General features: G+C 70.0%; 53 protein-coding genes (2 of these 53 running past the window's edge). 48 read left to right on the top strand and 5 right to left on the bottom strand.

Features of this window, described 5'->3' with window-relative positions:
* Positions 1 to 2173, bottom strand: partial view of an elongation factor G-like protein EF-G2 gene (locus tag ACFPQ9_RS37145; protein ID WP_380863282.1) — the 5' portion only. The gene continues 23 nt to the left of window position 1, outside the view; 2173 of the gene's 2196 nt are visible here — the first part of the coding sequence; it begins with the start codon at positions 2171 to 2173; the stop codon falls past the left edge of the window.
* Between the two features lie 278 nt (positions 2174 to 2451).
* Here ACFPQ9_RS37145 and pgsA point away from each other — a divergent pair, with 278 nt between their 5' ends.
* The 15 genes from pgsA to relA all read left to right on the top strand — a co-directional run bounded on the left by pgsA (position 2452) and on the right by relA (position 18124).
* Positions 2452 to 3141 carry a phosphatidylinositol phosphate synthase gene (pgsA, locus tag ACFPQ9_RS37140; protein ID WP_380863280.1) on the top strand — a complete coding sequence of 230 codons (690 nt, stop codon included), beginning with the start codon at positions 2452 to 2454 and terminating at the stop codon, positions 3139 to 3141.
* Positions 3138 to 4046 (top strand): phosphatidylinositol mannoside acyltransferase, encoded by a 909-nt coding sequence (locus ACFPQ9_RS37135; RefSeq protein WP_380863278.1) that lies wholly within the window; start codon positions 3138 to 3140, stop codon positions 4044 to 4046. Before pgsA ends, ACFPQ9_RS37135 begins: the two co-directional genes overlap by 4 nt.
* Positions 4043 to 5218, top strand: coding sequence for a glycosyltransferase family 4 protein (locus tag ACFPQ9_RS37130; protein ID WP_380863276.1), 1176 nt, complete (start codon positions 4043 to 4045; stop codon positions 5216 to 5218). The genes ACFPQ9_RS37135 and ACFPQ9_RS37130 overlap by 4 nt, the downstream gene beginning before the upstream one ends.
* A gap of 221 nt (positions 5219 to 5439) precedes the next feature.
* Positions 5440 to 5982: a LemA family protein gene (locus ACFPQ9_RS37125; protein ID WP_380863274.1), complete on the top strand. Its 543-nt coding sequence runs from the start codon at positions 5440 to 5442 to the stop codon at positions 5980 to 5982.
* 126 nt (positions 5983 to 6108) lie between these two features.
* The gene (gene pdxS, locus ACFPQ9_RS37120) at positions 6109 to 7014 is read left to right on the top strand and encodes a pyridoxal 5'-phosphate synthase lyase subunit PdxS (RefSeq protein ID WP_380863272.1); all 906 of its coding nucleotides are present in this window, start codon (positions 6109 to 6111) and stop codon (positions 7012 to 7014) included.
* A gap of 13 nt (positions 7015 to 7027) precedes the next feature.
* Positions 7028 to 7636: a pyridoxal 5'-phosphate synthase glutaminase subunit PdxT gene (gene pdxT, locus ACFPQ9_RS37115; RefSeq protein ID WP_380863270.1), complete on the top strand. Its 609-nt coding sequence runs from the start codon at positions 7028 to 7030 to the stop codon at positions 7634 to 7636.
* A gap of 48 nt (positions 7637 to 7684) precedes the next feature.
* Entirely contained in the window at positions 7685 to 8437 is a 753-nt protein-coding gene (locus ACFPQ9_RS37110) for a YebC/PmpR family DNA-binding transcriptional regulator (RefSeq protein ID WP_380863268.1), read from the top strand.
* A gap of 137 nt (positions 8438 to 8574) precedes the next feature.
* Positions 8575 to 9117, top strand: coding sequence for a crossover junction endodeoxyribonuclease RuvC (gene ruvC / locus ACFPQ9_RS37105; protein WP_380863266.1), 543 nt, complete (start codon positions 8575 to 8577; stop codon positions 9115 to 9117).
* The gene (ruvA, locus tag ACFPQ9_RS37100) at positions 9114 to 9719 is read left to right on the top strand and encodes a Holliday junction branch migration protein RuvA (RefSeq protein WP_380863264.1); all 606 of its coding nucleotides are present in this window, start codon (positions 9114 to 9116) and stop codon (positions 9717 to 9719) included. Before ruvC ends, ruvA begins: the two co-directional genes overlap by 4 nt.
* A gap of 172 nt (positions 9720 to 9891) precedes the next feature.
* Positions 9892 to 10962 (top strand): Holliday junction branch migration DNA helicase RuvB, encoded by a 1071-nt coding sequence (gene ruvB / locus ACFPQ9_RS37095; RefSeq protein WP_380863262.1) that lies wholly within the window; start codon positions 9892 to 9894, stop codon positions 10960 to 10962.
* A gap of 175 nt (positions 10963 to 11137) precedes the next feature.
* Positions 11138 to 11638, top strand: a complete 501-nt coding sequence (yajC, locus tag ACFPQ9_RS37090) for a preprotein translocase subunit YajC (RefSeq protein WP_380863260.1) — start codon at positions 11138 to 11140, stop codon at positions 11636 to 11638.
* 132 nt (positions 11639 to 11770) lie between these two features.
* Positions 11771 to 13528, top strand: coding sequence for a protein translocase subunit SecD (gene secD, locus ACFPQ9_RS37085; RefSeq protein ID WP_380863258.1), 1758 nt, complete (start codon positions 11771 to 11773; stop codon positions 13526 to 13528).
* A gap of 1 nt (position 13529) precedes the next feature.
* Positions 13530 to 14654 (top strand): protein translocase subunit SecF, encoded by a 1125-nt coding sequence (gene secF / locus ACFPQ9_RS37080; RefSeq protein WP_380863256.1) that lies wholly within the window; start codon positions 13530 to 13532, stop codon positions 14652 to 14654.
* Positions 14651 to 15199: an adenine phosphoribosyltransferase gene (locus ACFPQ9_RS37075; RefSeq protein ID WP_380863254.1), complete on the top strand. Its 549-nt coding sequence runs from the start codon at positions 14651 to 14653 to the stop codon at positions 15197 to 15199. Before secF ends, ACFPQ9_RS37075 begins: the two co-directional genes overlap by 4 nt.
* A 399-nt stretch (positions 15200 to 15598) precedes the next feature.
* Positions 15599 to 18124, top strand: coding sequence for a GTP pyrophosphokinase (gene relA, locus ACFPQ9_RS37070; RefSeq protein WP_380863252.1), 2526 nt, complete (start codon positions 15599 to 15601; stop codon positions 18122 to 18124).
* Positions 18125 to 18193: 69 nt separating this feature from the next.
* Here relA and ACFPQ9_RS37065 read toward each other — a convergent pair whose 3' ends face one another.
* Together ACFPQ9_RS37065 and ACFPQ9_RS37060 are read right to left on the bottom strand one after the other, a co-directional pair.
* A complete protein-coding gene (locus ACFPQ9_RS37065) occupies positions 18194 to 19423 on the bottom strand; it encodes a DUF349 domain-containing protein (protein ID WP_380863250.1) in 1230 nt (409 codons plus the stop codon).
* Positions 19424 to 19559: 136 nt separating this feature from the next.
* A complete protein-coding gene (locus tag ACFPQ9_RS37060; protein WP_380863248.1) occupies positions 19560 to 20381 on the bottom strand; it encodes a peptidylprolyl isomerase in 822 nt (273 codons plus the stop codon).
* 180 nt (positions 20382 to 20561) lie between these two features.
* Between ACFPQ9_RS37060 and ACFPQ9_RS37055 the strand changes: the two genes are divergently transcribed.
* The 5 genes from ACFPQ9_RS37055 (at position 20562) to rpsD (ending at position 25696) form a co-directional block, all read left to right on the top strand.
* Positions 20562 to 21269 (top strand): MBL fold metallo-hydrolase, encoded by a 708-nt coding sequence (locus ACFPQ9_RS37055; protein ID WP_380863246.1) that lies wholly within the window; start codon positions 20562 to 20564, stop codon positions 21267 to 21269.
* An 11-nt stretch (positions 21270 to 21280) separates the two neighbouring features.
* Complete coding sequence (gene hisS / locus ACFPQ9_RS37050) at positions 21281 to 22543, top strand: histidine--tRNA ligase (RefSeq protein WP_380863244.1); 1263 nt, start codon at positions 21281 to 21283, stop codon at positions 22541 to 22543.
* 186 nt (positions 22544 to 22729) lie between these two features.
* Positions 22730 to 23386 carry a vitamin K epoxide reductase family protein gene (locus tag ACFPQ9_RS37045; RefSeq protein ID WP_380863242.1) on the top strand — a complete coding sequence of 219 codons (657 nt, stop codon included), beginning with the start codon at positions 22730 to 22732 and terminating at the stop codon, positions 23384 to 23386.
* Positions 23387 to 23430: 44 nt separating this feature from the next.
* Positions 23431 to 24786 (top strand): replication-associated recombination protein A, encoded by a 1356-nt coding sequence (locus ACFPQ9_RS37040; RefSeq protein ID WP_380863240.1) that lies wholly within the window; start codon positions 23431 to 23433, stop codon positions 24784 to 24786.
* Between the two features lie 295 nt (positions 24787 to 25081).
* Entirely contained in the window at positions 25082 to 25696 is a 615-nt protein-coding gene (rpsD, locus tag ACFPQ9_RS37035) for a 30S ribosomal protein S4 (RefSeq protein ID WP_015661793.1), read from the top strand.
* Positions 25697 to 25725: 29 nt separating this feature from the next.
* Here the strand turns inward: rpsD and ACFPQ9_RS37030 are convergent, their stop codons facing one another.
* Positions 25726 to 27882: an ATP-binding protein gene (locus tag ACFPQ9_RS37030; RefSeq protein ID WP_380863238.1), complete on the bottom strand. Its 2157-nt coding sequence runs from the start codon at positions 27880 to 27882 to the stop codon at positions 25726 to 25728.
* A 163-nt stretch (positions 27883 to 28045) separates the two neighbouring features.
* Between ACFPQ9_RS37030 and ACFPQ9_RS37025 the strand changes: the two genes are divergently transcribed.
* The 14 genes from ACFPQ9_RS37025 (at position 28046) to nusB (ending at position 41482) form a co-directional block, all read left to right on the top strand.
* Complete coding sequence (locus ACFPQ9_RS37025; protein WP_380863236.1) at positions 28046 to 28483, top strand: DUF948 domain-containing protein; 438 nt, start codon at positions 28046 to 28048, stop codon at positions 28481 to 28483.
* Positions 28484 to 28499: 16 nt separating this feature from the next.
* Positions 28500 to 28847: a hypothetical protein gene (locus ACFPQ9_RS37020; protein ID WP_380863234.1), complete on the top strand. Its 348-nt coding sequence runs from the start codon at positions 28500 to 28502 to the stop codon at positions 28845 to 28847.
* On the top strand, positions 28847 to 31519 hold the full coding sequence (gene alaS, locus ACFPQ9_RS37015) for an alanine--tRNA ligase (RefSeq protein ID WP_380863232.1): 2673 nt from the start codon (positions 28847 to 28849) through the stop codon (positions 31517 to 31519). Before ACFPQ9_RS37020 ends, alaS begins: the two co-directional genes overlap by 1 nt.
* A gap of 35 nt (positions 31520 to 31554) precedes the next feature.
* A complete protein-coding gene (gene ruvX, locus ACFPQ9_RS37010) occupies positions 31555 to 32019 on the top strand; it encodes a Holliday junction resolvase RuvX (RefSeq protein ID WP_380863376.1) in 465 nt (154 codons plus the stop codon).
* Positions 32020 to 32143: 124 nt separating this feature from the next.
* Positions 32144 to 33820, top strand: coding sequence for an endolytic transglycosylase MltG (gene mltG, locus ACFPQ9_RS37005; protein WP_380863230.1), 1677 nt, complete (start codon positions 32144 to 32146; stop codon positions 33818 to 33820).
* Positions 33801 to 34640 (top strand): shikimate dehydrogenase, encoded by an 840-nt coding sequence (locus tag ACFPQ9_RS37000; protein ID WP_380863228.1) that lies wholly within the window; start codon positions 33801 to 33803, stop codon positions 34638 to 34640. The genes mltG and ACFPQ9_RS37000 overlap by 20 nt, the downstream gene beginning before the upstream one ends.
* A gap of 51 nt (positions 34641 to 34691) precedes the next feature.
* A complete protein-coding gene (locus tag ACFPQ9_RS36995; protein WP_380863226.1) occupies positions 34692 to 35042 on the top strand; it encodes a hypothetical protein in 351 nt (116 codons plus the stop codon).
* Between the two features lie 184 nt (positions 35043 to 35226).
* Positions 35227 to 36411: a chorismate synthase gene (gene aroC / locus ACFPQ9_RS36990; protein WP_380863224.1), complete on the top strand. Its 1185-nt coding sequence runs from the start codon at positions 35227 to 35229 to the stop codon at positions 36409 to 36411.
* Entirely contained in the window at positions 36408 to 36926 is a 519-nt protein-coding gene (locus ACFPQ9_RS36985; protein ID WP_380863222.1) for a shikimate kinase, read from the top strand. The genes aroC and ACFPQ9_RS36985 overlap by 4 nt, the downstream gene beginning before the upstream one ends.
* A complete protein-coding gene (gene aroB, locus ACFPQ9_RS36980; RefSeq protein WP_380863219.1) occupies positions 36923 to 38014 on the top strand; it encodes a 3-dehydroquinate synthase in 1092 nt (363 codons plus the stop codon). The genes ACFPQ9_RS36985 and aroB overlap by 4 nt, the downstream gene beginning before the upstream one ends.
* A gap of 168 nt (positions 38015 to 38182) precedes the next feature.
* Positions 38183 to 39130 (top strand): Pro-rich N-terminal domain-containing protein, encoded by a 948-nt coding sequence (locus ACFPQ9_RS36975; RefSeq protein WP_380863217.1) that lies wholly within the window; start codon positions 38183 to 38185, stop codon positions 39128 to 39130.
* Positions 39131 to 39322: 192 nt separating this feature from the next.
* The gene (locus tag ACFPQ9_RS36970) at positions 39323 to 40429 is read left to right on the top strand and encodes an aminopeptidase P family protein (protein ID WP_380863215.1); all 1107 of its coding nucleotides are present in this window, start codon (positions 39323 to 39325) and stop codon (positions 40427 to 40429) included.
* A gap of 50 nt (positions 40430 to 40479) precedes the next feature.
* The gene (gene efp, locus ACFPQ9_RS36965) at positions 40480 to 41046 is read left to right on the top strand and encodes an elongation factor P (RefSeq protein ID WP_380863213.1); all 567 of its coding nucleotides are present in this window, start codon (positions 40480 to 40482) and stop codon (positions 41044 to 41046) included.
* Position 41047: 1 nt separating this feature from the next.
* Entirely contained in the window at positions 41048 to 41482 is a 435-nt protein-coding gene (gene nusB, locus ACFPQ9_RS36960) for a transcription antitermination factor NusB (RefSeq protein ID WP_380863211.1), read from the top strand.
* Between the two features lie 165 nt (positions 41483 to 41647).
* Here nusB and bldD read toward each other — a convergent pair whose 3' ends face one another.
* The gene (gene bldD / locus ACFPQ9_RS36955; RefSeq protein WP_007491469.1) at positions 41648 to 42151 is read right to left on the bottom strand and encodes a transcriptional regulator BldD; all 504 of its coding nucleotides are present in this window, start codon (positions 42149 to 42151) and stop codon (positions 41648 to 41650) included.
* 256 nt (positions 42152 to 42407) lie between these two features.
* On the opposite strand from bldD, the gene pyrR reads away from it, so the two are divergent.
* From pyrR to ACFPQ9_RS36885, 14 genes are all read left to right on the top strand, one after another.
* The gene (pyrR, locus tag ACFPQ9_RS36950; RefSeq protein WP_380863208.1) at positions 42408 to 42980 is read left to right on the top strand and encodes a bifunctional pyr operon transcriptional regulator/uracil phosphoribosyltransferase PyrR; all 573 of its coding nucleotides are present in this window, start codon (positions 42408 to 42410) and stop codon (positions 42978 to 42980) included.
* Positions 42981 to 43093: 113 nt separating this feature from the next.
* Entirely contained in the window at positions 43094 to 44071 is a 978-nt protein-coding gene (locus tag ACFPQ9_RS36945) for an aspartate carbamoyltransferase catalytic subunit (protein WP_380863206.1), read from the top strand.
* A gap of 5 nt (positions 44072 to 44076) precedes the next feature.
* Entirely contained in the window at positions 44077 to 45363 is a 1287-nt protein-coding gene (locus ACFPQ9_RS36940) for a dihydroorotase (protein WP_380863204.1), read from the top strand.
* On the top strand, positions 45360 to 45956 hold the full coding sequence (locus tag ACFPQ9_RS36935) for a PH-like domain-containing protein (protein WP_380863202.1): 597 nt from the start codon (positions 45360 to 45362) through the stop codon (positions 45954 to 45956). The genes ACFPQ9_RS36940 and ACFPQ9_RS36935 overlap by 4 nt, the downstream gene beginning before the upstream one ends.
* A complete protein-coding gene (carA, locus tag ACFPQ9_RS36930; RefSeq protein WP_380863200.1) occupies positions 45953 to 47095 on the top strand; it encodes a glutamine-hydrolyzing carbamoyl-phosphate synthase small subunit in 1143 nt (380 codons plus the stop codon). Before ACFPQ9_RS36935 ends, carA begins: the two co-directional genes overlap by 4 nt.
* The gene (carB, locus tag ACFPQ9_RS36925; protein ID WP_380863198.1) at positions 47088 to 50396 is read left to right on the top strand and encodes a carbamoyl-phosphate synthase large subunit; all 3309 of its coding nucleotides are present in this window, start codon (positions 47088 to 47090) and stop codon (positions 50394 to 50396) included. The genes carA and carB overlap by 8 nt, the downstream gene beginning before the upstream one ends.
* A gap of 56 nt (positions 50397 to 50452) precedes the next feature.
* On the top strand, positions 50453 to 51559 hold the full coding sequence (locus ACFPQ9_RS36920; protein WP_380863196.1) for a quinone-dependent dihydroorotate dehydrogenase: 1107 nt from the start codon (positions 50453 to 50455) through the stop codon (positions 51557 to 51559).
* On the top strand, positions 51556 to 52401 hold the full coding sequence (gene pyrF, locus ACFPQ9_RS36915; RefSeq protein ID WP_380863194.1) for an orotidine-5'-phosphate decarboxylase: 846 nt from the start codon (positions 51556 to 51558) through the stop codon (positions 52399 to 52401). The genes ACFPQ9_RS36920 and pyrF overlap by 4 nt, the downstream gene beginning before the upstream one ends.
* A gap of 320 nt (positions 52402 to 52721) precedes the next feature.
* Positions 52722 to 53045: an integration host factor gene (locus ACFPQ9_RS36910; RefSeq protein WP_003977346.1), complete on the top strand. Its 324-nt coding sequence runs from the start codon at positions 52722 to 52724 to the stop codon at positions 53043 to 53045.
* A 59-nt stretch (positions 53046 to 53104) separates the two neighbouring features.
* Positions 53105 to 53698, top strand: a complete 594-nt coding sequence (gene gmk / locus ACFPQ9_RS36905; RefSeq protein WP_380863191.1) for a guanylate kinase — start codon at positions 53105 to 53107, stop codon at positions 53696 to 53698.
* A gap of 66 nt (positions 53699 to 53764) precedes the next feature.
* Positions 53765 to 54037: a DNA-directed RNA polymerase subunit omega gene (gene rpoZ, locus ACFPQ9_RS36900; protein ID WP_003988945.1), complete on the top strand. Its 273-nt coding sequence runs from the start codon at positions 53765 to 53767 to the stop codon at positions 54035 to 54037.
* Between the two features lie 104 nt (positions 54038 to 54141).
* Positions 54142 to 55344 (top strand): bifunctional phosphopantothenoylcysteine decarboxylase/phosphopantothenate--cysteine ligase CoaBC, encoded by a 1203-nt coding sequence (coaBC, locus tag ACFPQ9_RS36895; protein WP_380863188.1) that lies wholly within the window; start codon positions 54142 to 54144, stop codon positions 55342 to 55344.
* 238 nt (positions 55345 to 55582) lie between these two features.
* Positions 55583 to 56791, top strand: coding sequence for a methionine adenosyltransferase (gene metK, locus ACFPQ9_RS36890; RefSeq protein ID WP_380863186.1), 1209 nt, complete (start codon positions 55583 to 55585; stop codon positions 56789 to 56791).
* A gap of 158 nt (positions 56792 to 56949) precedes the next feature.
* Positions 56950 to 57671 carry the 5' portion of a primosomal protein N' gene (locus ACFPQ9_RS36885; protein ID WP_380863184.1) on the top strand. Its footprint extends 1432 nt past the window's final position, so only the first 722 of its 2154 coding nucleotides appear in the window; its start codon is at positions 56950 to 56952; its stop codon lies beyond the right edge, outside the window.

Raw genomic sequence — 57671 nt, 5'->3', positions numbered from 1 at the left:
GGATCCTTTCGGCGATCTGCTGCGGCATCGGTTCGTGCCGTGCGTAAGAACGGCTGAAGCGCGCGGTGCCGTGCGACAGCGACCGCAGGTCGACGGAGTACCGGCCGATCTCGATCTCGGGCACCTCGGCCTTGATGAGCGTGCGGTTGCCGCTGGTCTGCTCGGTGCCGAGGACACGGCCGCGGCGCCCGGACAGGTCGCTCATCACCGCGCCGACGTAGTCGTCCCCGACCAGCACGGACACCTCGGCCACCGGCTCCAGCAGATGGATCTTCGCGTCCCCCGCCGCCTCCCGCAGCGCCAGCGCGCCCGCCGTCTGGAACGCGGCGTCGGAGGAGTCCACCGAGTGCGCCTTGCCGTCCAGCAGCGTGACCCGGATGTCGACGAGCGGATGGCCCGCCGCGACGCCCCTGGCCGCCTGGGCCCGGATGCCCTTCTCCACCGACGGGATGAACTGCCGGGGCACCGCGCCGCCGACCACCTTGTCCACGAACTCGATGCCCGAGCCGCCCGGCAGCGGCTCCACCTCGATCTCGCAGATGGCGTACTGCCCGTGGCCGCCGGACTGCTTCACATGCCGGCCGCGGCCCGCCGACCGGTCGGCGAACGTCTCGCGCAGGGAGACCTTGTGCGGTACGAGGTCGACCTGCACGCCGTAGCGGCTGCGCAGCCGTTCCAGGGCGACGTCCGCGTGCGCCTCGCCCAGGCACCACAGCACCACCTGGTGGGTGGACTGGTTCTGCTCGAGGCGCATGGTCGGGTCCTCGGCGACCAGCCGCGACAGGCCCTGCGACAGCTTGTCCTCGTCGGCCTTGCTGTGCGCCTGGATGGCCAGCGGCAGCAGCGGATCCGGCATCTGCCAGGCCTCCATCAGCAGCGGGTCGTCCTTGGCCGACAGGGTGTCGCCGGTCTCCGCGCGGCTCAGCTTCGCCACACACGCCAGGTCCCCGGCGATGCAGTGGCTGAGCTGGCGCTGCTGCTTGCCGAACGGGGCGGACAGGGCGCCGATCCGCTCGTCGACGTCGTGGTCCTCGTGCCCGCGGTCCTCCAGGCCGTGCCCGGAGACGTGCACCGTCTCGTCGGGGCGCAGCGTGCCGGAGAAGACGCGGACCAGCGAGACCCGGCCGACGTACGGGTCGGACGCGGTCTTCACGACCTCCGCGACCAGCGGGCCGTCCGGATCGCAGAGCTTCAGCTCGCGCGGCTTGCCGTCCACCGTGGTCACCCGGGGCGCCTCGCGCTCCAGCGGCGTCGGGAAGCCCCGTGTGAGCAGCTCCAGCACCTCGACCGTGCCGAGGCCCTGGCGGGCGCCGTCGGCGGCGGGCGCGGCGGCCAGGACGGGGAAGAACGTGCCGCGCGCGACGGCCCGCTCCAGGTCCTCGATGAGCGTCTTGACGTCGACCTGCTCGCCGCCGAGATAGCGGTCCATGAGGGTCTCGTCCTCGCTCTCGGCGATGATCCCCTCGATCAGCCGGTTGCGGGCCTCGTCGATCTCCGGAAGCTGGTCCTCGCCCGGCTCGGACTCCTTGCGCTCCCCGGTGGAGTACTCGAACAGCTTCTGCGACAGCAGCCCGATCAGACCGGTCACGGGCGCGTGCCCGTCGGGACCCTGCGGGCCGTGCAGCGGCAGATACAGCGGGAGCACCGCGTCGGGGTCGTCGCCGCCGAAGGCCTCCGCGCAGATCCGCGTCATTTCCTCGTAGTCGGCCCGCGCGGCCTCCAGATGCGTGACGACGATCGCGCGCGGCATGCCGACGGCCGCGCACTCCTCCCACACCATGCGGGTCGAGCCGTCCACGCCGTCCGAGGCGGAGACGACGAAAAGGGCCGCGTCCGCGGCTCGCAGACCGGCCCTGAGCTCCCCGACGAAATCGGCGTATCCGGGGGTGTCCAGAAGGTTGACCTTGATGCCGTCCCATTCGACCGGCACCAGGGAGAGCTGTACCGAGCGTTGCTGCCGGTGCTCGATCTCGTCGTAGTCCGAGACCGTGCCGCCGTCCTCCACGCGGCCCGCCCGGTTCACCGCCCCCGCCGTCAGCGCGAGGGCTTCCACCAATGTGGTCTTGCCCGATCCGGAGTGGCCGACCAGCACCACATTCCGTACGGACGCGGGTTGGTCGGCCGCTGTAGCCCTGCCGGCGGCCCCAGGGTGTGCGTTCGCCTTGTCGCCCATGATCCTGCCTCCCGTGCACGGTGAGGTCACTGTGGGCGCGGACATCAGCATCCGCGTGCGGTGGCGGCTTCGATGACGCCCGCGGTCCTTCGAGCTTTCCACTCCCGTCACGGTGCGTCCATACGGCGGACGGGATCCTGCCATCCGGGACCGGTGGACCGGTGCCGCTCGCGGCCGGTACGAGTGCCCGGCGCTCGCACGCACGCACGCGTGGCTACGATGGGCCAGCCGGTGGCCAGCAGGGGCCGTCCGGCGTCACACCGACCCTCGGGAAGGCCATGCTGAACAAGTACGCGCGTGCTTTCTTCACGCGTGTTCTCACGCCGTTCGCCTCGTTTCTGATCAGAAGGGGCGTCAGCCCCGACACCGTCACTCTGCTCGGAACCGCCGGTGTCGTCGTGGGCGCGCTGGTCTTCTACCCCATGGGCGAGTTCTTCTGGGGCACGGTCGTGATCACGCTGTTCGTGTTCTCGGACCTCGTCGACGGCAACATGGCCCGCCAGCTCGGCCGCTCCAGCCGCTGGGGCGCCTTCCTGGACTCCACCCTCGACCGCGTCGCCGACGGCGCGATCTTCGGCGGCTTCGCCCTCTGGTACGCCGGTGGCGGCGACGACCTCGTGCTGTGCGCCGTCTCGATCTTCTGTCTGGCCAGCGGTCAGGTGGTGTCGTACACCAAGGCGCGCGGCGAGTCGATCGGGCTGCCGGTCGCGGTCAACGGCCTGGTCGAGCGCGCCGAGCGGCTGGTGATCTCGCTGGTCGCGGCCGGTTTCGCGGGCCTGCACAAGTTCGGCGTGCCCGGCATCCAGTACCTGCTGCCCGTCGCCCTGTGGATCGTCGCGGTCGGTAGCCTGGTGACGCTGATCCAGCGCGTCGTCACGGTCCGCCGCGAGTCCGCCGAGGCGGAGTCCGCCGAGGCCGCGCCGGAGAAGCCGCAGAACGCCTCTCACGGGAGCGAGGCCGCCAAGTGAGTGCCCAGGAGCGGCTCACCGACGCGCTGTACGGACTGGGCTGGGGCACCGTCAAGAAGCTCCCCGAGCCGGTCGCCGTACGGCTCGGCCGCGCCATCGCCGACCTCGCCTGGAAGCAGCGCGGCAAGGGCGTCCAGCGCCTGGAGAGCAACTACGCGCGCGTGGTGCCCGACGCGAGCCCGCAGCGGCTGGCGGAGCTGTCGCGCGCGGGCATGCGCTCGTACCTGCGCTACTGGATGGAGTCCTTCCGGCTGCCCGCCTGGAGCCCGGAGCGCATAAAGAACGGCTTCGACCCCAAGGACGTCCACTACCTGACCGACGGCCTGGCCTCCGACCAGGGCGTCATCCTCGCCCTGCCGCACCTGGGCAACTGGGATCTCGCGGGCGCCTGGGTCACCACCAAGCTTCAGACTCCGTTCACGACGGTCGCCGAGCGCCTCAAGCCGGAGACCCTCTACGACCGCTTCGTCGCCTACCGCGAGGGCCTCGGCATGGAGGTCCTGCCGCACAGCGGCGGCACCGCCTTCGGCACGCTGGCCCGCAGGCTGCGCGATGGCGGCCTGGTCTGCCTGGTCTCCGATCGCGACCTGTCCGCCTCCGGCGTCGAGGTGGACTTCTTCGGCGCCACGGCCCGTATGCCCGCGGGTCCCGCACTGCTCGCCCAGCAGACGGGAGCCCTGCTGCTCCCGGTGACGCTCTGGTACGACGAATCGCCCGTCATGCAGGGCCGGGTGCATCCCCCGATCGAGGTACCCGAGTCAGGTACCCGGGCCGAGAAGACGTCTGTCATGACACAGGCGCTGGCCGATGCCTTCGCCTCGGGGATCGCGGAACATCCGGAGGACTGGCACATGCTCCAGCGCTTGTGGCTCGCTGATCTGGACCCCTCGAAGGGACCCTCGTGAGGATCGGCATCGTCTGCCCCTACTCCTGGGACGTCCCCGGTGGCGTCCAGTTCCACATCCGCGACCTCGCCGAGTACTTCATCCGGCTCGGCCACGAGGTCTCCGTGCTGGCCCCCGCCGACGACGACACCCCGCTGCCGCCCTACGTCGTCTCCGCGGGCCGCGCCGTCCCGGTGCCGTACAACGGCTCGGTCGCGCGCCTGAACTTCGGGTTCCTCTCGGCGGCCCGGGTGCGCCGCTGGCTGCACGACGGCCGGTTCGACGTCATCCACATCCACGAGCCGACGTCACCGTCGCTGGGCCTGCTGACCTGCTGGGCGGCGCAGGGCCCGATCGTGGCGACCTTCCACACCTCCAACCCGCGCTCCCGGGCCATGATCGCCGCGTACGCCATCCTCCAGGCTGCCCTGGAGAAGATCAGCGCCCGGATCGCGGTGAGCGAGTACGCCCGCCGCACCCTGGTGGAACACCTCGGCGGCGACGCGGTCGTCATCCCCAACGGCGTCGACGTCGACTTCTTCGCCAAGGCCGAGCCCAACCCCGAGTGGCAGGGCGACACGATCGGCTTCATCGGCCGTATCGACGAGCCGCGCAAGGGCCTGCCGGTCCTGATGCGGGCGCTGCCGAAGATCCTCGCCGCCCGCCCGCAGACCCGGCTCCTCGTGGCCGGCCGGGGCGACGAGAAGGAGGCGGTGGAGTCCCTGCCCGCCGAGCTGCGCTCCCGCGTCGAGTTCCTCGGCATGGTCAGCGACGAGGACAAGGCCCGCTTCCTGCGCAGCGTCGACCTGTACGTCGCTCCCAACACCGGCGGCGAGAGCTTCGGGATCATCCTGGTCGAGGCGTTGTCGGCGGGCGCCCCGGTCCTCGCCTCCGACCTCGACGCCTTCGCCCAGGTCCTCGACCAGGGCGCGGCCGGCGAACTCTTCGCCAACGAGGACGCGGACGCCCTCGCCGAGGCCGCCGTACGCCTCCTCGAGGACCCGGCCCGCCGGGCCGAGCTCCAGGAGCGGGGCAGCGCACACGTCCGCCGCTTCGACTGGTCGACCGTCGGCGCGGACATCCTGTCCGTGTACGAGACGGTGACCGCGGGCGCGGCGGCGGTGGCGGCGGACGACCGGCCCTCAGGCGGCGGAAGCGGTCTGCGGGCCCGGCTGGGACTGGCGCGGGACTGACCGCGCCCGCACCGGGTGAACCGGCGGTCCGGGGCGCGGGCGGGCCGGGTGGCCTGGTGGTCCGGCGCGGGAGCGGGCCGGGTGGCCATGGTGTGCCGGTGCACAGGCGGGCTGGGTGACGCGGCGGTCCGGCGGGCAGCCGGCCTGGGTGACCCGGCGGTCCGGGGCACGGGCGGGCCGAGCGGTTCACCCGGCGGGGCACCCCCGTAGGCTTTCCGCCCGTGACCGCAACTCTCATCTGGATCCTCGTCGCCCTCGTGGCGATCGGCCTCTACCTGAGCTGGACCGCGGGGCGCCTCGACCGGCTGCACGCCAGGATCGACGCGGCGCGTGCCGCGCTCGACGCGCAGTTGCTGCGCCGCGCCTCCGTGGCCCAGGAACTGGCCACCTCCGGCGTCCTCGACCCGGCCGCGTCGATCGTCCTCTACGAGGCCGCGCACGCCGCCCGGCAGGCCGAGGAGGAACAGCGGGAGGTCGCCGAGAGCGAGCTCAGCCAGGCGCTGCGGGCGGTGTTCGCCGAACCCCAGCAGGTGGAGGCCGTACGGGAGGCGCCCGGCGGCGAGGAAGCGGCCCGTGAGCTCACCGAGGCGGTACGCCGGGTGCCGATGGCCCGGCGGTTCCACAACGACGCCGTACGGGCGGCCAGGGCGTTGCGCCGGCACCGCAAGGTCCGCTGGTTCCGGCTGGCCGGACACGCACCCTTCCCGATGGCGTTCGAGATGGACGACGAGCCGCCCACGGCGCTCGTCGAGCGGGCCGCCTGACCGGCGCCGATCCGCCTCGGGCCGGGAAAACGATCCACCGGCTTGTCATTGGCCCTTGCTGTGGCCTGGTCGGGTCCCGTTTCCTCAGTGCTTGCAGTAACCCTCTTTCACCGTGTGAGGTCACCCGTGTCCAACTCCGAAAACCAGACCCCCGAGATCGGCACCGCCCGTGTGAAGCGCGGCATGGCCGAGCAGCTCAAGGGTGGCGTGATCATGGACGTCGTCACGCCGGAGCAGGCGAAGATCGCCGAGGACGCGGGCGCCGTCGCCGTCATGGCCCTGGAGCGGGTCCCCGCCGACATCCGCAAGGACGGCGGCGTGGCCCGGATGTCCGACCCCGACATGATCGAGGGCATCATCGACGCCGTCTCGATCCCGGTCATGGCCAAGTCGCGCATCGGCCACTTCGTCGAGGCCCAGGTCCTGCAGTCCCTCGGCGTCGACTACATCGACGAGTCCGAGGTCCTCACCCCGGCTGACGAGGTCAACCACTCCGACAAGTGGTCCTTCACCACACCGTTCGTCTGTGGCGCCACCAACCTGGGCGAGGCCCTGCGCCGGATCGCCGAGGGCGCGGCCATGATCCGCTCCAAGGGCGAGGCCGGCACCGGCAACGTCGTCGAGGCCGTCCGCCACCTGCGCCAGATCAAGAACGAGATCGCCAAGCTGCGCGGCTTCGACAACCACGAGCTGTACGCCGCCGCCAAGGAGCTGCGCGCCCCGTACGTGCTCGTCAAGGAGGTCGCCGAGCTCGGCAAGCTCCCGGTCGTGCTGTTCTCCGCCGGCGGTGTGGCCACCCCGGCCGACGCCGCGCTGATGCGCCAGCTCGGCGCCGAGGGCGTCTTCGTCGGCTCCGGCATCTTCAAGTCCGGCGACCCGGCCAAGCGCGCCGCCGCCATCGTGAAGGCGACGACCTTCTACGACGACCCGAAGATCATCGCGGACGCGTCCCGCAACCTCGGCGAGGCCATGGTCGGCATCAACTGCGACACCCTCCCCGAGACCGAGCGCTACGCCAACCGCGGCTGGTAAGGCACTGCCTCCCATGAGCAACACCCCCGTCATAGGCGTCCTGGCCCTCCAGGGCGACGTACGGGAGCACCTCATCGCCCTGGCCGCGGTCGACGCCGTGGCCAGGCCGGTGCGGCGCCCCGAGGAGCTCGCCGAGATCGACGGACTCGTCATCCCCGGCGGCGAGTCCACCACCATCTCCAAGCTGGCCGTCCTGTTCGGCGTGATGGAACCGCTGCGCGCACGCGTGCGTGACGGCCTCCCCGTCTACGGCACCTGCGCCGGCATGATCATGCTCGCCGACAAGATCCTCGACCCGCGCTCGGGTCAGGAGACGATCGGCGGCATCGACATGATCGTGCGCCGCAACGCCTTCGGCCGCCAGAACGAGTCCTTCGAGGCCGCACTCGACGTGAAGGGCATCCCGGGCGATCCTGTGGAGGGCGTCTTCATCCGCGCCCCCTGGGTCGAGTCCGTCGGCGCCGAGGCCGAGGTCCTCGCCGAGCACGACGGCCACATCGTCGCGGTCCGCCAGGGCAATGTGCTGGCCACGTCGTTCCACCCGGAACTGACCGGCGACCACCGTGTCCACGGCCTGTTCGCCGACATGGTGCGCGCGAACCGGACAGCGGAGTCCTTGTAGGATCTCTGGCGTTCGTTCATAGATGGGTTACGCGAAGGAGACAGGCAGATGTCCGGCCACTCTAAATGGGCCACGACGAAGCACAAGAAGGCCGTGATCGACGCCAAGCGCGGCAAGCTCTTCGCGAAGCTGATCAAGAACATCGAGGTCGCGGCGCGTATGGGCGGCGTCGACCTCGAAGGAAACCCGACGCTCTACGACGCCGTCCAGAAGGCGAAGAAGCAGTCGGTTCCGAACAAGAACATCGACTCCGCGATCAAGCGCGGCGGCGGTCTCGAAGCCGGTGGCGCCGACTACGAGACGATCATGTACGAGGGCTACGGCCCGAACGGCGTCGCGGTGCTCATCGAGTGCCTCACCGACAACCGCAACCGCGCCGCCTCCGACGTCCGTGTCGCCATGACCCGCAACGGCGGCAACATGGCCGACCCGGGCTCGGTGTCGTACCTGTTCAACCGCAAGGGCGTCATCATCGTCCCCAAGGGCGAGCTGACCGAGGACGACGTCCTCACCGCCGTCCTGGACGCGGGCGCCGAGGAGGTCAACGACCTCGGCGAGTCCTTCGAGGTGCTCAGCGAGGCCACCGACTTGGTCGCGGTCCGCACCGCTCTGCAGGAGGCCGGAATCGACTACGACTCCGCCGACTCCAGCTTCGTCCCGACCATGCAGGTCGAGCTGGACGAAGAGGGCGCCAAGAAGATCTTCAAGCTGATCGACGCGCTGGAGGACAGCGACGACGTGCAGAACGTCTTCGCCAACTTCGACGTCAGCGACGACATCATGGAGAAGGTGGACGCGTAGCGCCGCCGAGAGCTGCATGGGCTCAACGGGCCGACGGGGCATCCCCGTCGGCCCGTCGCTTTGCCGGGAGTTGCTGACCGGCGTTGTCAGTGGCACCGGATAGCCTGCACAAACAGGCGAGCGAAGGAGGGGGCGCGGTGCGCGTACTTGGGGTGGACCCGGGGCTGACGCGATGCGGTGTCGGCGTGGTCGAAGGCGTCGCCGGACGCCCGCTCACCATGCTCGGCGTCGGTGTCGTAAGGACCCCCGCGGACGCCGAGTTGGGCCACCGCCTCGTCGCCGTCGAGCAGGGCATCGAGAGGTGGCTGGACGAGCACGAACCCGAATTCGTCGCCGTGGAGCGGGTGTTCAGCCAGCACAACGTCCGTACGGTGATGGGTACGGCCCAGGCCAGCGCCGTCGCCATGCTCTGCGCCGCCCGCCGCGGCATCCCCGTCGCCCTGCACACCCCCAGCGAGGTCAAGGCCGCCGTCACCGGCTCAGGCCGCGCCGACAAGGCACAGGTCGGCGCGATGGTCACCCGGCTGCTGCGGCTCAGCGCCCCGCCCAAGCCGGCCGACGCCGCCGACGCCCTCGCGCTCGCCATCTGCCACATCTGGCGCGCCCCCGCGCAGAACCGGCTCCAGCAGGCCGTCGCCCTGCACACCGCCAAGGCTCCGTCGAAAGGCCGTCTCGCATGATCGCGTCTCTCAGCGGCCCGGTCGCCGCCCTCGCCCCCGACTCCGCGGTGGTGGAGGTCGGCGGGATCGGCATCGCCGTCCAGTGCACCCCGAACACCCTCTCGGGCCTGCGGATGGGCCAGCAGACCAAGCTGGCCACCTCCCTCGTCGTCCGTGAGGACTCGCTCACCCTGTACGGCTTCGCCGACGACGACGAACGTCAGACCTTCGAGCTGCTCCAGACCGCGAGCGGCGTCGGCCCGCGCCTGGCCCAGGCCATGCTGGCCGTGCACTCGCCCGACGCGCTGCGCAGAGCCGTGGCCACCGCCGACGAGAAGTCGCTCACCGCCGTGCCCGGCATCGGCAAGAAGGGCGCCCAGAAGCTGCTCCTGGAGCTGAAGGACCGCCTCGGCGAGCCCCTCGGCGCCCCCGCCGTGGGCGCCCCGGTCAGCCAGGGCTGGCGCGACCAGCTGCACGCGGCACTGATCGGCCTCGGGTACGCGACCCGCGAGGCGGACGAGGCGGTCACCGCCGTGACACCGCAGGCCGAGGCCGCCGGGGGCACGCCCCAGGTGGGACAGCTGCTGAAGGCCGCCCTGCAGACCCTGAACAGAGCGCGCTGACCGGGCGGCGTCCCGGAACGGCCCGAAAGCGCCGCACCCAGGACGCCCGGCCCCCCGTACGACCCATCGACCGCGACTCCGAGGCACACTCCATGCTGTGTCTTCAGGGGACCGACGCCCGGACCCCCGGCCGCCCCTATCGTCCGGCGCTTTCATCGCTAGGAGAACCGCAGTGAACTGGGACGACACCACCGACACCCCCGCCTCCGAGCGGCTCGTCGGTTCGTCCGCCGACCGTGAGGACCAGGCCGTCGAGGCCGCGCTGCGCCCGAAGGACCTGGGCGAGTTCATCGGCCAGGAGAAGGTCCGCGAGCAACTGGACCTGGTCCTGCGCGCCGCACGCGCGCGTGGCGCCACCGCCGACCATGTGCTGCTCTCCGGCGCCCCCGGCCTGGGCAAGACCACCCTCTCGATGATCATCGCGGCCGAGATGGACGCCCCCATCCGCATCACCAGCGGCCCCGCCATCCAGCACGCCGGCGATCTCGCCGCGATCCTCTCCTCCCTCCAGGAGGGCGAGGTCCTCTTCCTCGACGAGATCCACCGCATGTCCCGGCCCGCCGAGGAGATGCTGTACATGGCGATGGAGGACTTCCGCGTCGACGTGATCGTCGGCAAGGGGCCCGGCGCCACCGCCATCCCGCTGGAGCTGCCCCCGTTCACCCTGGTCGGAGCCACCACCCGGGCCGGTCTGCTGCCGCCGCCGCTGCGTGACCGCTTCGGCTTCACCGCGCACATGGAGTTCTACGAGCCCGCCGAGCTGGAACGCGTCATCCACCGCTCGGCGAACCTGCTCGACGTCGAGATCGAGGCCGACGGCGCCGCCGAGATCGCCGGCCGCTCCCGCGGCACGCCCCGTATCGCCAACCGCCTGCTGCGCCGCGTGCGGGACTACGCCCAGGTCAAGGCGGACGGAATCATCACCCGTGACATCGCCGGGGCCGCCCTGGCCGTGTACGAGGTCGACGCCCGCGGCCTGGACCGGCTGGACCGCGGGGTCCTGGAGGCCCTGCTCAAGCTGTTCGGCGGCGGCCCCGTCGGCCTGTCCACGCTCGCGGTCGCCGTGGGGGAGGAGCGTGAGACCGTGGAAGAGGTCGCCGAACCCTTCCTCGTACGGGAGGGCCTGCTCGCCCGGACCCCGCGCGGACGCGTCGCGACACCGGCCGCGTGGGCGCATCTCGGCCTCACGCCGCCGCGCTCGTCAGCTGCGGGAAACGGACAACAGGACCTCTTCGGGGCGTGATGGGGCGGTGACGGCGAGCTTGGTGGCCGGAGCAGGAACCCCGGTGCCATGCTGAGCGTTGTTCCATGCGCGGAGACTCGCTTAGACTCCGCCGATGCCGCCTTTGTCGGCGGCAGAAAATCCCCCAACCATCAGGCCGCTCAAGATCGCGGTCGTGTGAAGGAAGTTCCGACCCGTGAGTCTCGTGACCCTCCTCCCGTTCATCGTGCTCATCGGGGCCATGTTCCTGATGACCCGGTCTGCGAAGAAGAAGCAGCAGCAGGCCGCCGACATGCGGAACCAGATGCAGCCCGGATCCGGTGTCCGCACCATCGGTGGCATGTACGGCACCGTCAAGGAGGTCAGCGACGACACCGTCCTCCTCGACGCCGGCCCGGGCGTGGAGCTCCTCTTCGCCAAGAACGCGATCGGTGCCGTCCTCTCCGATGACGAGTACAACCGCATCGTGCACGGCATCGAGCACGACCTGAAGTCCGACGTCGTCCCGGACGACGCCTCCTCCCTCACCGACACCGACGAGCCCGACGCTGCCGCCGCCTCCGACGACAAGGCCGTCGACTTCGGTAAGAAGGACGAGAACGACGAGGCCGAGGAGCCGTCCGACGCCTCCGTCGCCGCCGAGGCGAAGGCCGACGACGAGCCGAAGAAGACCGACGGCGACTCCGACGCGAAGTAGCCATGTTCCGGGGCGCGCGGGCCATGCCTGCGCGCCCCCGGGCATGCCGACTTCGCCCGGGATCCCGACACCATGTCATGGCCGCCAGCCCGTCGATCCGGAGTGAGGCGGCCCGAGAGGGAGTACGAGAAGGTGGCAGCACCTAAGAAGGGCCGGAGCGCGAGCGCCCAGAGCAAGCCAGGGCGCTCGCTGGCCCTCATCCTGATCGCCATCGCGGCGCTCACCGGAGGGATGTTCGCCTCGGGGCACACCACTCCGCGACTCGGTATCGACCTGGCAGGCGGCACGAGCATCACGCTTCGCGCGGTCGCCGAGCCCGGCCAGGAATCCGCGATCAACAAGACCAACATGGACACCGCGGTCGACATCATGGAGCGCCGTGTCAATGGTCTGGGTGTCTCGGAGGCCGAGGTACAGACCCAGGGCGATCGCAACATCATCGTCAACATCCCCAAGGGCACCAACTCCAAGGAAGCCCGGGACCAGGTCGGCACCACCGCCAAGCTCTACTTCCGCCCGGTGATCGCCACCGAGGTCGCCGGCACCGGCGCACAGGCGACCCCCTCGCCGAGCGCGTCCCCCGGCGCCTCGGGCGACTCCGGCGACAAGGCGACCGACAAGGCGACCGACAAGTCGACCCCCTCCGGTACGCCGTCGGCGACCTCCACCACCCAGGGCCGCGCGGTCACCGACGCCCTGAAGGCCGACTCCACGCCGTCCGCGAGCGCCACACCGTCGGCGAGCGCCACCCCCACCGGTGACGAGGCCTCCAGCAAGCTCCAGGCGCAGTACGCCGCGCTCGACTGCACGAAGAAGTCGGTCCGCGCCAAGGCGGGCGACGGCACCAAGCCCACCGACTACACCGTGGCCTGTGGCCAGAACTCCTCCGGCCAGTGGCAGAAGTACATCCTCGGCCCCGCCGAGGTCGACGGCACGGACGTCGACAAGGCCCAGGCCGTCCTGAACACGCAGACCGGCGCCGGCTGGACCGTGACCATGGACTTCACGTCCGGTGGCAGCAAGAAGTTCGCCGCCATCACCGGCAAGCTGGCCAAGAACCAGTCCCCGCAGAACCAGTTCGCGATCGTCCTGGACGGCGAGGTCGTCTCCGACCCCTACGTCAGCCAGGCCCTCACGGGCGGCAATGCCGAGATCTCCGGCAACTTCACCCAGGACTCGGCCCAGAGCCTCGCCAACATGCTGTCCTACGGCGCCCTGCCGCTGTCCTTCCAGGAGGACAGCGTCACCACGGTGACCGCGGCGCTCGGCGGTGAGCAGCTCAGGGCCGGTCTGATCGCCGGTGCGATCGGCCTCGGCCTGGTCGTCATCTACCTGCTGGTCTACTACCGCGGTCTGTCGCTGATCGCCCTGCTGTCGCTGCTGGCCTCCGCGGCCCTGACGTACACGCTGATGTCGCTGCTCGGCCCGACCATCGGCTTCGCGCTGAACCTGCCTGCCGTCTGCGGTGCCATCGTCGCCATCGGCATCACGGCGGACTCGTTCATCGTGTACTTCGAACGCGTCCGCGACGAGATCCGCGAGGGCCGCTCGCTGCGCCCCGCGGTCGAGCGTGCCTGGCCACGGGCCCGGCGCACCATCCTGGTCTCCGACTTCGTGTCGTTCCTCGCCGCCGCGGTGCTCTTCATCGTCACCGTCGGCAAGGTCCAGGGCTTCGCGTTCACGCTCGGCCTGACCACGCTGCTCGACGTGGTCGTCGTGTTCCTGTTCACCAAGCCGCTGCTGACGATCCTGGCCCGGACGAACTTCTTCTCGAGCGGTCATCCGTGGTCCGGTCTCGATCCCAAGCGACTGGGAGCCAAGCCGCCGCTGCGCCGCAACCGCCGTCCATCCCACCCTGCCGCCGGCCCTGTCGACCCGAAGGAGGCGTGAGATGTCGAAGCTCGGCAACCTCGGCGCCCGACTGCACCGTGGCGAGGTCGGCTACGACTTCGTCGGCAACCGCAAGATCTGGTACGGCCTCTCCATCCTGATCACCATCACGGCCATCGTCGGCCTGGCGGTGCGCGGTCTGAACATGGGCATCGAGTTCCAGGGCGGAGCCGTCTTCAACACCCCGAAGACCAGCGTCTCGGTCTCGCAGGCCCAGGAGTACGCGGAAGAGGCCTCCGGCCACGACGCGATCGTCCAGAAGCTCGGCAGCGGCGACGACGCCAAGCTGCGCATCCAGGTCTCGGGCATCGACACCAACCAGGCCGACAAGGTCTCGGCCGAGCTGGCCGAGAAGCTCGGTGTCGACGAGAACGACGTCACCGGCGAGCTGGTCGGCCCCAGCTGGGGTGAGCAGATCGCCAACAAGGCCTGGCAGGGTCTCGGGATCTTCCTGGTCCTCGTGGTGATCTATCTGGCGATCGCGTTCGAGTGGCGCATGGCGGTCGCCGCGTTCGTCGCGCTGATCCATGACATCACGATCACGGTCGGCATCTACGCCCTCGTCGGCTTCGAGGTCACACCGGGCACCGTGATCGGTCTGCTGACGATCCTCGGTTATTCGCTCTACGACACGGTCGTCGTCTTCGACAGCCTCAAGGAGCAGACGAAGGACATCACCAAGCAGACCCGCTGGACCTACAGCGACGTCGCCAACCGCTCGATCAACAGCACCCTGGTCCGCTCGATCAACACCACGGTGGTCGCGCTGCTGCCGGTGGCGGGCCTGCTGTTCATCGGTGGCGGCTTCCTCGGCGCCGGCATGCTCAACGACATCTCGCTGTCGCTGTTCGTCGGTCTCGCCGCCGGTGCGTACTCCTCGATCTTCATCGCCACGCCGCTCGTCGCCGACCTCAAGGAGCGCGAGCCGCAGCTGAAGGCCCTGAGGAAGCGCGTACTCGCCAAGCGGGCCCAGGCCGCCACCCAGGGCGAGGCCCCGGAGGCACCGGCCGCCGACGACCACTACGACGACGAGCCGGAGGACGCCGCTCCCGCGGTCGTCGGCCCCCGCAACCAGCCCGCCTCCCGCAACCGGGGCCGTGGCCGACCCTCGGGGAAGCGTCGATGACCGAGCTCACCGACGTCACGACGCTCCTGCTCAGCCGCATCCGTGACGTCGCGGACTACCCGGAGCCGGGTGTGATGTTCAAGGACATCACCCCGCTCCTGGCGGACCCGGCGGCGTTCACGGCGCTCACCGACGCGCTGGCGGGGATCGTCGGGAGCACCGGCGCCACGAAGATCGTCGGCCTGGAGGCCCGCGGCTTCATCCTCGGAGCCCCGGCCGCCGTCCGCGCGGGCGTCGGCTTCATCCCCGTACGCAAGGCCGGCAAGCTCCCCGGAGCGACCCTCAGCCAGGCGTACGACCTGGAGTACGGCTCCGCGGAGATCGAGGTCCACGCCGAGGACCTGAGCTCGGGCGACCGCGTGCTCGTCGTCGACGACGTCCTGGCGACGGGCGGCACCGCCGAAGCCTCGATCCAGCTGATCCGCCGGGCCGGCGCCGATGTGGCGGGCCTCGCCGTCCTGATGGAGCTGGGCTTCCTCGGCGGCCGAGCCCGCCTGGAGCCGGCCCTGGCAGGCGCCCCGCTGGAGTCGCTGCTCACGGTCTGAGTCACCGGCTGCATTCACCGCACGTGTGCCGCGCGCCCGAAGTCGAGGGCGCGCGGCACACGCGTATCCGGAGCGAGCAAGTGCACGCGCCCCCAGGCGCTACCGCGTACGCGCCCACCCGCTCGGTCACCTCCGCACCCCATGGCTCAAAACAGGCGCCCCAAGCCCCGCACGGGCCCGCTGTGACGGCGTACGGAATCCCCACGTCAGCCTCAGGCAACACAAACGCCACCCTCAGGACACGGCCCCGAGGACGGGGAGGAATCCGGCGACAGCCCCTTGTGTTCCTCCGGTAGACGGCCCTCACATCGGCCTGAAGGCGATCCTGCGGCTCAGGATCGCTACCATGGGGTCTCCGGAACCTGACCGGGGGACCCGGATCGCGCACGAGGAGCCCTCTTGCCAGACGAGGCCCAGCACCTGACCGCCGCCAAGCCCGAGTCCGCCTCGGCGCCGGCGGCCAAGCCCGCGCCGAACGCGCCGCACGCGAAGAACGACTCGCGCGGGACGGTCGAGCATGCCCAGTCCGCGCCCGTCGACAAGCCGGCCGAGCCGCCTCGTCCCAAGCCCGTCCCGTCGACGCCGGCGGTGCGCCCGAACACCGGTCAGCCCGCCCGCACCGGCTCCTCCAACCGCGTCCGCGCCCGCCTCGCCCGCCTGGGCGTCCAGCGCTCCAACCCGTACAACCCGGTCCTTGAGCCGCTGCTGCGCATAGTCCGCAGCAACGACCCGAAGATCGAGACCGCCACGCTCCGCCAGATCGAGAAGGCCTACCAGGTCGCCGAGCGCTGGCACCGCGGCCAGAAGCGCAAGAGCGGCGACCCCTACATCACGCACCCCCTCGCGGTCACCACCATCCTCGCCGAGCTGGGGATGGATCCGGCCACCCTGATGGCGGGCCTGCTGCACGACACCGTCGAGGACACCGAGTACGGCCTCGACCAGCTCCGCCGCGACTTCGGCGACTCCGTCGCCCTGCTCGTCGACGGCGTCACCAAGCTGGACAAGGTCAAGTTCGGCGAGGCCGCGCAGGCCGAGACCGTGCGCAAGATGGTCGTCGCCATGGCCAAGGACCCCCGTGTCCTGGTCATCAAGCTCGCCGACCGCCTGCACAACATGCGCACCATGCGCTACCTCAAGCGCGAGAAGCAGGAGAAGAAGGCGCGCGAGACCCTCGAGATCTACGCGCCGCTCGCCCATCGCCTCGGCATGAACACCATCAAGTGGGAACTGGAGGACCTCGCCTTCGCGATCCTCTACCCCAAGATGTACGACGAGATCGTACGGCTGGTGGCCGAGCGGGCACCGAAGCGTGACGAGTATCTGGCCATAGTGACCGACGAGGTCCAGCAGGACCTGCGCGCCGCCCGCATCAAGGCGACGGTCACCGGGCGCCCGAAGCACTACTACAGCGTCTACCAGAAGATGATCGTGCGAGGTCGGGACTTCGCCGAGATCTACGACCTCGTCGGCATCCGCGTCCTTGTCGACACCGTCCGCGACTGTTACGCCGCCCTCGGCACCGTGCACGCGCGATGGAACCCGGTCCCCGGCCGGTTCAAGGACTACATCGCGATGCCCAAGTTCAACATGTACCAGTCGCTGCACACGACGGTCATCGGCCCCAATGGCAAGCCCGTCGAACTCCAGATCCGCACGTTCGACATGCACCGCCGCGCCGAGTACGGCATCGCCGCGCACTGGAAGTACAAGCAGGAGGCCGTCGCCGGCGCCTCCAAGATCCGCACCGACGCACCGAAGGCGTCCGGCAAGGGCAAGGACGACCACCTCAACGACATGGCGTGGCTGCGCCAGCTCCTGGACTGGCAGAAGGAGACCGAGGACCCGGGCGAGTTCCTGGAGTCCCTGCGCTTCGACCTGTCCCGCAACGAGGTCTTCGTCTTCACCCCGAAGGGCGACGTCATAGCGCTCCCGGCCGGGGCCACCCCGGTCGACTTCGCGTACGCCGTCCACACCGAGGTCGGGCACCGCACCATAGGAGCCCGGGTCAACGGCAGGCTCGTACCGCTCGAATCGACCCTGGACAACGGCGACCTCGTCGAGGTCTTCACCTCCAAGGCAGCCGGCGCGGGCCCCTCCCGCGACTGGCTCGGCTTCGTGAAGTCGCCCCGCGCCCGCAACAAGATCAGGGCCTGGTTCTCCAAGGAACGCCGCGACGAGGCCATCGAGCAGGGCAAGGACGCCATCGTCCGCGCGATGCGCAAGCAGAACCTGCCGATCCAGCGCATCCTGACCGGCGACTCACTCGTCACCCTCGCCCACGAGATGCGCTACGCCGACATCTCCGCGCTGTACGCGGCGATCGGCGAGGGCCATGTCTCCGCACAGAACATCGTGCAGAAGCTGGTCCAGGCGCTCGGCGGCGAGGAAGCGGCCACCGAGGAGATCGACGAGTCGGTCCCGCCGACCCGCACCCGCAGCCGCAAGCGCCGCTCCAGCGCCGACCCGGGTGTCATCGTCAAGGGCGTCGAGGACGTGTGGGTCAAGCTGGCCCGCTGCTGTACGCCCGTACCCGGCGACCCGATCATCGGCTTCGTCACGCGGGGTAGTGGTGTATCGGTTCACCGCAGCGACTGTGTCAACGTGGAGTCACTGTCCCGTGAGCCCGAGCGCATCCTCGAGGTCGAGTGGGCGCCGACGCAGTCCTCGGTCTTCCTGGTCGCCATCCAGGTCGAGGCCCTGGACCGCTCCCGGCTCCTGTCGGACGTCACCCGCGTCCTGTCCGACCAGCACGTCAACATCCTCTCCGCGGCCGTCCAGACCTCCCGCGACCGCGTCGCGACCTCCCGCTTCACCTTCGAGATGGGCGACCCGAAGCACCTCGGACACGTCCTGAAGGCGGTCAGGGGAGTGGAGGGCGTGTACGACGTGTACCGCGTGACGTCGGCCCGCAACCGGTCGTAGCTCCGCACACGAGAAGGGCCCCGTACGTCACGTACGGGGCCCTTCTCGTCGTACCGGTGTCGGCTGCCGTCAGCCGCCGAACTCCTGGAGACCCTTCAGGGCCTGGTCCAGCAGTGCCTGGCGGCCCTCCAGCTCACGCTCCAGCTTGTCGGCCTTCGCGTTGTTGCCCTGGGCGCGCGCCTGCTCGATCTGGCCCTTCAGCTTGTCCACGGCGGCCTGGAGCTGGCCGGTGAGCCCCTCGGCACGCGCGCGTGCCTCCGGGTTGGTCCGGCGCCACTCGTTCTCCTCGGCCTCCTGCAGGGCCCGCTCGACGGCGTGCATCCGGCCCTCGACCTTCGGCCGGGCGTCGCGCGGCACATGGCCGATGGCCTCCCAGCGCTCGTTGATCGAGCGGAAGGCGGCACGCGCGCCCTTCAGGTCACCGATCGGCAGGAGCTTCTCGGCCTCGCCGGCCAGCTCCTCCTTCAGCTTCAGGTTCTCCGCCTGCTCGGCGTCCCGCTCGGCGAAGACCGAGCTGCGGGCCGCGAAGAAGATGTCCTGGGCGCCGCGGAAGCGGTTCCACAGGTCGTCCTCGTGCTCGCGCTGGGCACGCCCCGCGGCCTTCCACTCCGACATCAGCTCGCGGTAGCGGGCGGCCGTGGGGCCCCAGTCCGTCGAACCGGACAGCGACTCGGCCTCGGCGACCAGCCGCTCCTTGGTCTTGCGGGCCTCCTCGCGCTGCGCGTCCAGCTGCGCGAAGTGCGCCTTGCGGCGCTTGGAGAACGCCGAGCGGGCGTGCGAGAAGCGGTGCCACAGCTCGTCGTCGGACTTGCGGTCCAGCCGGGGCAGACCCTTCCAGGTGTCCACCAGCGCCCGCAGCCGCTCACCGGCGGCCCGCCACTGGTCGGACTGCGCCAGCTCCTCGGCCTCGACGACCAGCGCCTCCTTGGCGTGCCGCGCCTCGTCGGACTGCTTGGCCCGCTGCTGCTTGCGCTCCTCGCGGCGCTTGTCGACCGTCTCGACCAGCTTGTCCAGGCGGGTCCGCAGGGCGTCCAGATCACCGACCACGTGATGGGCGTCGACCTGCTCACGGATGTGGTCGATCGCGGTCTGGGCGTCCTTCGCCGACAGGTCGGTGGTCTTCACCCGCTTCTCGAGGAGGCCGATCTCGACAACCAGGCCCTCGTACTTGCGCTCGAAATAGGCCAGCGCCTCTTCAGGAGTGCCTGCCTGCCAAGAGCCGACGACCTGCTCGCCGTCGGCCGTACGCACGTACACGGTCCCCGTCTCGTCGACGCGGCCCCACGGGTCGCTGCTCACAGCGCCTCCTCCACATGATGCCTCGCGAGGGGCTTGTGTTCCCCCGGGCATCGTCCACAGTTTCGTCACGGCCAACATAGGCGACCGGCGGGTTGCCTGTCCGCATCCCGCGCGACCGAAATTTCGCAGTTGGCGGTCAGGATTTCGTGACCGTCGCCTTGTTGATCACGACCGTCGCGTTCGGCGCCCCATCGCCCTGGCCGGTGCTTTCACCGGCGTCGGCAATCTTCTTGAGTACCTTCATGCCGGATTCGGAAACGGTACCGAACGGTGTGTAGCTGGGCGGAAGCTGACTGTCCTGGTACACGAGGAAGAACTGGCTGCCGCCGGTGTGCTTCTGCCCGGTGTTCGCCATGGCCACGGTGCCCGCCGGGTAGATGTTGTCCTTCAGGCTTTTGTCCTTGAGGTTCTCGTCCGGGATCGTGTAGCCGGGGCCGCCCGTGCCGGCGCCCGTCGGGTCGCCGCACTGGAGCACGTAGATGTTGCTGGTGGTGAGCCGGTGGCACTTGGTGTGGTCGAAGTAGCCCTTGCCGGCCAGGAACTCGAAGGAGTTCACCGTGTGCGGCGCGGCCGACGCCTTCAGGTCGATGTCTATGTCACCGCACGTCGTCGCGAGCTTCATCGCGTACTTCGCCGACTTGTCGACGGTCAGCTCCGGCTCCTTCTTCCAGGTGGCCGTCTTGACCTTGCCCTCGGCGGGCTTCTCGCACGGGTCCGGGGCCTTGCTGGTCGGGCTCGCGCTCGGCGTGACCTCCGCGCCCGCGTTCTCCTTGCTGTCATCGCCCTTGAGCACGCCGGTCGTGTACAGCGCGAGGCTGCCGATGACGACCACTCCGAGCACCGACGCGATCACCGAGTTGCGCATGCGCGCCTTGCGTCGGGCGGACGTACGCCGCTGCTGCTGCCGCAAGAACTTCTCCCGGGCGAGCTGACGCCGCCGCTGTTCCTGGCTGACCACCGGGTTCTCTCCTCATGCGTCGTAAGTGTCGACCGCTACGCGTGTGTTCATTGAGCCGACCGCCTGCGTGTGCCCCGTACCGTATATGGGTTCGCTGAGGAATCGGCAGCGCCGGTAGGCTCTGTCGACAGGCGGAGTCCGCCGACAAACCACTCGTGTCGACACAAACGAAGGACGATCGTGCTCATTGCCGGGTTCCCCGCCGGGGCCTGGGGGACGAACTGTTATCTCGTCGCCCCCGCCGCCGGTGAGGAGTGCGTGATCATCGACCCGGGCCACGAAGCGGCCCCCGGAGTCGAGGAAGCGCTGAAGAAGCATCGGCTCAAGCCCGTCGCCGTCGTCCTCACCCACGGCCACCTCGACCATGTGGCCTCGGTCGTCCCCGTGTGCGGTGCGCACGATGTACCGGCCTGGATCCACCCCGAGGACCGGTACATGATGAGCGACCCCGAGAAGGCGCTCGGCCGCTCCATCGGCATGCAGCTGATGGGCGAGCTGACCATCGGGGAGCCGGACGACGTCAAGGAGCTGACCGACGGCGCCGGGCTGGAGCTGGCCGGGATGGAACTCACGGTCGCGCATGCGCCCGGCCATACCAAGGGGTCGGTGACCTTCGGCATGCCCGAGACGGCGGACATCCCGCCGATCCTGTTCTCGGGCGACCTGCTGTTCGCCGGCTCCATCGGACGCACCGACCTGCCCGGCGGCGACATGGCCGAGATCCTCGACTCGCTGGCACGCGTGTGCCTGCCGCTCGACGACTCGACCGTGGTGCTGTCCGGCCACGGCCCCCAGACGACCATCGGCCAGGAGCGCGCCACCAACCCGTATCTGCGGCAGGTGGCCGCCGGCCAGGGAGCCCAGGAAGCTCCCCGACGAGGAATGTGACGAGACCTTCCGTGAGCACCTTCAAGGCCCCCAAGGGCACGTACGACCTGATCCCGCCGGAGAGCGCCAAGTACCTGGCCGTCCGCGAGGCGATCGCCGCGCCCCTGCGCAACTCCGGCTACGGCTACATCGAGACGCCCGGCTTCGAGAGCGTCGAACTGTTCGCGCGCGGCGTCGGTGAGTCCACCGACATCGTGACCAAGGAGATGTACGCCTTCGAGACCAAGGGCGGCGACAGGCTCGCCCTGCGCCCCGAGGGCACGGCCTCGGTCCTGCGCGCGGCGCTGGAGGCCAACCTGCACAAGGCCGGCAACCTCCCGGTCAAGCTCTGGTACTCCGGCTCCTACTACCGCTACGAGCGCCCCCAGAAGGGCCGCTACAGGCACTTCTCCCAGGTCGGCGCCGAGGCGATCGGCGCCGAGGACCCGGCCCTCGACGCCGAGCTGATCATCCTGGCCGACCAGGCCTACCGCTCGCTCGGCCTCAGCAACTTCCGGATCCTGCTGAACAGCCTGGGCGACAAGGAGTGCCGCCCGGTGTACCGCGCGGCTCTGCAGGACTTCCTGCGCGGCCTCGACCTGGACGAGGACACCCGGCGCCGTATCGACATCAACCCGCTGCGCGTCCTCGACGACAAGCGCGAGTCGGTGCAGCAGCAGCTCACCGGAGCCCCGCTCCTGCGCGACTACCTGTGCGACGCCTGCAAGGCGTACCACGAGGAGGTCCGCGAGCTGATCACCGCCGCGGGCGTCGCCTACGAGGACGACCCGAAGCTGGTGCGCGGCCTGGACTACTACACGCGTACGACCTTCGAGTTCGTCCACGACGGTCTGGGCTCGCAGTCCGCGGTGGGCGGCGGCGGCCGCTACGACGGGCTGTCCGAGATGATCGGCGGCCCCGCGCTGCCGTCCGTCGGCTGGGCGCTGGGCGTCGACCGCACGGTCCTGGCGCTGGAGGCGGAGGGCGTGGAGCTCGAACTCCCGTCGTCCACCAGCGTGTTCGCGGTGCCGCTCGGCGAGGAGGCCCGCCGGGTCCTGTTCGCCAAGGTCACCGAGTTGCGCAAGCTCGGCGTCGCGGCGGACTTCTCCTACGGCGCCAAGGGCCTCAAGGGCGCCATGAAGAACGCCAACCGCAGCGGCGCCCGCTACACGATCGTCGCCGGCGAACGCGACCTCGCCGAAGGCGTCGTCCAGCTCAAGGACATGGAGTCCGGCGAGCAGTCGGCTATCGGCGTCAACGAGATCGTCGCGGAGCTGGAAGCCCGATTGGGCTGATTTTCGCGCACAGGGCGGGGACCGGACGGTCCCCGCCCTGTCCGTTCCGTCCCTGTCTTGAACTGAGCGTCTTTACCGGATTGCGCGTATCTCCTTATACGCAGCGAACGGTGGGCACGCGTGCGTGTACGGCACAATGTGCCCTGTCCGGAGAAACTCCAAGTCTCAAGTGACGGAATCGGCGTGATGAGCAAGACGACAGTCAAAGACGTCTCCACCGAGCCCGAGTCGGAGCCTGCGGCGGAGGCACCGCGCGCGGTGGGCGGCAGCCGTGCCCTCGCCCTGCTGCTGGTGATCACCGGCGCGGCGGGGCTGCTTGCCGCGTGGGTCATCACGATCGACAAGTTCAAGCTGCTCGAGGCCAAGGTCGAGGGCAAGACGTTCACCCCCGGGTGCAGCCTCAACCCGGTCGTCTCCTGCGGCAGCGTCATGGAGAGCAAGCAGGCCGCCGTCTTCGGGTTCCCCAACCCCATGCTCGGCCTCGTCGCCTACGGCATCGTCATCGGCGTCGGCATGGCCCTGCTCGGCCGCGCCCGCTTCCCTCGCTGGTACTGGCTCACCTTCAACGCCGGCACCCTCTTCGGCGTGGTCTTCTGCGCGTGGCTGATGTACCAGTCGCTGTACAACATCAACGCGCTGTGCCTGTGGTGCTCGCTGGCCTGGGTCGCGACGATCATCATGTTCTGGTACGTGACCTCGTTCAACGTCCGCAACGGCTTCCTGCCCGCACCGAACTGGCTCAAGGGCTTCTTCGGCGAGTTCACCTGGGTCATGCCCGTGCTGCACATCGGCATCATCGGCATGCTGATCCTGACCCGCTGGTGGGACTTCTGGACCAGCTGACCTCGCGGCCCGCGTTGTCAGTGCGGTGATTTAGGGTTTTCAGCGTGGAGCCCGACCTGTTCACCGCCGCCGCAGAAGAACGCCAGGAGAAGGACCCCGCGGGGAGTCCCCTGGCGGTGCGCATGCGCCCGCGCACCCTGGACGAGGTGGTGGGCCAGCAGCATCTGCTGAAGCCGGGCTCGCCGCTGCGCAGGCTCGTCGGAGAGTCCGGCGGCGGCCCCGCCGGACCCTCCTCGGTGATCCTCTGGGGCCCGCCCGGCACCGGCAAGACGACCCTGGCCTACGTCGTCTCCAAGGCCACCAACAAGCGCTTCGTGGAGCTCTCCGCGATCACCGCCGGCGTCAAGGAGGTCCGCGCGGTCATCGACGGCGCCCGCCGCGCCACCGGCGGCTTCGGCAAGGAGACCGTCCTCTTCCTCGACGAGATCCACCGCTTCAGCAAGGCCCAGCAGGACTCCCTCCTGCCGGCCGTCGAGAACCGCTGGGTGACCCTCATCGCCGCGACCACCGAGAACCCGTACTTCTCGGTGATCTCCCCGCTGCTCTCCCGCTCCCTCCTGCTCACCCTCGAACCCCTCACCGACGACGACATCAGGGGCCTGCTGAGGCGGGCACTGAGCGACGAGCGCGGCCTGAAGGACTCCGTCGGACTCCCCGAGGACACCGAGGAGCACCTGCTGCGGATCGCCGGCGGAGACGCCCGCCGCGCCCTGACGGCCCTGGAGGCCGCCGCGGGAGCCGCCCTGGACCAGGACGAGAGCGAGATCAGCCTCCAGACCCTGGAGCAGACCGTCGACCGCGCCGCGGTGAAGTACGACCGCGACGGCGACCAGCACTACGACGTGGCCAGCGCCCTCATCAAGTCCATCCGCGGCTCCGACGTCGACGCCGCCCTGCACTACCTGGCCCGGATGATCGAGGCCGGTGAGGACCCCCGCTTCATCGCCCGCCGCCTGATGATCTCCGCCAGCGAGGACATCGGCCTCGCCGACCCGAACGCCCTGCCCATAGCCGTCGCCGCCGCCCAGGCCGTCGCCATGATCGGCTTCCCCGAGGCCGCCCTCACCCTCAGCCACGCCACCATCGCCCTCGCGCTGGCCCCCAAGTCCAACGCCGCGACGACCGCGATCGGCGCCGCCATGGAGGACGTACGCAAGGGACTGGCGGGCCCGGTACCCCCGCATCTGCGCGACGGGCACTACAAGGGCGCCGCCAAGCTCGGCCACGCCCAGGGGTACGTGTATCCGCACGACCTGTCCGAAGGCATCGCCGAGCAGCAGTACGCCCCGGACGCCCTCAAGGACCGCGAGTACTACACCCCGACCAGGCACGGCGCCGAGGCGCGGTACGCGGACGCCGTGGAGTGGACCAGGAAGCACCTCGGTCGCAAGCGGTCCTGAGCACCCTGTAAACTTCCACGAAGTGCTGTGTCCCGTGCTGTCAGATCGGGACGGTCAGCCGGAGCCCCCAGTGGGTTCCAGGAGCGTCGCGCACCGTTCGAATGGTGTCGCGGGCAGCCCACCACCATCCGTCGCACGACGGGACCGGTCGGTGGGCCACTCGCGTGCTGCACGTATGTGCCCAGACCAGGGAGCGGCTGCCCACCCCGTCCGCGAGGGCGAGGAGGGTTTCCCCGGCTGCGGATGCGACCTCCCTCAACACCCTGACAAGCCGAACACCAAGAAATGAGAGATTGTGGCGAACCAGTCCCGCCCCAAGGTCAAGAAGTCGCGTGCCCTCGGCATCGCGCTGACCCCGAAGGCCGTCAAGTACTTCGAGGCCCGTCCCTACCCGCCGGGTGAGCACGGCCGTGGCCGCAAGCAGAACTCGGACTACAAGGTCCGTCTGCTGGAGAAGCAGCGTCTGCGTGCGCAGTACGACGTGTCCGAGCGTCAGCTCGTCCGCGCCTACGAGCGTGCCTCCAAGGTTCAGGGCAAGACCGGTGAGGCCCTGATCATCGAGCTCGAGCGTCGTCTCGACGCCCTGGTCCTGCGTTCGGGCATCGCCCGCACCATCTACCAGGCCCGTCAGATGGTCGTTCACGGCCACATCGAGGTCAACGGCCAGAAGGTCGACAAGCCGTCGTTCCGCGTCCGTCCCGACGACGTCGTGATGGTCCGCGAGCGCAGCCGCGAGAAGACCCTCTTCTCGATCGCCCGTGAGGGCGGCTTCGCCCCCGAGGGCGAGACCCCGCGCTACCTCCAGGTGAACCTCAAGGCCCTGGCGTTCCGCCTGGACCGTGAGCCGAACCGCAAGGAGATCCCGGTGATCTGCGACGAGCAGCTCGTCGTCGAGTACTACGCCCGTTGATCCTTCAGCGGCCGTAGGACACCTGCGCCTCAGCCCGTCGTCTCCCCGCCCTTGCGGGTGGGGGAGGCGGCGGGCTCTCGCATGTCCGAGGCCGGCCCTACGGGCCGCGCCGATCCCCGGGGCGCGGGCAGCCCCTCCGGATGCCGCCGTCCCAGCGCCCGGTGCACCGCCTCCTCCCGGCCGAGCGCCCCGCCCTGCCGTACGCACTCCTCGTACCGCTCGTCGCCGAGCCGCTCCCGCGCCGCCGTCTCGCAAAGCTCGTGCGGTGCGTTGAAACTGGCCGAGCCGAACAGCGGCAGCCCCACCGACGGCCACATCCCCGCCGCCGCGCCCTGGAGCACCGCGGCCTCCGCGGCGTCACCCTCGGCCCCGGTGACCAGGGCCAGCAGCTCCACGGCCAGCACCGAGCCGAGCAGGTCGCGGAAGGAGTGGGCGTTGCCGAGACACTCGGTCAGCAGGGTGCGGGCGCCGGACAGATCCCCGTCGGCCCAGGCCGCGTACGCCAGGACGTACAGCGCGTAGGAGCGCGCCCAGCGCTCACCATGGTCGTCGCACACCTGCCGGACGTCCTCGCACAGCCGCACCGCGTCCGGCAGATCGCCCCGGAACGCCCGCGTCATCGCCAGCTCGATCCGACCCATCAGCACATTGCTGTTGAGCTCGCCGATCTCCTGATAGCGGGCCAGCGCCGAGCGCAGCAGCGTTTCCGCGCGCTCCATGTCGTCCGACACCAGCGCCTGACAGCCCATGCGGTGCTCGGCGTACGCCACCGCCGTGGGGTCGGCGGCGCTCTCCGCCTCCTCCCAGCACTCCAGCAGCGCCCGGAGCGCGGGCACCGAGTCGCCCTGGAGGATCGCCACATAGCCGAGCACCCACAGGGCCTTCAGCCGGGACCGCTCATGCCCGCTGTCCAGCGCCACCGCCTGCTCCAGCCAGTGCCGCCCCTCCGAGAGCCGGCCGCAGCCGACCCAGTAGAACCAAAGGGAGCCCGCGAGGTGGTGGCCCAGATGCGCCTCGTCCGGCTCGCTCAGGCAGTACTCCAGGGCATGGCGCAGATTCGGCAGCTCCGTCTCGACCCGGGCCGCCACCTCGCCCTGCCGCGGGGAGAACCACTCCAGCTCGCACCAGGTCGTCAGGCCCAGATACCAGTCACGGTGCCGGCGCCGCAGCCGGGCCGCGTCGCCGGTCGCCGCCAGCCAGTCGGCGCCGTAGGCCCGGATCGTGTCCAGCATGCGGTAGCGCACACCGGCCCCGGTCTCCTCGCGCGCGATCACGGACTGCGCGAGCAGCTCCGACAGCACGTCGAACACGTCCTCGGAGTGCAGACCCTGGCCGCCGCACACGTACTCGACCGCCTCCAGGTCGAACCGGCCCGCGAACACCGACAGCCGCGCCCACAGCAACCGCTCCTCGGGCGTGCACAGTTCATGACTCCAGCCGACGGCCGTACGCAGCGTCCGATGGCGCGCCGGCCCGTCCGGCCCACCGCCGGTCAGCAGCCGGAACCGGTCGTCGAGCCGCTCCAGCAGCTGCCCCGGCGACAGCATCCGCAGCCGCCCCGCGGCCAGCTCGATCGCCAGCGGGATCCCGTCCAGGCGACGGCACAGCTGCCGTACGTCGGAGTCGTCCGGCACGGTCAGCCCGTGCTGTGCGGCCCGTTCCACGAACAGCTCCACGGCCTCGTCCTCGGCCAGCGGCGCCAGCGCAAGCAGCCGCTCGCCCGCGATGCCCAACGGTCTGCGGCCCACCGCGAGCACCTGCAGCCCCGGCACCCGGCGCAGCAGATCCGTCACGAGTTCCGCGCCGGCGTCCGCCAAGTGCTCGAATCCGTCCAGGATCAGCAGCAGTTCACGCCTGCCGAGACAGTCCAGCAGCGTCTCGCGGGGCGGACGCGTCGTGTGGTCCGTCAGGCCCAGGGCCTCCACGACCGCGTAGTCGAGGAACTCGGGGTCGCGCACCGGCTCCAGCTCCACGAGCCACGCACCGTCGCCGGGCGCGCAGCGCGAGGCCGCGCGTGCCGCCAGCCGTGACTTGCCGACGCCGCCGGCACCGGTCACCGTCACCAGCCGTGCGCTGCCGAGGGCCTCGGCCAGGTCGGTCAGTTCGGCCGAGCGGCCCACGAACGAGCTGAGTTCCAGGGGCAGATCGCCGGAGTCGGGGGAGTGGGGGCGCCGTTGATCCCGCATGGAATACGGAGCGTACTGAAGCGTGTTCGGTCCGTACAATCGCTTCTCGCGACCCGGCCCCGCACGGGCGGTAATCCGGTGCGGAACGGCGCCCCCGGCGCGATAGGCTCGGTGCACGACTTTTTCGATGTAGACCGATGTAGAGGCACGTTTCAGGGAGCGGGTGCACACAGTGTCCGGTGGAGAGGTTGCCGGGATCCTGGTGGCCGTCTTCTGGGCGATTCTGGTCTCCTTCCTCGCCGTCGCGCTGGCGAGGCTGGCCCAGACGCTCAAGGCGACCACCAAACTCGTCGCGGACGTGACCGACCAGGCCGTCCCGCTCCTGGCAGACGCCTCCTCGGCGGTGCGCTCCGCGCAGACCCAGATCGACCGGGTCGACGCGATCGCCTCGGACGTCCAGGAAGTCACGTCGAACGCCTCCGCGCTGTCGACCACCGTGGCCTCCACCTTCGGCGGCCCCCTGGTCAAGGTCGCGGCCTTCGGCTACGGCGTGCGCCGGGCCCTCGGCGGCCGCAAGCAGGAGGACGTGCCCGTGAAGTCGCCCCGGCGTACCGTGATCGTGGGCCGGACGGTCCCCGCCGCACGCCGCAAGCGGAAGTAAGGACTGAGACCGAGCGATGTTCCGCCGTACGTTCTGGTTCACCACGGGTGTCGCCGCCGGTGTCTGGGCCACCACCAAGGTCAACCGCAAGATCAAGCAGCTGACCCCGGAGAGCCTCGCCGCGACCGCGGCGAACAAGGCCCTGGAGACCGGTCAGCGACTGAAGGACCGCGCGGTGGGATTCGCCCTCGACGTCCGCGACAACATGGCCCAGCGGGAGGCCGAGCTGGAGGACGCGCTCGGGATCCAGAACAACCCCGAACTGCCCGCGCCCCGGCGGTACACCGCCATCGAGAACAACCGCAGCAACCCGAAGTACATCGAGAACTCGACGTACTCGTACAACCGGAATGAGGACCACTGATGGAGTCGGCCGAGATTCGCCGCCGCTGGCTGAGCTTCTTCGAGGAGCGCGGGCACACCGTCGTCCCTTCGGCGTCGCTCATCGCGGACGACCCGACTCTGCTCCTCGTCCCGGCCGGCATGGTGCCCTTCAAGCCCTACTTCCTGGGTGAGGTCAAGCCGCCGTTCGACCGTGCCACCAGCGTGCAGAAGTGCGTGCGCACACCGGACATCGAAGAGGTCGGCAAGACCACCCGGCACGGCACGTTCTTCCAGATGTGCGGCAACTTCTCCTTCGGCGACTACTTCAAGGAAGGCGCCATCAAGTACGCCTGGGAGCTGCTCACCAGCCCCCAGGACAAGGGTGGTTACGGCCTGGATCCGGAGAAGCTCTGGATCACCGTCTACAAGGACGACGACGAGGCCGAGCGCATCTGGCACGAGGTCGTCGGGGTGCCGAAGGAGCGCATCCAGCGCCTCGGCATGAAGGACAACTACTGGTCCATGGGTGTGCCGGGCCCGTGCGGCCCCTGTTCCGAGATCAACTACGACCGCGGCCCCGAGTTCGGCGTCGAGGGCGGCCCCGCCGTCAACGACGAGCGGTACGTGGAGATCTGGAACCTCGTCTTCATGCAGTACGAGCGCGGCGAGGGCGTCGGCAAGGACAACTTCGAGATCCTCGGCGAGCTCCCGAGCAAGAACATCGACACGGGCCTGGGCCTCGAGCGACTCGCCATGATTCTGCAGGGCGTGCAGAACATGTACGAGATCGACACCTCCATGGCCGTCATCAAGAAGGCCACCGAGCTGACCGGTGTCGCCTACGGCGACGCCCACGCCTCGGACGTCTCCCTGCGCGTGGTCACCGACCACATGCGGACGTCCGTGATGCTCATCGGCGACGGCGTCACCCCCGGCAACGAGGGCCGCGGCTACGTCCTGCGCCGCATCATGCGCCGCGCCATCCGCAACATGCGCCTGCTCGGCGCCACCGGTCCGGTCGTCAAGGACCTCATCGACGTCGTGATCGGCATGATGGGCCAGCAGTACCCCGAGCTGATCACCGACCGCGAGCGCATCGAGAAGGTCGCCCTCGCCGAGGAGAACGCCTTCCTCAAGACGCTGAAGGCCGGCACCAACATCCTCGACACGGCCGTCTCCGACACCAAGGCCGCGGGCTCCACCGTGCTGGCCGGCGACAAGGCCTTCCTGCTCCACGACACCTGGGGCTTCCCGATCGACCTCACCCTGGAGATGGCCGCCGAGCAGGGCCTGTCCGTGGACGAGGACGGCTTCCGGCGCCTGATGAAGGAGCAGCGGGAGCGCGCCAAGGCCGACGCCCAGGCCAAGAAGACCGGCCACGCCGGCGCCGGCGCCTACCGGGAGATCGCCGACAAGACCGGCGAGACCGACTTCATCGGCTACAGCGACACCGAGGGCGAGTCCACCGTCGTCGGCATCCTCGTCGACGGCGCCTCCTCCCCGGCCGCCACCGAGGGCGACGAGGTCGAGATCGTCCTCGACCGCACCCCCTTCTATGCCGAGGGCGGCGGTCAGATCGGCGACACCGGACGCATCAAGGTCGACACCGGTGCCGTGATCGAGATCCGCGACTGCCAGAAGCCGGTCCCGGGCGTCTACGTCCACAAGGGCGTCGTCCAGGTCGGCGAGGTCACCGTCGGCGCCAAGGCCCACGCCTCGATCGACTCCCGTCGCCGGACGGCCATCGCCCGCGCCCACTCCGCCACCCACCTCACCCACCAGGCCCTGCGCGACGCCCTCGGCCCGACGGCCGCCCAGGCCGGTTCCGAGAACCAGCCCGGCCGCTTCCGCTTCGACTTCGGTTCGCCCGCCGCCGTCCCGACGGCCGTGATGACCGACGTCGAGCAGAAGATCAACGAGGTGCTGGCCCGCGACCTCGACGTGCACGCCGAGGTCATGGGTATCGACGAGGCCAAGAAGCAGGGTGCCATCGCCGAGTTCGGCGAGAAGTACGGCGAGCGGGTCCGTGTCGTGACCATCGGCGACTTCTCCAAGGAGCTGTGCGGCGGCACGCATGTGCACAACACCGCCCAGCTCGGCCTGGTCAAGCTGCTCGGCGAGTCCTCCATCGGCTCGGGTGTCCGCCGTATCGAGGCCCTGGTCGGTGTGGACGCCTACAACTTCCTCGCCCGTGAGCACACGGTGGTCGCCCAGCTCCAGGAGCTGATCAAGGGCCGCCCGGAGGAGCTCCCGGAGAAGGTCTCCGCCATGCTCGGCAAGCTGAAGGACGCCGAGAAGGAGATCGAGAAGTTCCGCGCCGAGAAGGTGCTCCAGGCCGCCGCCGGTCTCGCCGAGTCCGCCAAGGACGTGCGTGGCATCGCCGTGGTCACCGGTCAGGTCCCGGACGGCACCACGCCGGACGACCTGCGCAAGCTGGTCCTCGACGTGCGCGGCCGCATCCAGGGCGGACGGGCCGCCGTGGTCGCCCTGTTCACCGTCAACAACGGCAAGCCGCTGACGGTCATCGCCACCAACGACGCCGCCCGCGACCGCGGCCTCAAGGCCGGTGACCTGGTCCGTACCGCCGCCAAGACCCTCGGCGGCGGCGGTGGCGGCAAGCCGGACGTCGCCCAGGGCGGCGGCCAGAACCCCGCCGCCGTCGGCGACGCCGTCGACGCCGTCGAGCGGCTCGTGGCGGAAACGGCCAAGTGAGCGACGACACACACGCAAGTGGCGACGGCCGGGGCATCCGCCGCGGCCGTCGTCTGGCCGTCGACGTGGGCGACGCCCGTATCGGCGTCGCCTCGTGCGACCCCGACGGGATCCTCGCCACCCCGGTCGAGACGGTCCCGGGCCGGGACATCCCCGCAGCTCACCGGCGTCTGAAGCAGCTCGTCGAGGAGTACGAGCCCCTCGAGGTCGTCGTCGGCCTGCCCCGCTCCCTCAAGGGCGGCGAGGGCCCGGCCGCCGTCAAGGTCAGGGGCTTCGCCCAGGAATTGGCCCGCATGATCGCGCCCGTACCGGTCAGGCTCGTGGACGAGCGCATGACGACCGTGACGGCCAGTCAGGGACTGCGTGCCTCAGGCGTGAAGTCGAAGAAGGGCCGAGCCGTGATCGACCAGGTGGCCGCCGTGATCATCTTGCAGCAGGCGCTTGAATCCGAACGGGTGTCAGGTAAAGCTCCCGGCGAGAGCGTCGAAGTGGTTATCTGATCGCGATACGGTAACGTTCCGCGCGATGCGCCGGTGTTCGAACAGCTGGCGCACAAAGAGAGGCGGGACGGGAGCCGGATCTTCAGCAGCCGCGCGACCGCCGCCTCGCGGCTCTAGGGGATCGATGACTGAGTATGGCCGGGGCCAAGGCTCCGAACCGTGGCATCCGGAGGACCCGTTGTACGGGGACGGCGGATGGGAAGGGCAGCAGGCCCACACGGGCCGGCAGGCTGCCTACGGCGGCCAGCAGCAGTACCCGCAGCAGCCGCAGCAGCACTACGGCAATTGGGGCAACGGCCAGCAGGATCCGTACGGCCAGGCTCAGCAGCAGTACCCGCAGCAGGGACAGGCGCAGCAGTACCCGCACCAGTACGACCAGCAGCAGTACCCGGGGCAGCCACAGCAGTCGTACGACAACAACGGCTGGGCGACCGGCACTCACCAGCACGCTCAGTACCCCGACCACTCGGACCCCTACGGGCAGCAGGCCGCGGCATACGGCGGGGAGCGCGCCGACTACTACGGAACGCCCGACGCCTATCCGCCGCCCGAGCCGCCGAGCCGGCGGCAGGCCGAGCCCGAGCCGCCGCAGACCGACTGGGACCCCGGCCCCGACCAGGGCGAACACGCCTTCTTCGCGGGCGGCGACGATGACGACGACTCCGACGACGACTCGGGGGACGGCCGTGGTGACCGCCGGTCCCGGGGCGGCAAGCCCAAGAAACGGCGCAGCGGGTGCGCCTGTCTGGTGGTCGCCCTCGTCTTCGCGGGCGGCGTGGGCGGAGTCGGATATTTCGGATACCAGTTTTACCAGGATCGTTTCGGCTCGGCGCCCGACTTCGCCGGGGACGGCACGGGCGAGACCGTCACCGTGGAAATCCCCAAGGGCGCCCTCGGCAACGAGATCGGACAGCGGCTCAAACAGGCCGGCGTCGTCAAGAGCGTCGACGCGTTCGTCGCCGCCCAGTCGCAGAACCCCGACGGACAGTCGATCCAGGCCGGCGCCTATCTGCTACACAAGGAGATGTCCGCCGCGAGCGCCGTGGAGATGATGCTCGATCCGAAGAGCCAGAACAATGTTCTGGTAAAGCCGGGCGAGCGTAATGTCACGGTCTACACAGCGATCGACAAACAACTTGATCTGTCGGCGGGCGCCACCAAGAAGATCGCCGAGAAGAATTTCAAGAGCCTCGGACTGCCGAGCTGGGCGAACGACGACAGCGAGATCAAGGACCCGCTGGAGGGCTTCCTCTTCCCGGGCACCTATCCCGCCGCCAAGGGCATGAAGCCGGAGGCGGTCCTCAAGGACATGGTGTCCCGGGCCGCGAGCAAGTACGCGGCGCTCGACCTGGAGGGCAAGGCCAAGGCGCTCAAGCTGGACAGCCCGTTGCAGGTCATCACGGTCGCCAGCCTCGTCCAGGCCGAGGGCAAGACCGACGACGACTACCGCAAGATGGCGGAAGTGGTCTACAACCGCCTCGACCGCTCCAACCCCGAGACCTACGGTCTGCTGCAGTTCGACTCGACCTTCAATTACCTGAAGGGCGAGAGCAACATCAATATCAGCGAAGACGAGATCAACAGCAATCAGGACCCGTACAACACGTACACGCAGAAGGGCCTGCCGCCCGGACCGATCGGCAACCCGGGTGACGGCGCGCTCAAGGGCACGCTGAATCCCACCGATCAGGGCTGGTACTACTTCGTCGCGGTCGACGGCGTGAGCAAGACCGAATTCGCCAAGACGCACGCCGAATTCCAGAAGCTCAAGGACAAGTTCAATGAGAGCTCGGGCAACTGACGCCCGCCGGGCCGCCGTACTCGGCAAGCCCATCGCCCATTCCCTCTCCCCGGTGCTGCACCGAGCGGCCTATGAGGAACTCGGGCTCACGGACTGGTCGTACGACCGGTTCGAGATCGACGAGGCGGCGCTGCCCGGGTTCGTCTCCGAACTCGGGCCGGAGTGGGCGGGGTTGTCCCTGACCATGCCGCTCAAGCGGGCCGTCATCCCGCTGCTCGACGAGATCAGCGAGACGGCGGCCTCGGTGGAGGCCGTCAACACCGTCGTCCGCACCGAGGACGGCCGCCTCCTCGGTGACAACACCGACATCCCCGGCATGGTCGCCGCACTGCGCGAACACGGCGTCGAGCAGGTCGACTCGGCCGCGATCCTCGGCGCCGGCGCCACGGCGTCCTCCGCGCTGGCCGCGCTCGCGCGCGTCTGCACCGGTGAGGTCGTGGCGTACGTACGCAGCGAGGCCCGCGCCACGGAGATGCGGCAGTGGGGCGAGCGGCTCGACATCGAGGTCCGCACGGCCGACTGGGCGGATGCGGAGCGGGCGTTGCACGCGCCGCTGGTGATCGCGACCACCCCCGCCGGTACGACCGACGCCCTCGCCGGCGCCGTACCGGAGCGCCCCGCCACCCTGTTCGACGTGCTCTACGACCCCTGGCCCACCGCACTCGCGGCGCGCTGGTCCATGTTCGGCGGAGCCGTCGTCAGCGGTCTCGACCTGCTCGTGCATCAGGCGGTCCTGCAGGTGGAGCAGATGACCGGCCGGGTCCCGGCGCCCCTGGAGGCCATGCGAAAAGCGGGCGAGCGGGCTCTCGCGAACCGCTAAGATCCGCTGAGTTCCGCAGGGGGCGGAGAGGATCGAGGGGGAGTACAAGCAGTGTCCACTGGTGTGCCGCTGGCGTCCGGCAAGAGCGAGATATTCGAGATCGTCCTGCAGTTCATGCCGGACTGGGTGCAGATTCCGGTACTCGTCCTGGTCATCCTGCTCGTCGTAGGGTCGTGGGTCTTCAAGATCAAGCGCAAGATCGACCGGCGACGCGCCGCACGCCAGGTACAGGCCGGGCCGGCCGTCCAGACGCCGGCCCAGCACGGTCAGGGCCGTGGCGCCGACTACCTGGGCCCGTACGCCCCGCAGCAGCAGGCCCAGCCGCAGCCGGCGCAGCCCAGCGGCGCCGACTTCCTCGGTGCGTACGCCCCGCAGCAGCCGCAGGGCAACACCCCCGCCTGATCCCCGCCGGCGTCCGGCGCCGTCCGTTTTCCGTCCGCCAGGTGGACCGGCGGCCGGGGACCGGTGCCGGACGTGGGAGGATCGAAGGTGGCGGGCCGGGGCCGCGCACCTGGTCGCGCCGTCGACGTACGCGAGGACACGCGTACGCAGGGCAGTACCAGGGCGCGAGCACTGAGGAGCACCGTTGAGCAGGTTGCGCTGGCTGACCGCGGGGGAGTCCCACGGTCCCGCACTCGTGGCGACGCTGGAGGGTCTTCCCGCCGGCGTGCCGATCACCACGGAGATGGTGGCGGACCACCTGGCCCGGCGCCGGCTCGGTTATGGACGCGGTGCCCGGATGAAGTTCGAGCGCGACGAGGTCACCTTCATCGGTGGCGTCCGGCACGGCCTCACCCTCGGCTCCCCGGTGGCGATCATGGTCGGCAACACCGAGTGGCCCAAGTGGGACCAGGTCATGGCGGCCGACCCGGTCGACCCGGAGATCCTCGCCGGCCTCGCCCGCAACGCCCCGCTGACCCGCCCGCGCCCCGGCCATGCCGACCTCGCGGGCATGCAGAAGTACGGCTTCGACGAGGCCCGGCCGATCCTCGAGCGCGCCTCCGCGCGTGAGACCGCCGCCCGTGTCGCCCTCGGCGCCGTCGCCCGGTCGTACCTCAAGGAGACGGCCGGCATCGAGATCGTCAGCCATGTCGTCGAGCTGTGCTCGGTGAAGGCGCCGCAGGGTGTCTACCCGACTCCGGCCGACGTCGAGAAGCTGGACGCCGACCCGCTGCGCTGCCTGGACGCGGACGCGTCGAAGGCGATGGTCGCGGAGGTCGACCAGGCCCACAAGGACGGCGACACCCTCGGCGGTGTGGTCGAGGTGCTCGCCTACGGCGTCCCCGTCGGCCTCGGCTCGCACGTCCACTGGGACCGCAAGCTCGACGCCCGCCTCGCCGGCGCGCTCATGGGCATCCAGGCGATCAAGGGGGTCGAACTCGGCGACGGCTTCGAGCTCGCCCGCGTCCCCGGATCCAAGGCGCACGACGAGATCGTGAACACCCCCGAGGGCATCCGTCGCGTGTCCGGCCGCTCCGGCGGCACCGAGGGCGGCCTCACCACCGGTGAGCTGCTGCGGGTGCGCGCCGCGATGAAGCCGATCGCCACCGTGCCCCGGGCCCTGCAGACCGTGGACGTCACGACCGGCGAGGCCACGCAGGCCCACCACCAGCGCTCCGACGTCTCCGCGGTCCCGGCCGCCGGTATCGTCGCCGAGGCCATGGTGGCGCTCGTCCTCGCGGACGCGGTGGCGGAGAAGTTCGGCGGCGACTCGGTGCCCGAGACCCGCCGCAACGTCCGGTCGTACCTCGACAACCTCGCGATCCGATGAGCACAGCGCCTGTGGTGGTGCTGGTCGGGCCGATGGGCGTGGGCAAGTCCACGGTCGGGCAGCAGCTCGCCGAGCGCCTCGGCGTCGGCTACCGCGACACCGACGACGACATCGTGGCCGAGCAGGACCGGACCATCGCGGAGATCTTCGTCGACGAGGGCGAGCCCGCCTTCCGCGCGATCGAGAAGCAGGCCGTGCGGCGGGCGCTGACCGAGCACGACGGTGTCCTGGCCCTCGGCGGCGGCTCGATCCTGGACGAGGACACACGCGCGCTGCTCGCCGGGCAGCGCGTCGTCTACCTCTCGATGGACGTCGAGGAAGCGGTCAAGCGCACCGGCCTGAACGCCGCCCGCCCGCTGCTCGCGGTCAATCCGCGCAAGCAGTGGCGCGAGCTGATGGAGGCCCGCCGCCATCTGTACGAGGAGGTGGCCACGGCGGTCGTGGCCACCGACGGCCGTACACCCGAAGAGGTGACTCAAGCCGCCCTGGACGCACTGGAGTTGAAGGACGCATGACCGAGACAGTGACGCGGATCCAGGTCGGCGGTACCGCGGGCAGCGAGCCCTACGAGGTCCTGGTGGGCCGTCAGCTCCTGGGCGAGCTGGGCGGGTTGATCGGCGCGCGGGCCAAGCGCGTCGCAGTGATCCATCCTGAGGCGCTGGCCGAGACCGGCGAGGCGCTGCGGGGCGATCTGGCCGAGCAGGGCTACGAGGCGGTCGCCATCCAGGTGCCGAACGCCGAGGAGGCCAAGACCGCCGAGGTGGCGGCGTACTGCTGGAAGGCGCTGGGCCAGTCCGGGTTCACCCGCTCCGACGTGATCGTCGGTGTCGGCGGCGGCGCGACCACCGACCTCGCCGGGTTCGTGGCGGCGACCTGGCTGCGCGGGGTGCGCTGGATCGCGGTCCCGACCACCGTGCTGGCCATGGTGGACGCGGCCGTCGGCGGCAAGACCGGCATCAACACCGCCGAGGGCAAGAACCTGGTGGGTGCCTTCCACCCGCCGGCCGGCGTGCTCTGCGACCTGGCCGCGCTGGACTCGCTGCCGGTCAACGACTACGTCTCCGGTCTCGCGGAGATCATCAAGGCCGGCTTCATCGCCGACCCGGTGATCCTGGAGCTGATCGAGGCCGACCCCGAGGCCGCGCGCACCCCGGCAGGGCCGCATACCGCGGAGCTGATCGAGCGCTCGATCCGGGTCAAGGCCGAGGTCGTCTCGTCGGACCTGAAGGAGTCGGGCCTGCGGGAGATCCTCAACTACGGCCACACCCTCGGCCACGCGATCGAGAAGAACGAGCGCTACAAGTGGCGGCACGGCGCCGCGGTGGCCGTCGGTATGCACTTCGCCGCCGAACTGGGCCGTCTCGCCGGGCGGTTGGACGACGCGACGGCGGACCGGCACCGCACGATTCTCGAATCGGTGGGCCTGCCGCTGACCTACCGCTACGACCAGTGGCCCAAGCTGCTCCAGACGATGAAGGTCGACAAGAAGTCCCGCGGCGATCTGCTGCGCTTCATCGTCCTGGACGGCCTGGCCAAGCCCACCGTCCTGGAGGGACCGGACCCGGCCGTGCTGCTCGCCGCGTACGGCGAAGTCGGCCAGTAAGTCCACCGAATCACCGTTCCGTCCGATTCGCCTGTGGCGATGGGCACTTCAGACCGCCACCGGCCGTTCACCAAACGGCGGCCGGGGGCGGTACCGTTCGGTAGGGGGCGGGTCGCGAGCCCGCTGCCAGCGCCAATGGCCATGGAAGACGAGACGGAGTGGCACCGGATGCAGCATGCAGTGGGTTCTCCGCTGCCGCCGCCCCATCAGTCGGGGCACGGCTGGACGCCGGCCGCACACGACCCCGGTGCGCACCACCCGGGCGGACACCCGGGGCCCGCCGCGCACCAGGGCCCTGTCCCGCACCAGGGACCGGCCGCGCATCAGGGACCTGCCCCTCACCAGGGATCCGCCCCGCACCAGGGCTCCGCGCCGGTGCCTCCGCCGCCCCCGGCGCCGGGCTTCGCACCGCCCGGACCGGTCCCGCACACGCCGCACCATGTCCAGGCCCCGCACCCCTCGCAGGCCCCCGAGACCACCGGCCATGTACCGCTGCCGCCCGGCGGCCCCGTCGGCATCCCGAGCGTGCCGCCCGCCACCGCGGCACCCGACCCGTCGACCACGACCATCGCGGTGCTGCTGATCGGGCCGGCCGGGGCCGGTAAGACCAGCGTCGCCAAGTACTGGGCGGACCACCGCCGGGTCCCCACGGCCCACATCAGCCTCGACGACGTGCGCGAATGGGTCCGCTCGGGCTTCGCGGACCCGCAGTCCGGGTGGAACGACAATTCCGAGGCCCAGTACCGCCTGGCCCGCCGCACCTGCGGCTTCGCCGCGCGGAACTTCCTGGCCAACGGCATCTCCTGCATCCTCGACGACGCGGTCTTCCCCGACCGCCCGGTGGTCGGCCTCGGCGGCTGGAAGCGGCACGTGGGCCCCGGTCTGCTGCCGGTGGTGCTGTTGCCGGGCCTGGAGATCGTCCTGGAGCGCAACGCCGAACGCGCGGGCAACCGCCGCCTCACCGACGAAGAGGTCGCCCGGATCCACGGCCGGATGGCGGGCTGGTACGGCTCGGGGCTGCCGATCATCGACAACTCCCAGCTGGACGTGCCACAGACGGCGAAGGTCCTGGACGACGTACTGGCAAGATCAATCGCCAGCCCGCCGAATTGGTAGCCGACGCAAGCGGGCCGACCTGAGGGGGCGCGGGGAACTGCGCGACCAGCCCTCACTCACCCGCACACGGCAGGCGACTTCATGGGGCACTCTGTCCTCCGAATAGACCTCTACCTACCCGCATAAATACGGCACCGCCCACTCAGACCCCCTCAACCGGCACCAACCCGGCGGAGCTCCTACGCTCGTGTCATGTCAGAGGTCTACGCGGCCCGCCGAACCCGTCTACGCGAACGCTGCCAAGCCGGCGGCAGCGCCTCCGCGCTGGTTTCCCGCCCGGCCAATGTGCGCTACCTCGCGGGCGCGGCCCCGAAGGGCGCCGCGCTCCTGCTCGGAAAGACCGAGGACCTGCTGGTCTGCGTGGGCCCACCCGAAGAACGTCCGGCCGAGGGCCGCCCCGACGAGGCGCTGCGGATCCACACCCTCCCCCGCGCCGGAGGCGACCCGGCCGTCGCCGCGGCCGACCTCGCGGCGGGGCAGGGCGCCGACGCCCTCGCCGTGGAGGAGCATCACCTGACCGTGGCCCGCCACAGAGCCATCCGCTCGGTCGCCCCGCGGCTGCGGCTCGCCGACCTCGGCTGCGCGGTCGAACAGCTCCGGGTCGTGAAGGACGAGGAGGAGATCTCCTGTCTGCGTATCGGCGCCGAGATCGCCGATCAGGCTCTGGGTGAGCTCCTCGAATCCATCCTCGTCGGCCGCACCGAGCGCCATCTCGCCCTTGAACTCGAACGCCGCCTCGTCGACCACGGCGCCGACGGCCCCGCCTTCCCGACCGCCGTCGCCACCGGCCCGAACTCCGGCCGACGCGCGCACCGGCCCACCGACCGCCGTGTCGAGGAGGGCGACTTCCTCTCCGTCTGCCTGGGAGCGACGTACCGGGGCTACCGCTGCGAGATCGGCCGTACCTTCGTGATCGGTACGTCCCCCGCCGACTGGCAGATCGATCTGTACGACCTGGTCTTCGCAGCCCAGCGGGCCGGACGGGAGATGCTCGCGCCGGGCGCCGCCTACCGTGACGTGGACCGTGCCGCCCGTCAGGTGCTGGATTCCGCGGGGTACGCCGAGGGCCTTCCCTCCCTGACGGGGCACGGTGTGGGACTCGAAATCGACGAGGACCCGCAGTTGGCTCCCGCGGCCATGGGTAAACTGGACGCTTGCGTGCCGGTCACCGTCGAACCGGGGGTCCACCTCCCGGGCCGGGGCGGCGTCCGGATCGATGACACGCTCGTCGTCCGCCCCGAGGCGGACGGCGGACCCGAGCTACTCACCATCACGACCAAGGAGCTGCTCGCGCTTTAGGAAGTGCGTGCGCCGGGGTCGTCCACGTCAGTCCAGGAGATTCCGCAACCGTGGCTTCCACGAACGACCTCAAGAACGGCATGGTGCTCAAGCTCGAAGGCGGCCAGCTGTGGTCCGTCGTCGAGTTCCAGCACGTCAAGCCCGGCAAGGGCCCGGCCTTCGTGCGCACCAAGCTCAAGAACGTGCTCTCCGGGAAGGTCGTCGACAAGACCTTCAACGCCGGCGTGAAGGTCGAGACGGCCACCGTCGACAAGCGCGACATGCAGTTCTCGTACATGGACGGCGAGTACTTCGTCTTCATGGACATGGAGACCTACGACCAGCTCATGGTCGACCGGAAGGCCGTCGGCGACGCCGCGAACTTCCTCATCGAGGGCTTCATGGCCACCGTCGCCCAGCACGAGGGCGAGGTGCTCTTCGTCGAGCTGCCGGCCGCCGTCGAGCTGGTCATCCAGGAGACCGAGCCGGGTGTCCAGGGCGACCGGTCCACCGGTGGCACCAAGCCCGCCACCCTGGAGACCGGCCACCAGATCCAGGTCCCGCTCTTCATCACCACCGGTGAGAAGATCAAGGTCGACACCCGCACGAGCGACTACCTCGGCCGGGTGAACAGCTAAATTGGCTGCCCGCAACACGGCCCGCAAGCGCGCCTTCCAGATCCTCTTCGAGGGTGACCAGCGCGGAGCCGACGTCCTGACGGTCCTCGCCGACTGGATCCGGCTCTCCCGGACCGACACCCGGCAGCCGCCGGTGAGCGAGTACACGATGCAGCTGGTCGAGGGCTACGCGCAGCGTGCGAAGCGCATCGACGAGCTGATCGCGCAGTACGCCGTCGGCTGGACGCTCGACCGGATGCCGGTCGTGGACCGCAACATCCTGCGCCTCGGCGCGTACGAGCTGATCTGGGTCGACGAGACCCCGGACGCCGTCGTGCTGGACGAGATGGTGCAGCTGGCGAAGGAGTTCTCCACGGACGAGTCGCCCTCGTTCGTCAACGGCCTGCTCGGCCGTCTCAAGGACCTCAAGCCCTCGCTGCGGCGCGAAGAGGCGTAAAAGGGCTTACGAAGACGCGGGAGGGCCCGCAGCGGATGCTGCGGGCCCTCCCGCGTCTTCTTGCGCCCGGGGGTCCTCCCAGGCGGTAGAAACGCCGCCGGGGTGGCCGCAACCCGATGGGTTCCGGCCACCCCGGCGGTACGTTTCTGCTCAGCCGTGAAGGGCTCAGCCCTCGTCGGCGTGGGAGACCGCGCGGCGCGCGTCCGCGTCCAGCACGCCCCAGCTGATCAGCTGCTCGGTCAGGACCGAGGGGGACTGGTCGTAGATGACGGCGAGTGTGCGCAGGTCGTCCTGGCGGATCGAGAGCACCTTGCCGTTGTAGTCACCGCGCTGCGACTGGATGGTCGCGGCGTAGCGCTGCAGGGGTCCCGCCTTCTCGGCCGGCACATGAGCCAGCCGCTCCAGGTCCAGGACCAGCTTCGGCGGCGGCTCGGCGGCCCCGCCCGGCGTGGTGCCCGGCAGCAGCTCCTGCACCGGAACGCCGTAGAAATCCGCCAACTCGGCGAGGCGCTGCACGGTCACGGCGCGGTCACCGCGCTCGTACGAACCGACCACGACGGCCTTCCAGCGTCCCTGGGACTTCTCCTCGACACCGTGGAGGGAAAGGCCCTGCTGGGTGCGGATGGCCCGGAGTTTGGCCCCGAGCTGTTTGGCGTATTCGCTGGACATATAGCTCCCCGGACACTGTGTCGACGCGACGTGGCTTGGGTTCCATGCCGCGCGGTTTGGTAACTCACTGTGAGGTTACGCAGCGTTACTCTGGCCCGTCAAGCCGAATGGTCCACACCGACTCTTCCGTGCTATCGGTGGCCGATTGGGCCAAGGGGGTGATGAGGTGGCCTCCGGCGGCCTGCTAACGTGTATGGCGCAAACCAGACGTCCTTTAAGGTCCGTCCCGTGAGGCGGAGAAGGAGGTCCTTTTCATATGGACAGGCAGCAGGACACGCAAGCGTCCGACGCCAGGCCCGTTCTCGAAGGCCCTGACATCGCGCGGGTGTTGACCCGCATCGCCCACGAGATCGTCGAGCGCGCCAAGGGCGCCGACGACGTGGTGCTCCTCGGCATTCCCACCCGAGGCGTCTTCCTCGCCCAGCGGCTCGCCGCCAAGCTCGAGGAGATCACCGAGCGCAAGATCTCGCTCGGCTCGCTCGACATCACGATGTACCGCGACGACCTGCGCATGCACCCGCCGCGTGCGCTCGCCCGCACCGAGATCCCCGGTGACGGCATCGACGGCCGCCTCGTCATCCTCGTCGACGACGTCCTGTTCTCCGGCCGCACCATCCGCGCCGCCCTCGACGCCCTGAACGACATCGGGCGTCCGCGCGCGGTCCAGCTCGCGGTCCTCGTCGACCGCGGCCACCGCGAACTGCCCATCCGCGCCGACTACGTCGGCAAGAACATCCCCACGTCGCTGCGGGAGACGGTCAAGGTCCAGCTCGCCGAGGAGGACGGTCGCGACACCGTGCTGCTCGGCGCCAAGCGGACCTCCCAGTAGCGCCCACGGCGTACGGCTGACGCCGTACGTCCGCTCAGTGCGCCTTCGCGCGCACCCGTCTGCCCCATATCTCCCTCATCTCCCTCGATGAACTGCCTTACGGAGCCTGACAGATGCAGCGTCATCTCATCTCGGCCGCCGACCTCACCCGCGACGACGCCGTCCTGATCCTCGACACCGCCGAGGAGATGGCCCGGGTCGCCGACCGGCCGATCAAGAAGTTGCCGACCCTGCGCGGCCGCACCGTCGTGAACCTCTTCTTCGAGGACTCCACGCGCACGCGCATCTCCTTCGAGGCCGCCGAGAAGCGGCTGTCCGCGGACGTCATCAACTTCACCGCCAAGGGATCGAGCGTCTCCAAGGGCGAGTCCCTGAAGGACACCGCCCAGACCCTGGAGGCCATGGGCGTCGACGCCGTGGTCATCCGGCACGGCGCCTCCGGAGCGCCGTACCGCCTCGCCAACTCCGGCTGGATCGACGCGGCCGTCATCAACGCCGGCGACGGCACCCACCAGCACCCCACCCAGGCGCTGTTGGACGCCTTCACCATGCGGCGGCGCCTGGTCGGGCGGGACGCCGGACTGGGGCAGGACCTGTCCGGCAAGCGCATCACCCTCGTCGGCGACGTCCTGCACAGCCGGGTCGCCCGCTCCAATGTCGACCTGCTGCACACACTCGGCGTCGAGGTCACCCTGGTCGCCCCGCCCACGCTGGTGCCGGTCGGCGTCGAGACCTGGCCCTGCGAGGTGTCGTACGACCTCGACTCCACGCTTCCCAAGTCCGACGCGGTGATGATGCTGCGCGTGCAGCGCGAGCGGATGAACGCCGCGTTCTTCCCGACCGAGCGCGAGTACTCGCGGCGCTACGGCCTCGACGGCGACCGCATGGCGAAGATGCCCGAGCACGCCATCGTGATGCACCCCGGCCCGATGGTCCGCGGCATGGAGATCACCGCCGAGGTCGCCGACTCTGAGCGCTGCACCGCGATCGAGCAGGTCGCAAACGGAGTCTCCATCCGGATGGCCGTTCTGTACCTGCTGCTCGGCGGCAACGAGCCCGCCGCCTCCCACCCCCGTACCGAGGAGAAGTAAGACAGATGAGCAAGATCCTTATCCGTGGTGCGAAGGTGCTCGGCGGCGAGCCGCAGGACGTGCTGATCGACGGCGAGACCATCGCCGAGGTGGGCACCGGGCTGAGCGACGAGGGCGCCCAGGTCGTGGACGCGGCCGGCCGCGTCCTGCTCCCGGGTCTGGTCGACCTGCACACCCACCTGCGCGAGCCCGGCCGTGAGGACTCCGAGACCGTGCTGACCGGCACGCGCGCGGCCGCCTCCGGCGGCTTCACGGCCGTGTTCGCCATGGCCAACACCTTCCCGGTGGCCGACACCGCCGGTGTGGTCGAGCAGGTCTACCGGCTCGGCCAGGAGCACGGCTACTGCGATGTACAGCCGATCGGCGCCGTCACCGTCGGCCTGGAGGGCCGCAAGCTGGCCGAGCTGGGCGCCATGCACGAGTCCGCCGCCGGCGTCACCGTCTTCTCCGACGACGGCAAGTGCGTCGACGACGCCGTGATCATGCGCCGCGCGCTGGAGTACGTGAAGGCCTTCGGCGGGGTCGTCGCCCAGCACGCCCAGGAGCCGCGGCTGACCGAGGGCGCCCAGATGAACGAGGGCGTCGTCTCCGCGGAGCTGGGCCTCGGCGGCTGGCCCGCGGTGGCCGAAGAATCGATCATCGCCCGGGATGTCCTGCTCGCCGAGCACGTCGGCTCCCGCGTCCACATCTGCCATCTGTCGACCGCCGGGTCCGTCGAGATCGTCCGCTGGGCCAAGTCCCGCGGTATCGACGTCACCGCCGAGGTCACCCCGCACCACCTGCTCCTCACCGACGAGATGGTGCGCACCTACAACCCGGTCTACAAGGTGAACCCGCCGCTGCGCACCGAGCGTGATGTCATGGCGCTGCGCGAGGCCCTCGCCGACGGCACGATCGACATCGTCGCCACCGACCACGCCCCGCACCCGCACGAGGACAAGGACTGCGAGTGGGCGGCCGCCGCCATGGGGATGGTCGGCCTGGAGACCGCGTTGTCAGTGGTGCAGGAGACCATGGTGGACACCGGGCTCCTCACCTGGGCCGGGGTCGCCGAGCGCATGTCCGTCAAGCCCGCGCAGATCGGGCAGGCGGCGGGGCACGGCCGGCCCGTCTCGGCTGGTGAGCCCGCCAACCTCACGCTCGTCGACACGGAATACCGTGGGTCCGTGGACCCCGCGGGCTTCGCCTCGCGCAGCCGCAACACTCCGTACGAGGGGCGTGAGCTGCCGGGCCGTGTCACGCACACGTGGCTCCGGGGCAAGGCCACGCTCGTCGACGGGAAGCTCACGTGACACCTGCACCACTGCTCGCAGCCGGACTCGCCGCCGAACAGAAGTCGGCCGAGGTGACCGACTGGGCCGCCCGGGTCGGCTGGGTCGTCGGACTCGCCCTCTTCGTCGCGCTCGTCTACTGGCTGATGCGCGAAGGCTGGAAATGGCGCGGCACGCTCCAGAGTGACCTGCCCGAGCTGCCCAGCGCGCCGGACGACCCCGGCCCGGCCAGACTGAGCATGAGCGGCCGCTACCACGGCTCGACCACCGCAGGTCAGTGGCTGGACCGGATCGTGGCGCACGGCCTCGGCACCCGCAGCCGGGTCGAGCTCACCCTGACGGACGCGGGACTGGACGTCGTACGCCCCGGCGCGACCGACTTCTTCGTCCCGGCCGCGCAGCTGCGCGAGGCCCGGCTCGACAAGGGCATCGCCGGCAAGGTCCTGACCGAGGGCGGACTGCTCGTGGTCACCTGGGCGCACGGCGAGCGGCTGATCGACTCCGGGTTCCGCTCGGACCACGCGGCGGAGCACAACGAGTGGGCCGACGTCATTAACTCCATGATCGACAAATCTGTGATCAACACCGACAGCACGGAAGGCGCCGAACGATGACGACCTCCACCAGGGGAGCCGACAAGGTTCCCGCCGTACTCGTCCTGGAGGACGGCCGGATCTTCCGTGGCCGCGCCTACGGGGCCGTGGGGGTGACCTTCGGCGAGGCCGTGTTCTCCACCGGCATGACCGGCTACCAGGAGACCCTCACCGACCCGTCGTACCACCGCCAGGTCGTCGTGATGACCGCCCCGCACGTCGGCAACACCGGCGTCAACGACGAGGACCCGGAGAGCAAGCAGATCTGGGTCGCCGGCTACGTCGTGCGCGACCCCGCGCGCGTGCCCTCCAACTGGCGTGCCAAGCGCTCCCTGGACGAGGAGCTGCGCCACCAGGGCGTCGTCGGGATCTCCAACATCGACACGCGCGCGTTGACGCGCCATCTGCGTGAGCGCGGTGCCATGCGCGTCGGCATCTTCTCCGGCAACGCGCTGCCCGACGAGGCCACCATGCTCGCCGAGGTCCGCCAGGCCCCCGAGATGAAGGGCGCCGACCTCTCCGCCGAGGTCGCCACCAAGGAGGCCTACGTCGTCCCGGCGATCGGCGAGAAGAGGTTCACCGTCGCCGCCGTCGACCTCGGCATCAAGGGCATGACCCCGCACCGCATGGCCGAGCGCGGTATCGAGGTGCATGTGCTGCCGGCCACGGCGACCGCCGACGACGTGTACGCCGTGAACCCCGACGGTGTGTTCTTCTCCAACGGCCCCGGCGACCCCGCCACCGCCGACCACCCGGTCTCCGTCATGCAGGCCGTCTTGGAGCGCGGCACCCCGCTCTTCGGCATCTGCTTCGGCAACCAGATCCTCGGCCGCGCCCTCGGCTTCGGCACCTACAAGCTGAAGTACGGCCACCGCGGCATCAACCAGCCCGTGCAGGACCGTACGACCGGCAAGGTCGAGGTCACCGCGCACAACCACGGCTTCGCCGTGGACGCCCCGACCGACCAGGTCTCCGAGACCCCGTACGGCCGTGCCGAGGTCTCCCACGTCTGCCTCAACGACAACGTGGTGGAGGGACTCCACCTCCTCGACAAGCCGGCCTTCAGCGTCCAGTACCACCCCGAAGCGGCAGCGGGCCCGCACGACGCCGCCTACCTGTTCGACCGCTTCGTATCCCTGATGGAGGGCCAGCGTGCCTAAGCGCACCGATATCCAGTCCGTCCTGGTCATCGGCTCCGGCCCGATCGTCATCGGCCAGGCCGCCGAGTTCGACTACTCCGGCACGCAGGCGTGCCGCGTCCTGAAGTCCGAGGGCCTGCGCGTCATCCTCGTGAACTCCAACCCGGCGACGATCATGACCGACCCGGAGATCGCCGACGCCACCTACGTCGAGCCGATCACCCCCGAGTTCGTCGAGAAGATCATCGCCAAGGAGCGGCCCGACACGCTGCTGCCCACCCTGGGCGGCCAGACGGCCCTCAACACCGCGATCTCGCTGCACGAGGCGGGCACGCTGGAGAAGTACGGCGTCGAGCTGATCGGCGCCAACGTCGAGGCCATCAACAAGGGCGAGGACCGCGACCTCTTCAAGGAGGTCGTCGAGGCCGTCCGCGGCAAGATCGGGCACGGCGAGTCCGCCCGCTCGGTCATCTGCCACTCCATGGACGACGTGCTCCAGGGCGTCGAGACGCTCGGCGGCTACCCGGTCGTCGTCCGTCCGTCCTTCACCATGGGCGGCGCCGGCTCCGGCTTCGCGCACGACGAGGAGGAGCTGCGCCGCATCGCCGGCCAGGGCCTCACGCTCTCCCCGACCACCGAGGTGCTCCTGGAGGAGTCCATCCTCGGCTGGAAGGAGTACGAGCTGGAGCTGATGCGTGACAAGCACGACAACGTCGTGGTCGTCTGCTCCATCGAGAACTTCGACCCGATGGGCGTGCACACCGGCGACTCCATCACCGTCGCCCCGGCGATGACGCTCACCGACCGCGAGTACCAGATCCTGCGCGACATCGGTATCGCCGTGATCCGCGAGGTCGGCGTCGACACCGGCGGCTGCAACATCCAGTTCGCGGTGAACCCCGAGGACGGTCGCGTGATCGTCATCGAGATGAATCCGCGCGTGTCGCGTTCCTCGGCGCTCGCCTCCAAGGCGACCGGCTTCCCCATCGCCAAGATCGCCGCCAAGCTCGCCGTCGGCTACACCCTCGACGAGATCCCGAACGACATCACGCGGGAGACCCCGGCCTCCTTCGAGCCCACGCTGGACTACGTGGTCGTGAAGGCCCCGCGGTTCGCCTTCGAGAAGTTCCCGCAGGCCGACTCCACCCTCACCACCACCATGAAGTCGGTCGGCGAGGCCATGGCCATCGGCCGCAACTTCACCGAGGCGTTCCAGAAGGCGCTGCGCTCGCTGGAGAAGAAGGGCAGCCAGTTCACCTTCGTCGGCGAGCCCGGCGACAAGATCGCGCTGCTCGAAGAGGCGATCCGCCCGACCGACGGCCGGATCAACGCCGTCATGCAGGCCATCCGCGCGGGCGCCACCCAGGAGGAGGTCTTCGAGTACACGAAGATCGACCCCTGGTTCGTCGACCAGCTCTTCCTGATCAAGGAGACCGCCGACGAGATCGCCGGGGCCGCGAAGCTCACCCCCGAGCTGCTCGCCGAGGCCAAGCGGCACGGGTTCTCCGACCAGCAGATCGCCGAGATCCGCGGGCTGCGCGAGGACGTCGTGCGCGAGGTGCGGCACGCGCTCGGTATCCGCCCGGTCTACAAGACGGTCGACACCTGCGCCGCCGAGTTCGCCGCGCGGACGCCGTACTTCTACTCCTCCTACGACGAGGAGACGGAGGTCGCCTCCCGCGAGAAGCCGGCCGTGATCATCCTGGGCTCCGGTCCCAACCGCATCGGCCAGGGCATCGAGTTCGACTACTCCTGCGTCCACGCCTCCTTCGCGCTGAGCGACGCCGGGTACGAGACCGTGATGGTCAACTGCAACCCGGAGACCGTCTCAACGGACTACGACACCTCCGACCGTCTGTACTTCGAGCCGCTGACGCTGGAGGACGTGCTGGAGATCGTCCACGCCGAGCAGCAGGCCGGTCCGGTGGCGGGCGTCGTGGTGCAACTCGGCGGCCAGACCCCGCTGGGTCTGTCGCAGGCGCTGAAGGACAACGGCGTGCCGATCGTGGGCACTTCGCCGGAGGCGATCCACGCGGCCGAGGACCGGGGCGCGTTCGGACGTGTCCTCGCCGAGGCCGGCCTGCCGGCCCCCAAGCACGGCACCGCCACCACCTTCGCCGAGGCCAAGGCCATCGCCGACGAGATCGGCTACCCGGTCCTGGTCCGGCCGTCGTACGTGCTCGGCGGGCGCGGCATGGAGATCGTGTACGACGAGACGCGGCTGTCGGCCTACATCGCCGAGTCGACCGAGATCAGCCCCTCCCGGCCGGTCCTGGTCGACCGCTTCCTCGACGACGCCATCGAGATCGACGTGGACGCCCTCTACGACGGTCAGGAGCTCTACCTCGGCGGCGTCATGGAGCACATCGAGGAGGCCGGCATCCACTCCGGCGACTCGGCGTGCGCCCTGCCCCCGATCACGCTCGGCGGCTTCGACATCAAGCGCCTGCGGGCATCCACGGAGGCCATCGCTCGCGGCGTCGGCGTACGCGGCCTGATCAACATCCAGTTCGCGATGGCCGGTGACATCCTGTACGTCCTGGAGGCCAACCCGCGCGCGTCCCGCACCGTCCCCTTCACCTCGAAGGCGACCGCGGTGCCGCTGGCGAAGGCCGCCGCCCGGATCTCGCTGGGCGCGACCATCGCCGAACTGCGGGCGGAGGGCCTGCTTCCGGCAACCGGCGACGGCGGCGAACTGCCCCTCGACGCGCCGATCTCCGTCAAGGAGGCCGTCATGCCGTGGACGCGCTTCCGCGACATCCACGGCCGCGGCGTCGACACCGTCCTCGGCCCGGAGATGCGCTCCACCGGTGAGGTCATGGGCATCGACTCCGTCTTCGGCACGGCGTACGCCAAGTCGCAGGCCGGCGCCTACGGCCCGCTGCCCACCAAGGGCCGCGCGTTCATCTCGGTCGCCAACCGCGACAAGCGCTCGATGATCTTCCCGGCGCGTGAGCTCGTCGCCCACGGCTTCGAGCTGCTCGCCACGTCCGGCACGGCCGAGGTGCTCAAGCGCAACGGCATAAACGCCACCGTCGTGCGCAAGCAGTCCGAGGGCACCGGCCCGAACGGCGAGCGGACCATCGTCCAGCTCATCCACGACGGCGAGGTCGACCTCATCGTCAACACCCCGTACGGCACCGGCGGCCGCCTCGACGGCTACGACATCCGTACGGCGGCCGTGGCGCGGTCCGTGCCCTGTCTGACGACGGTGCAGGCGCTCGCCGCCGCCGTCCAGGGCATCGACGCCCTCAACCACGGTGATGTGGGCGTGCGTTCCCTCCAGGAACACGCCGAGCATCTGACCGCGGCCCGCGACTAGCAGCCCACGAGGGGGACACCGGAAACGGTGTCCCCCTCTTCCACGAGGACACAGTGATGTACAAGCTTTTCTTCCGTCTGGTGTTCAAGCGGATGGACCCGGAGCAGGCCCACCACCTGGCGTTCCGGTGGATCAGGCTCGCGGTCCGCGTCCCGGTGCTGCGTACGTTCGTCGCCGCCGCGCTCGCGCCCCGCTACAAGGAGCTGCGCACGGAGGCCTTCGGGCTGCGCATGCACGGTCCCTTCGGGCTCGCCGCCGGCTTCGACAAGAACGCCGTCGCGATCGACGGGATGTCGATGCTCGGCTTCGACCACGTCGAGATCGGCACCGTGACCGGCGAGGCGCAGCCGGGCAACCCCAAGAAGCGCCTGTTCCGGCTCGTACCGGACCGCGCGCTCATCAACCGCATGGGCTTCAACAACGAGGGTTCGCTGGCCGTGGCGGCCCGTCTGGCCTCCCGTACGCCCGTGTTCCGGACCGTCGTGGGCGTCAACATCGGCAAGACCAAGGTCGTCCCGGAGGCCGAGGCCGCCGGCGACTACGTGAAGTCGACCGAGCGGCTCGCGCCGTACGCCGACTACCTGGTGGTGAACGTCTCCTCGCCCAACACGCCCGGCCTGCGCAACCTCCAGGCCACGGAGTCCCTGAGGCCGCTGCTGAGCGCCGTCCGTGAGGCCGCCGACCGCACGGTGCCCGGCCGCCGGGTGCCGCTGCTCGTGAAGATCGCGCCGGACCTCGCCGACGAGGACGTCGACGCCGTCGCCGACCTGGCCGTCGAGCTCGGCCTGGACGGGATCATCGCCACGAACACCACCATCGCCCGCGAGGGACTCGGTCTGAAGTCCGACCCCTCCTTCGTGAAGGAGACCGGCGGCCTGTCCGGAGCGCCGCTGAAGGCACGCTCCCTGGAGGTGCTGAGGCGCCTGTACGCGCGCGTGGGCGACCGGATCACCCTGGTCGGCGTCGGCGGCATCGAGAACGCCGAGGACGCCTGGCAGCGCATCCTCGCCGGTGCCACGCTCGTGCAGGGATACAGCGCGTTCATCTACGAGGGGCCCTTCTGGGGCCGCGCCATTCACAAAGGGCTCGCCGTGCGCCTGCGCACCAGCCCGTACGCCACCCTCGCCGACGCGGTCGGCGCCGACGTGAGGAAGACGGCATGAGCTCTCTCGAACCCTTCGGCGCACGTCTGCGCCGCGCCATGGACGAGCGCGGCCCCCTCTGCGTCGGGATCGACCCGCACGCCTCCCTGCTCGCCGAGTGGGGCCTGAACGACGACGTGGCCGGCCTGGAGCGGTTCAGCCGGACGGTCGTCGAGGCCATGGCGGACCGGGTCGCCGTACTGAAGCCGCAGAGCGCCTTCTTCGAGCGCTTCGGGTCGCGCGGCATCGCCGTCCTGGAGAGGTCGGTCGAGGAGGCGCGGGCCGCCGGTGCGCTCGTCGTGATGGACGCCAAGCGCGGTGACATCGGCTCGACCATGGCCGCGTACGCCGAGTCCTTCCTGCGCAAGGACTCCCCGCTGTTCTCCGACGCGCTGACCGTCTCGCCGTACCTCGGCTACGGATCGCTCTCGTCGGCCGTCGCGCTGGCCCGGGAGAGCGGCGCCGGGCTGTTCGTGCTGGCGCTGACCTCGAACCCGGAGGGCGGCGAGGTCCAGCACGCGATCCGCGCGGACGGCCGCACCGTCGGCGCGACGATGCTGGCGCACCTGGCGGCCGAGAACGAGGGCGAGCAGCCGATGGGGTCCTTCGGCGCGGTCGTCGGCGCCACGCTCGGTGACCTGTCGTCCTACGACCTCTCGATCAACGGTCCGATCCTCGCCCCGGGCATCGGGGCCCAGGGCGCCACGCCGGCGGATCTTCCGCAGGTCTTCGGCGCCGCGGCCCGCAATGTCGTTCCCAACGTCAGCCGGGGTGTTCTGCGGCACGGACCGGACGTCGTCGCGCTGCGTGAGGCCGCGTCACGCTTCGCCGACGAGATCGCGCACGCCGTATCGGGTCTCTGACCCCCGTCAGAGGTGTTCGAGCCGGTCGCGGAGGTCCTCCGATGAGTGCCCCGCGGCCGACTTGAGTCTGAATACATCCTCAAATCCAGGGCATTATGTCCTAAATGTCCGACCTGACGGAGGCTGACCAGGACTTTTCCGCTGTTCTCGCTGACTCTGGCGGACTTGGCCGCTAGTCTCCGACGAGTGAGGGAGCCTCCCACGCCCTTCAGGCAGTGGGGGAGTACGGGCAGCGTGTTGCTCGTGGCTCCCCAGGTGTGGGGCGACTAGGTTCCTCACCGGTCCGTATCCGACAGTTCGACATCCGAGGTGACGTAGGCGTGGCTCTTCCGCCCCTTACCCCTGAACAGCGCGCAGCCGCGCTCGAAAAGGCCGCCGCGGCTCGCCGGGAGCGGGCCGAGGTCAAGAATCGACTCAAGCACTCCGGCGCCTCCCTTCACGAGGTCATCAAGCAGGGCCAGGAGAACGACGTCATCGGCAAGATGAAGGTCTCCGCGCTGCTCGAGTCCCTGCCGGGCGTGGGCAAGGTCCGCGCCAAGCAGATCATGGAGCGACTCGGCATCTCCGAGAGCCGCCGCGTGCGTGGCCTCGGCTCCAACCAGATCGCCTCCCTGGAGCGTGAGTTCGGCAGCACCGGCTCCTGAGTCCGCGCTCTTGGGACAGGGAGTCCCGGGCACTCCGGGATTGCTGGAATAATCGCTGCATGGCTGCAACATTCCGGGGGACGACCCCCGAGCCCCCGGACGTACGTCCGCGGCTGACCGTGCTCTCCGGCCCCTCAGGGGTCGGCAAGAGCACGGTCGTCGCCCATATGCGCAAGGAACACCCCGAGGTCTGGCTCTCGGTGTCGGCGACGACCCGCAAGCCCCGCCCCGGCGAGAGGCACGGTGTCCAGTACTTCTTCGTCACCGACGACGAGATGGACAAGCTGATCGCCAACGGTGAGCTGCTGGAGTGGGCCGAGTTCGCGGGCAACCGCTACGGCACGCCGCGTGCGGCCGTGCTGGAGCGGCTGGAGGCGGGTGAGCCCGTCCTGCTGGAGATCGACCTCCAGGGGGCCCGGCAGGTCCGGGAGTCCATGGCCGAGGCTCAGCTGGTGTTCCTGGCTCCTCCCTCCTGGGAGGAGCTCGTGCGCAGACTCACCGGACGTGGCACCGAGCCACCCGAGGTGATCGAGCGCCGGCTGGACGCGGCGAAGGTCGAGCTGGCGGCCGAGCCGGAGTTCGACACCACCTTGGTCAACACCTCCGTCGAGGACGTGGCGCGCGAGCTGCTAGCCTTGATGGACGTTGTGTGATCGTGCCTGATCGTTACAGGCTTGATCATTCACACTGATTCTTTCCCATCCATCGGAAGGTAGAGCGTGTCCTCTTCCATCTCCGCGCCCGAGGGCATCATCAACCCGCCGATCGACGAGCTCCTCGAGGCCACCGACTCGAAGTACAGCCTCGTGATCTACGCGGCCAAGCGGGCCCGCCAGATCAACGCGTACTACTCGCAGCTCGGCGAGGGCCTCCTCGAGTACGTCGGTCCGCTCGTCGACACCCACGTGCACGAGAAGCCGCTCTCGATCGCCCTGCGCGAGATCAACGCGGGTCTGCTGACGTCCGAGGCCGTCGAGGGCCCGGCGCAGTAAGTCGTATTTTCAGCTTTCAGCTGGCTTTTCCACAGGCCCGGCAGCGCGACTGTCGGGCCTGTGGTGTGTGATGGACCCGTACGTTGCCGAGCCGGGGAGAGACGGTGGACAAGCCGAAGGTCGTTCTGGGGGTCAGCGGCGGCATCGCCGCGTACAAGGCCTGTGAGCTGCTGCGCCGACTCACCGAGTCGGGACACGACGTCCGTGTCGTCCCCACCGCCTCCGCCCTGCACTTCGTCGGCGCCGCCACCTGGTCCGCCCTCTCCGGCAACCCCGTCTCGACGGAGGTCTGGGACGACGTCCACGAGGTCCCGCACGTCCGCATCGGCCAGCACGCCGACCTGGTGATCGTCGCCCCGGCCACGGCCGACATCCTCGCCAAGGCGGCCCACGGCCTCGCCGACGACCTGCTGACCAACACCCTGCTCACCGCCCGCTGCCCGGTGGTCTTCGTCCCCGCCATGCACACCGAGATGTGGGAGCACGCGGCCACCCAGGAGAACGTGGCGACGCTGCGCAGGCGCGGCGCGGTCGTCATCGAGCCCGCCGTCGGCCGGCTCACCGGCGTCGACACCGGCAAGGGCCGGCTGCCCGACCCCGCCGAGATCTTCGAGGTCTGCCGCCGTGTGCTGGCCCGCGGCGTCACCGAGCCCGACCTCAAGGGGCGGCACGTCGTCGTCAGCGCCGGCGGCACCCGCGAGCCCCTCGACCCGGTCCGCTTCCTCGGCAACCGTTCCTCCGGCAAGCAGGGCTACGCCCTCGCCCGCACCGCCGCCGCCCGGGGCGCCCGTGTCACGCTGGTCTCGGCGAACACCGGGCTGCCCGAGCCGGCCGGCGTGGACGTCGTGCCGGTCGGCACCGCGGTGCAGCTGCGGGAGGCGATTCTCAAGGCCGCCTCGGACGCCGATGTGGTGGTGATGGCGGCCGCGGTCGCCGACTTCCGCCCCGCGACCTACGCCGCCGGAAAGATCAAGAAGAAGGACGGGGAGGACCCGGAACCCATCGTTCTGGTGCGTAATCCGGACATCCTCGCGGAGATCTCCACCGACCGCGCCCGCCCCGGCCAGGTGATCGTCGGCTTCGCCGCCGAGACCGACGACGTGCTGGCCAACGGCCGTAAGAAGCTGGAACGCAAGGGGTGCGACCTCCTCGTCGTGAACGAGGTGGGGGAGCGCAAGACGTTCGGCTCGGAGGAGAACGAGGCGGTCGTCCTGGGCGCCGACGGCAGCGAGACCCCGGTCCCCCACGGGCCCAAGGAGGCCCTGGCCGAAACCGTGTGGGACCTGGTGGCGCGACGGCTCGGGTGAATTGTTTGATGCGCTCGGGCTTCTCTGGTGCCTTGCTTGATTCGGGTGTGGCGTGCCTGGTCAAGGGTGTGTGACAGTGGGCAGAATGCCCGTGCCGCAGGTCACAGCCCTCCCGAGAGGCGAGACAGGGGGTCCGTGACCGAGCACGACAGATAAACTGTCCTCGGACGACGCCGGGCGCAGCCCCCGACCGTCCGCCAATGATCAGCCAGCAGCCGCTGCAACCACAGGGAGCGTTGTGTCCCGTCGCCTGTTCACCTCGGAGTCCGTGACCGAGGGTCACCCCGACAAGATCGCTGACCAGATCAGCGACACCATTCTCGACGCGCTTCTGCGCGAGGACCCGTCTTCCCGGGTCGCTGTCGAGACCCTGATCACCACCGGGCTCGTGCATGTGGCCGGAGAGGTCACGACCAAGACGTACGCGGACATCGCGACGCTGGTCCGGAACAAGATCCTCGAGATCGGCTACGACTCCTCGAAGAAGGGATTCGACGGCGCCTCCTGTGGCGTCTCGGTCTCGATCGGCGCGCAGTCGCCGGACATCGCACAGGGCGTGGACACGGCGTACGAGAACCGGGTCGAGGGCGACGAGGACGAGCTGGACCGTCAGGGCGCCGGTGACCAGGGCCTGATGTTCGGCTACGCGACGGACGAGACGCCCACGCTGATGCCGCTGCCGATCTTCCTGGCGCACCGTCTGTCCAAGCGCCTCTCCGAGGTCCGCAAGAACGGCACCATCCCCTACCTGCGCCCCGACGGCAAGACGCAGGTCACCATCGAGTACGACGGTGACAAGGCGGTCCGTCTGGACACGGTGGTCGTCTCCTCGCAGCACGCGAGCGACATCGACCTCGACTCGCTCCTCGCGCCCGACATCCGGGAGTTCGTGGTCGAGCCGGAGCTGAAGGCTCTTCTCGACGACGGCATCAAGCTGGACACCGAGAACTACCGCCTCCTCGTCAACCCCACCGGCCGCTTCGAGATCGGCGGTCCGATGGGTGACGCGGGTCTGACCGGCCGGAAGATCATCATCGACACGTACGGCGGCATGGCCCGGCACGGCGGTGGCGCCTTCTCCGGCAAGGACCCGTCCAAGGTGGACCGTTCGGCGGCGTACGCGATGCGCTGGGTCGCCAAGAACGTCGTCGCCGCGGGTCTGGCCGCGCGCTGCGAGGTCCAGGTGGCGTACGCGATCGGCAAGGCCGAGCCGGTCGGCCTGTTCGTCGAGACCTTCGGCACCCACAAGATCGAGCCCGAGAAGATCGAGAAGGCCATCGACGAGGTCTTCGACCTGCGTCCGGCCGCGATCATCCGCGACCTCGACCTGCTCCGCCCGATCTATGCCCAGACGGCGGCCTACGGCCACTTCGGCCGCGAGCTGCCGGAGTTCACCTGGGAGCGGACGGACCGGGTGGAGGCGCTGAAGAAGGCTGCGGGGCTGTAAGCCCGGCTCAACGGTTCGTGTGAGGCCCGGTCCCTTCGGGGGCCGGGCCTCGTCGTGTGCCGGAACGCTGCCGGGTGGTCCAAGGCAGAGTGCGGTCCGTCGTCTTGGGGAACTCGGGTGGGCGTCGGTTGTCAGTGGTGTTTGGTAAGAATGCAAGCGTGAGCAGCGAGAACGGGAGTGGTGGCGGTGGCGCCGACGGGGCGTCGCCCGAGCAGCTCGCGCTCATTCGGGAGAGTGTGCGGCAGGCCAGGACGCCGCGGGCGAAGCCCAGGACCTGGCGGGGGGCCAGGCTCGCCGAGCGGTTGCCGGTGGCGAGGGTGCTGGTCGACAAGGGTGTGCTGCATCTCGACCGGTACTTCGACTACGCCGTGCCGGAGGAGTTGGACGCGGACGCGCAGCCCGGAGTGCGGGTGCGGGTGCGGTTCGGGGCCGGGCGGCATCGTGTGCGCGAAGGGCGGCGTGAGGGCGGTGGGCTCATCGACGGGTTCCTCGTCGAGCGGGTCGCGCAGTCCGACTATGCGGGGCCGCTGGCTGCGCTCGCACAGGTCGTCTCGCCCGAGCCGGTCTTGAGCGAAGAGCTGCTGGGGCTCGCGCGGGCCGTGGCCGACCGGTACGCCGGAGGGCTTGCCGATGTGCTTCAGCTGGCCGTGCCGCCGCGCAGCGCCCGGGCCGAGAAGCGGCCCTCGCCGGAGCCGCTTCCGCCGCCCGGCCGGCCCGAGGCGGGGTCCTGGGGCCGCTATGAGCGCGGGACCGGCTTCCTGGACGCGCTCGCTTCCGGGGGCGCCCCGCGAGCCGTGTGGAATGCGCTGCCCGGGCCCGAGTGGAGTGAGGAACTGGCGCGGGCGGTCGTCGCCACGCTGGCCTCCGGGCGAGGGGCGCT

The sequence above is a fragment of the Streptomyces coerulescens genome (assembly GCF_042657965.1).
Classification (GTDB): Bacteria; Actinomycetota; Actinomycetes; order Streptomycetales; family Streptomycetaceae; genus Streptomyces; species Streptomyces coerulescens.
This window is presented reverse-complemented; position numbering and strand designations above follow the sequence as displayed.

Bases quoted from the DNA above. Each gene is read 5' to 3' on its own strand.
- ACFPQ9_RS36985 (WP_380863222.1), top strand. From the start codon at position 36,408: ATGAGCACAGCGCCTGTGGTGGTGCTGGTCGGGCCGATGGGCGTGGGC.
- carA (WP_380863200.1), top strand. From the start codon at position 45,953: ATGACGACCTCCACCAGGGGAGCCGACAAGGTTCCCGCCGTACTCGTC.
- ACFPQ9_RS37030 (WP_380863238.1), bottom strand. From the start codon at position 27,882: ATGCGGGATCAACGGCGCCCCCACTCCCCCGACTCCGGCGATCTGCCC.
- ACFPQ9_RS37000 (WP_380863228.1), top strand. From the start codon at position 33,801: ATGAGAGCTCGGGCAACTGACGCCCGCCGGGCCGCCGTACTCGGCAAG.
- ACFPQ9_RS37075 (WP_380863254.1), top strand. From the start codon at position 14,651: ATGACCGAGCTCACCGACGTCACGACGCTCCTGCTCAGCCGCATCCGT.
- ACFPQ9_RS37045 (WP_380863242.1), top strand. From the start codon at position 22,730: ATGAGCAAGACGACAGTCAAAGACGTCTCCACCGAGCCCGAGTCGGAG.
- bldD (WP_007491469.1), bottom strand. From the start codon at position 42,151: ATGTCCAGCGAATACGCCAAACAGCTCGGGGCCAAACTCCGGGCCATC.
- pyrF (WP_380863194.1), top strand. From the start codon at position 51,556: ATGAGCTCTCTCGAACCCTTCGGCGCACGTCTGCGCCGCGCCATGGAC.
- ACFPQ9_RS36970 (WP_380863215.1), top strand. From the start codon at position 39,323: ATGTCAGAGGTCTACGCGGCCCGCCGAACCCGTCTACGCGAACGCTGC.
- secF (WP_380863256.1), top strand. From the start codon at position 13,530: ATGTCGAAGCTCGGCAACCTCGGCGCCCGACTGCACCGTGGCGAGGTC.
- alaS (WP_380863232.1), top strand. From the start codon at position 28,847: ATGGAGTCGGCCGAGATTCGCCGCCGCTGGCTGAGCTTCTTCGAGGAG.
- gmk (WP_380863191.1), top strand. From the start codon at position 53,105: ATGGCTGCAACATTCCGGGGGACGACCCCCGAGCCCCCGGACGTACGT.
- mltG (WP_380863230.1), top strand. From the start codon at position 32,144: ATGACTGAGTATGGCCGGGGCCAAGGCTCCGAACCGTGGCATCCGGAG.
- aroB (WP_380863219.1), top strand. From the start codon at position 36,923: ATGACCGAGACAGTGACGCGGATCCAGGTCGGCGGTACCGCGGGCAGC.
- ruvA (WP_380863264.1), top strand. From the start codon at position 9,114: ATGATCGCGTCTCTCAGCGGCCCGGTCGCCGCCCTCGCCCCCGACTCC.
- pgsA (WP_380863280.1), top strand. From the start codon at position 2,452: ATGCTGAACAAGTACGCGCGTGCTTTCTTCACGCGTGTTCTCACGCCG.
- ACFPQ9_RS37110 (WP_380863268.1), top strand. From the start codon at position 7,685: ATGTCCGGCCACTCTAAATGGGCCACGACGAAGCACAAGAAGGCCGTG.
- ACFPQ9_RS36945 (WP_380863206.1), top strand. From the start codon at position 43,094: ATGCAGCGTCATCTCATCTCGGCCGCCGACCTCACCCGCGACGACGCC.
- ACFPQ9_RS36940 (WP_380863204.1), top strand. From the start codon at position 44,077: ATGAGCAAGATCCTTATCCGTGGTGCGAAGGTGCTCGGCGGCGAGCCG.
- ACFPQ9_RS37020 (WP_380863234.1), top strand. From the start codon at position 28,500: ATGTTCCGCCGTACGTTCTGGTTCACCACGGGTGTCGCCGCCGGTGTC.
- pyrR (WP_380863208.1), top strand. From the start codon at position 42,408: ATGGACAGGCAGCAGGACACGCAAGCGTCCGACGCCAGGCCCGTTCTC.
- ACFPQ9_RS36975 (WP_380863217.1), top strand. From the start codon at position 38,183: ATGCAGCATGCAGTGGGTTCTCCGCTGCCGCCGCCCCATCAGTCGGGG.
- ACFPQ9_RS36920 (WP_380863196.1), top strand. From the start codon at position 50,453: ATGTACAAGCTTTTCTTCCGTCTGGTGTTCAAGCGGATGGACCCGGAG.
- pdxT (WP_380863270.1), top strand. From the start codon at position 7,028: ATGAGCAACACCCCCGTCATAGGCGTCCTGGCCCTCCAGGGCGACGTA.